59 protein-coding genes and 1 pseudogene (1 of these 60 only partly in view) are annotated in these 52,106 nt (G+C 65.7%); 31 read left to right on the top strand and 29 right to left on the bottom strand.

All coding sequences use genetic code 11. The features are described 5' to 3' along the window. The 4 genes and pseudogenes from MRBLAR12_RS05730 to purU all read left to right on the top strand — a co-directional run. Positions 1–218 (top strand): annotated as a pseudogene (locus tag MRBLAR12_RS05730) (lipoyl synthase); the annotation flags it as partial. 76 nt (positions 219–294) lie between these two features. Beyond that, the gene (locus MRBLAR12_RS05725) at positions 295–1,131 is read left to right on the top strand and encodes a methylenetetrahydrofolate reductase (RefSeq protein ID WP_364744257.1); all 837 of its coding nucleotides are present in this window, start codon (positions 295–297) and stop codon (positions 1,129–1,131) included. Further along, positions 1,121–2,587, top strand: a complete 1,467-nt coding sequence (gene cycA, locus MRBLAR12_RS05720) for a D-serine/D-alanine/glycine transporter (protein ID WP_229995152.1) — start codon at positions 1,121–1,123, stop codon at positions 2,585–2,587. Before MRBLAR12_RS05725 ends, cycA begins: the two co-directional genes overlap by 11 nt. Further along, positions 2,584–3,525, top strand: a complete 942-nt coding sequence (purU, locus tag MRBLAR12_RS05715) for a formyltetrahydrofolate deformylase (RefSeq protein ID WP_229995151.1) — start codon at positions 2,584–2,586, stop codon at positions 3,523–3,525. Before cycA ends, purU begins: the two co-directional genes overlap by 4 nt. A gap of 200 nt (positions 3,526–3,725) precedes the next feature. Here the strand turns inward: purU and MRBLAR12_RS05710 are convergent, their stop codons facing one another. The 10 genes from MRBLAR12_RS05710 to MRBLAR12_RS05665 all read right to left on the bottom strand — a co-directional run bounded on the left by MRBLAR12_RS05710 (position 3,726) and on the right by MRBLAR12_RS05665 (position 11,034). Further along, positions 3,726–4,118, bottom strand: a complete 393-nt coding sequence (locus MRBLAR12_RS05710; protein ID WP_229995150.1) for a VOC family protein — start codon at positions 4,116–4,118, stop codon at positions 3,726–3,728. A 2-nt stretch (positions 4,119–4,120) separates the two neighbouring features. Beyond that, a complete protein-coding gene (locus MRBLAR12_RS05705) occupies positions 4,121–4,936 on the bottom strand; it encodes an ArsR family transcriptional regulator (RefSeq protein ID WP_229995149.1) in 816 nt (271 codons plus the stop codon). 74 nt (positions 4,937–5,010) lie between these two features. Then, the gene (locus MRBLAR12_RS05700; protein ID WP_229995148.1) at positions 5,011–6,273 is read right to left on the bottom strand and encodes an NYN domain-containing protein; all 1,263 of its coding nucleotides are present in this window, start codon (positions 6,271–6,273) and stop codon (positions 5,011–5,013) included. Positions 6,274–6,446: 173 nt separating this feature from the next. After that, positions 6,447–6,908 carry a carboxymuconolactone decarboxylase family protein gene (locus MRBLAR12_RS05695; protein ID WP_364744251.1) on the bottom strand — a complete coding sequence of 154 codons (462 nt, stop codon included), beginning with the start codon at positions 6,906–6,908 and terminating at the stop codon, positions 6,447–6,449. 157 nt (positions 6,909–7,065) lie between these two features. Beyond that, positions 7,066–7,686: a TetR/AcrR family transcriptional regulator gene (locus MRBLAR12_RS05690; protein WP_364744248.1), complete on the bottom strand. Its 621-nt coding sequence runs from the start codon at positions 7,684–7,686 to the stop codon at positions 7,066–7,068. Positions 7,687–7,764: 78 nt separating this feature from the next. Continuing rightward, the gene (locus tag MRBLAR12_RS05685; RefSeq protein WP_364744245.1) at positions 7,765–8,184 is read right to left on the bottom strand and encodes a DUF3040 domain-containing protein; all 420 of its coding nucleotides are present in this window, start codon (positions 8,182–8,184) and stop codon (positions 7,765–7,767) included. A gap of 215 nt (positions 8,185–8,399) precedes the next feature. Continuing rightward, a complete protein-coding gene (locus tag MRBLAR12_RS05680) occupies positions 8,400–9,836 on the bottom strand; it encodes a dihydrolipoyl dehydrogenase family protein (protein WP_229995144.1) in 1,437 nt (478 codons plus the stop codon). Then, positions 9,833–10,276: a VOC family protein gene (locus tag MRBLAR12_RS05675; protein WP_364744242.1), complete on the bottom strand. Its 444-nt coding sequence runs from the start codon at positions 10,274–10,276 to the stop codon at positions 9,833–9,835. Before MRBLAR12_RS05675 ends, MRBLAR12_RS05680 begins: the two co-directional genes overlap by 4 nt. Positions 10,277–10,323: 47 nt before the next feature. After that, positions 10,324–10,767, bottom strand: coding sequence for a VOC family protein (locus MRBLAR12_RS05670; protein WP_229995143.1), 444 nt, complete (start codon positions 10,765–10,767; stop codon positions 10,324–10,326). A gap of 90 nt (positions 10,768–10,857) precedes the next feature. After that, positions 10,858–11,034 (bottom strand): hypothetical protein, encoded by a 177-nt coding sequence (locus MRBLAR12_RS05665; RefSeq protein ID WP_364744239.1) that lies wholly within the window; start codon positions 11,032–11,034, stop codon positions 10,858–10,860. A gap of 257 nt (positions 11,035–11,291) precedes the next feature. Between MRBLAR12_RS05665 and MRBLAR12_RS05660 the strand changes: the two genes are divergently transcribed. Both MRBLAR12_RS05660 and MRBLAR12_RS05655 read left to right on the top strand, forming a co-directional pair. Next, positions 11,292–11,789 carry a winged helix-turn-helix transcriptional regulator gene (locus MRBLAR12_RS05660; protein WP_364744236.1) on the top strand — a complete coding sequence of 166 codons (498 nt, stop codon included), beginning with the start codon at positions 11,292–11,294 and terminating at the stop codon, positions 11,787–11,789. A 163-nt stretch (positions 11,790–11,952) separates the two neighbouring features. Next, complete coding sequence (locus MRBLAR12_RS05655) at positions 11,953–13,119, top strand: MFS transporter (protein WP_364744234.1); 1,167 nt, start codon at positions 11,953–11,955, stop codon at positions 13,117–13,119. A 117-nt stretch (positions 13,120–13,236) separates the two neighbouring features. Here MRBLAR12_RS05655 and MRBLAR12_RS05650 read toward each other — a convergent pair whose 3' ends face one another. Genes MRBLAR12_RS05650 through MRBLAR12_RS05640 form a run of 3 tightly spaced genes read right to left on the bottom strand, consistent with a single transcriptional unit; the run spans position 13,237 to position 14,586 of the window. Further along, entirely contained in the window at positions 13,237–13,752 is a 516-nt protein-coding gene (locus MRBLAR12_RS05650; protein WP_364744232.1) for a hypothetical protein, read from the bottom strand. A 20-nt stretch (positions 13,753–13,772) separates the two neighbouring features. Beyond that, positions 13,773–14,168 carry a PEP-utilizing enzyme gene (locus MRBLAR12_RS05645; protein ID WP_364744230.1) on the bottom strand — a complete coding sequence of 132 codons (396 nt, stop codon included), beginning with the start codon at positions 14,166–14,168 and terminating at the stop codon, positions 13,773–13,775. Position 14,169: 1 nt separating this feature from the next. Next, a complete protein-coding gene (locus tag MRBLAR12_RS05640) occupies positions 14,170–14,586 on the bottom strand; it encodes a hypothetical protein (RefSeq protein WP_364744228.1) in 417 nt (138 codons plus the stop codon). A 213-nt stretch (positions 14,587–14,799) separates the two neighbouring features. Here MRBLAR12_RS05640 and MRBLAR12_RS05635 point away from each other — a divergent pair, with 213 nt between their 5' ends. Further along, positions 14,800–15,186, top strand: a complete 387-nt coding sequence (locus MRBLAR12_RS05635) for a nuclear transport factor 2 family protein (protein WP_364744225.1) — start codon at positions 14,800–14,802, stop codon at positions 15,184–15,186. Positions 15,187–15,391: 205 nt separating this feature from the next. On the opposite strand, the gene MRBLAR12_RS05630 is transcribed toward MRBLAR12_RS05635, so the two are convergent. Continuing rightward, positions 15,392–15,955 carry a CGNR zinc finger domain-containing protein gene (locus MRBLAR12_RS05630; protein ID WP_364744216.1) on the bottom strand — a complete coding sequence of 188 codons (564 nt, stop codon included), beginning with the start codon at positions 15,953–15,955 and terminating at the stop codon, positions 15,392–15,394. Positions 15,956–16,194: 239 nt separating this feature from the next. Here MRBLAR12_RS05630 and MRBLAR12_RS05625 point away from each other — a divergent pair, with 239 nt between their 5' ends. The 4 genes from MRBLAR12_RS05625 to MRBLAR12_RS05610 all read left to right on the top strand — a co-directional run bounded on the left by MRBLAR12_RS05625 (position 16,195) and on the right by MRBLAR12_RS05610 (position 19,057). Beyond that, positions 16,195–16,902: a type 1 glutamine amidotransferase domain-containing protein gene (locus MRBLAR12_RS05625; RefSeq protein ID WP_364744222.1), complete on the top strand. Its 708-nt coding sequence runs from the start codon at positions 16,195–16,197 to the stop codon at positions 16,900–16,902. Positions 16,903–17,023: 121 nt separating this feature from the next. Continuing rightward, the gene (locus MRBLAR12_RS05620; RefSeq protein WP_229995134.1) at positions 17,024–17,734 is read left to right on the top strand and encodes an SDR family NAD(P)-dependent oxidoreductase; all 711 of its coding nucleotides are present in this window, start codon (positions 17,024–17,026) and stop codon (positions 17,732–17,734) included. A 35-nt stretch (positions 17,735–17,769) separates the two neighbouring features. Continuing rightward, the gene (locus tag MRBLAR12_RS05615) at positions 17,770–18,003 is read left to right on the top strand and encodes a tautomerase family protein (protein ID WP_229995133.1); all 234 of its coding nucleotides are present in this window, start codon (positions 17,770–17,772) and stop codon (positions 18,001–18,003) included. A gap of 16 nt (positions 18,004–18,019) precedes the next feature. Then, a complete protein-coding gene (locus MRBLAR12_RS05610) occupies positions 18,020–19,057 on the top strand; it encodes a nitronate monooxygenase (protein WP_364744219.1) in 1,038 nt (345 codons plus the stop codon). 68 nt (positions 19,058–19,125) lie between these two features. Here the strand turns inward: MRBLAR12_RS05610 and MRBLAR12_RS05605 are convergent, their stop codons facing one another. Further along, on the bottom strand, positions 19,126–19,689 hold the full coding sequence (locus MRBLAR12_RS05605; RefSeq protein WP_364744216.1) for a CGNR zinc finger domain-containing protein: 564 nt from the start codon (positions 19,687–19,689) through the stop codon (positions 19,126–19,128). 357 nt (positions 19,690–20,046) lie between these two features. Between MRBLAR12_RS05605 and MRBLAR12_RS05600 the strand changes: the two genes are divergently transcribed. Continuing rightward, positions 20,047–20,841 carry a GGDEF domain-containing protein gene (locus MRBLAR12_RS05600; protein ID WP_364744213.1) on the top strand — a complete coding sequence of 265 codons (795 nt, stop codon included), beginning with the start codon at positions 20,047–20,049 and terminating at the stop codon, positions 20,839–20,841. A gap of 98 nt (positions 20,842–20,939) precedes the next feature. Here the strand turns inward: MRBLAR12_RS05600 and MRBLAR12_RS05595 are convergent, their stop codons facing one another. The 3 genes from MRBLAR12_RS05595 to MRBLAR12_RS05585 all read right to left on the bottom strand — a co-directional run bounded on the left by MRBLAR12_RS05595 (position 20,940) and on the right by MRBLAR12_RS05585 (position 24,657). Next, positions 20,940–21,119 carry a hypothetical protein gene (locus MRBLAR12_RS05595; protein WP_229995128.1) on the bottom strand — a complete coding sequence of 60 codons (180 nt, stop codon included), beginning with the start codon at positions 21,117–21,119 and terminating at the stop codon, positions 20,940–20,942. A gap of 359 nt (positions 21,120–21,478) precedes the next feature. Further along, positions 21,479–22,786, bottom strand: a complete 1,308-nt coding sequence (locus MRBLAR12_RS05590; protein WP_229995127.1) for a cation:proton antiporter — start codon at positions 22,784–22,786, stop codon at positions 21,479–21,481. A 191-nt stretch (positions 22,787–22,977) separates the two neighbouring features. Then, a complete protein-coding gene (locus tag MRBLAR12_RS05585) occupies positions 22,978–24,657 on the bottom strand; it encodes a PucR family transcriptional regulator (RefSeq protein WP_364744210.1) in 1,680 nt (559 codons plus the stop codon). 141 nt (positions 24,658–24,798) lie between these two features. Between MRBLAR12_RS05585 and MRBLAR12_RS05580 the strand changes: the two genes are divergently transcribed. From MRBLAR12_RS05580 to MRBLAR12_RS05560, 5 genes are all read left to right on the top strand, one after another. Next, a complete protein-coding gene (locus MRBLAR12_RS05580; RefSeq protein WP_364744207.1) occupies positions 24,799–26,097 on the top strand; it encodes an alpha-hydroxy acid oxidase in 1,299 nt (432 codons plus the stop codon). Beyond that, positions 26,097–27,053 (top strand): ABC transporter substrate-binding protein, encoded by a 957-nt coding sequence (locus MRBLAR12_RS05575; RefSeq protein WP_364744204.1) that lies wholly within the window; start codon positions 26,097–26,099, stop codon positions 27,051–27,053. Before MRBLAR12_RS05580 ends, MRBLAR12_RS05575 begins: the two co-directional genes overlap by 1 nt. Positions 27,054–27,065: 12 nt before the next feature. Then, complete coding sequence (locus MRBLAR12_RS05570) at positions 27,066–27,992, top strand: amino acid ABC transporter permease (protein ID WP_364744201.1); 927 nt, start codon at positions 27,066–27,068, stop codon at positions 27,990–27,992. Further along, positions 27,989–28,753 carry an amino acid ABC transporter ATP-binding protein gene (locus MRBLAR12_RS05565; RefSeq protein ID WP_290369418.1) on the top strand — a complete coding sequence of 255 codons (765 nt, stop codon included), beginning with the start codon at positions 27,989–27,991 and terminating at the stop codon, positions 28,751–28,753. Before MRBLAR12_RS05570 ends, MRBLAR12_RS05565 begins: the two co-directional genes overlap by 4 nt. Before the next feature lie 105 nt (positions 28,754–28,858). Beyond that, entirely contained in the window at positions 28,859–29,239 is a 381-nt protein-coding gene (locus MRBLAR12_RS05560; protein WP_364744198.1) for a RidA family protein, read from the top strand. Between the two features lie 19 nt (positions 29,240–29,258). Here MRBLAR12_RS05560 and MRBLAR12_RS05555 read toward each other — a convergent pair whose 3' ends face one another. Then, positions 29,259–29,825, bottom strand: a complete 567-nt coding sequence (locus MRBLAR12_RS05555) for a hypothetical protein (RefSeq protein WP_364744196.1) — start codon at positions 29,823–29,825, stop codon at positions 29,259–29,261. 186 nt (positions 29,826–30,011) lie between these two features. On the opposite strand from MRBLAR12_RS05555, the gene MRBLAR12_RS05550 reads away from it, so the two are divergent. From MRBLAR12_RS05550 to MRBLAR12_RS05520, 7 genes are all read left to right on the top strand, one after another. Next, the gene (locus tag MRBLAR12_RS05550) at positions 30,012–30,383 is read left to right on the top strand and encodes an ArsR/SmtB family transcription factor (RefSeq protein ID WP_364744193.1); all 372 of its coding nucleotides are present in this window, start codon (positions 30,012–30,014) and stop codon (positions 30,381–30,383) included. Continuing rightward, entirely contained in the window at positions 30,358–30,825 is a 468-nt protein-coding gene (locus MRBLAR12_RS05545) for an SRPBCC family protein (protein WP_364744191.1), read from the top strand. Before MRBLAR12_RS05550 ends, MRBLAR12_RS05545 begins: the two co-directional genes overlap by 26 nt. 126 nt (positions 30,826–30,951) lie before the next feature. Next, entirely contained in the window at positions 30,952–31,362 is a 411-nt protein-coding gene (locus MRBLAR12_RS05540) for a TOBE domain-containing protein (protein ID WP_364744189.1), read from the top strand. Continuing rightward, a complete protein-coding gene (gene modA / locus MRBLAR12_RS05535; RefSeq protein WP_364744186.1) occupies positions 31,359–32,174 on the top strand; it encodes a molybdate ABC transporter substrate-binding protein in 816 nt (271 codons plus the stop codon). Before MRBLAR12_RS05540 ends, modA begins: the two co-directional genes overlap by 4 nt. Before the next feature lie 8 nt (positions 32,175–32,182). Beyond that, positions 32,183–33,004: an ABC transporter permease gene (locus MRBLAR12_RS05530; protein ID WP_364744183.1), complete on the top strand. Its 822-nt coding sequence runs from the start codon at positions 32,183–32,185 to the stop codon at positions 33,002–33,004. After that, positions 33,001–34,050 carry a sulfate/molybdate ABC transporter ATP-binding protein gene (locus MRBLAR12_RS05525; RefSeq protein ID WP_229996080.1) on the top strand — a complete coding sequence of 350 codons (1,050 nt, stop codon included), beginning with the start codon at positions 33,001–33,003 and terminating at the stop codon, positions 34,048–34,050. Before MRBLAR12_RS05530 ends, MRBLAR12_RS05525 begins: the two co-directional genes overlap by 4 nt. A gap of 130 nt (positions 34,051–34,180) precedes the next feature. Then, the gene (locus MRBLAR12_RS05520; protein ID WP_364744180.1) at positions 34,181–34,612 is read left to right on the top strand and encodes an SRPBCC domain-containing protein; all 432 of its coding nucleotides are present in this window, start codon (positions 34,181–34,183) and stop codon (positions 34,610–34,612) included. A gap of 51 nt (positions 34,613–34,663) precedes the next feature. Here the strand turns inward: MRBLAR12_RS05520 and MRBLAR12_RS05515 are convergent, their stop codons facing one another. Then, entirely contained in the window at positions 34,664–35,236 is a 573-nt protein-coding gene (locus MRBLAR12_RS05515; RefSeq protein WP_229996078.1) for an MOSC domain-containing protein, read from the bottom strand. A gap of 209 nt (positions 35,237–35,445) precedes the next feature. After that, on the bottom strand, positions 35,446–36,459 hold the full coding sequence (locus MRBLAR12_RS05510; RefSeq protein WP_364744177.1) for a medium chain dehydrogenase/reductase family protein: 1,014 nt from the start codon (positions 36,457–36,459) through the stop codon (positions 35,446–35,448). A 123-nt stretch (positions 36,460–36,582) separates the two neighbouring features. Here MRBLAR12_RS05510 and MRBLAR12_RS05505 point away from each other — a divergent pair, with 123 nt between their 5' ends. From MRBLAR12_RS05505 to MRBLAR12_RS05495, 3 genes are all read left to right on the top strand, one after another. Beyond that, positions 36,583–37,014 carry an ArsR/SmtB family transcription factor gene (locus MRBLAR12_RS05505; protein ID WP_364744174.1) on the top strand — a complete coding sequence of 144 codons (432 nt, stop codon included), beginning with the start codon at positions 36,583–36,585 and terminating at the stop codon, positions 37,012–37,014. A 12-nt stretch (positions 37,015–37,026) separates the two neighbouring features. Continuing rightward, positions 37,027–37,524, top strand: a complete 498-nt coding sequence (locus MRBLAR12_RS05500) for an SRPBCC family protein (RefSeq protein ID WP_229996114.1) — start codon at positions 37,027–37,029, stop codon at positions 37,522–37,524. Between the two features lie 90 nt (positions 37,525–37,614). Then, positions 37,615–38,403, top strand: a complete 789-nt coding sequence (locus MRBLAR12_RS05495) for an alpha/beta fold hydrolase (protein ID WP_364744172.1) — start codon at positions 37,615–37,617, stop codon at positions 38,401–38,403. Positions 38,404–38,434: 31 nt separating this feature from the next. Here the strand turns inward: MRBLAR12_RS05495 and MRBLAR12_RS05490 are convergent, their stop codons facing one another. Beyond that, positions 38,435–39,166 carry a TetR/AcrR family transcriptional regulator C-terminal domain-containing protein gene (locus MRBLAR12_RS05490; RefSeq protein WP_364744169.1) on the bottom strand — a complete coding sequence of 244 codons (732 nt, stop codon included), beginning with the start codon at positions 39,164–39,166 and terminating at the stop codon, positions 38,435–38,437. A gap of 131 nt (positions 39,167–39,297) precedes the next feature. Between MRBLAR12_RS05490 and MRBLAR12_RS05485 the strand changes: the two genes are divergently transcribed. Together MRBLAR12_RS05485 and MRBLAR12_RS05480 are read left to right on the top strand one after the other, a co-directional pair. After that, positions 39,298–40,014: a DUF2306 domain-containing protein gene (locus MRBLAR12_RS05485; protein WP_229996117.1), complete on the top strand. Its 717-nt coding sequence runs from the start codon at positions 39,298–39,300 to the stop codon at positions 40,012–40,014. A gap of 164 nt (positions 40,015–40,178) precedes the next feature. Further along, complete coding sequence (locus tag MRBLAR12_RS05480; protein ID WP_229995770.1) at positions 40,179–40,718, top strand: DinB family protein; 540 nt, start codon at positions 40,179–40,181, stop codon at positions 40,716–40,718. Positions 40,719–40,825: 107 nt separating this feature from the next. Here MRBLAR12_RS05480 and MRBLAR12_RS05475 read toward each other — a convergent pair whose 3' ends face one another. From MRBLAR12_RS05475 to MRBLAR12_RS05460, 4 genes are all read right to left on the bottom strand, one after another. After that, positions 40,826–42,553: a thiamine pyrophosphate-dependent enzyme gene (locus MRBLAR12_RS05475; protein WP_414645467.1), complete on the bottom strand. Its 1,728-nt coding sequence runs from the start codon at positions 42,551–42,553 to the stop codon at positions 40,826–40,828. Between the two features lie 298 nt (positions 42,554–42,851). Beyond that, entirely contained in the window at positions 42,852–44,366 is a 1,515-nt protein-coding gene (locus MRBLAR12_RS05470; RefSeq protein ID WP_364744165.1) for an amino acid permease, read from the bottom strand. 74 nt (positions 44,367–44,440) lie between these two features. Then, positions 44,441–45,373: a glutaminase gene (locus tag MRBLAR12_RS05465; RefSeq protein ID WP_364744162.1), complete on the bottom strand. Its 933-nt coding sequence runs from the start codon at positions 45,371–45,373 to the stop codon at positions 44,441–44,443. Next, on the bottom strand, positions 45,370–46,968 hold the full coding sequence (locus MRBLAR12_RS05460) for a PucR family transcriptional regulator (protein ID WP_229995773.1): 1,599 nt from the start codon (positions 46,966–46,968) through the stop codon (positions 45,370–45,372). Before MRBLAR12_RS05460 ends, MRBLAR12_RS05465 begins: the two co-directional genes overlap by 4 nt. Positions 46,969–47,352: 384 nt before the next feature. On the opposite strand from MRBLAR12_RS05460, the gene MRBLAR12_RS05455 reads away from it, so the two are divergent. Beyond that, positions 47,353–48,291, top strand: a complete 939-nt coding sequence (locus MRBLAR12_RS05455; RefSeq protein ID WP_364744160.1) for an MBL fold metallo-hydrolase — start codon at positions 47,353–47,355, stop codon at positions 48,289–48,291. A gap of 195 nt (positions 48,292–48,486) precedes the next feature. On the opposite strand, the gene MRBLAR12_RS05450 is transcribed toward MRBLAR12_RS05455, so the two are convergent. Together MRBLAR12_RS05450 and MRBLAR12_RS05445 are read right to left on the bottom strand one after the other, a co-directional pair. Continuing rightward, on the bottom strand, positions 48,487–50,340 hold the full coding sequence (locus MRBLAR12_RS05450; protein WP_364744157.1) for a glycosyltransferase family 2 protein: 1,854 nt from the start codon (positions 50,338–50,340) through the stop codon (positions 48,487–48,489). 184 nt (positions 50,341–50,524) lie between these two features. Beyond that, positions 50,525–50,758 carry a hypothetical protein gene (locus tag MRBLAR12_RS05445; RefSeq protein ID WP_229995776.1) on the bottom strand — a complete coding sequence of 78 codons (234 nt, stop codon included), beginning with the start codon at positions 50,756–50,758 and terminating at the stop codon, positions 50,525–50,527. Between the two features lie 223 nt (positions 50,759–50,981). On the opposite strand from MRBLAR12_RS05445, the gene MRBLAR12_RS05440 reads away from it, so the two are divergent. Further along, complete coding sequence (locus tag MRBLAR12_RS05440; RefSeq protein WP_414645466.1) at positions 50,982–51,575, top strand: DUF1992 domain-containing protein; 594 nt, start codon at positions 50,982–50,984, stop codon at positions 51,573–51,575. Between the two features lie 10 nt (positions 51,576–51,585). Here MRBLAR12_RS05440 and MRBLAR12_RS05435 read toward each other — a convergent pair whose 3' ends face one another. Beyond that, positions 51,586–52,106, bottom strand: the 3' portion of a protein-coding gene (locus tag MRBLAR12_RS05435; RefSeq protein ID WP_364744152.1) for a LacI family DNA-binding transcriptional regulator. 511 nt of this gene lie beyond the right edge of the window; only the last 521 of its 1,032 coding nucleotides appear in the window; its start codon lies beyond the right edge, outside the window; it ends in the stop codon at positions 51,586–51,588.

Raw genomic sequence — 52,106 nt, 5'->3', positions numbered from 1 at the left:
AGCCGCAGGAATTCGTGGACCTGCAAAACGAAGCGGACGAGATCGGCTTCCTCGGCGTCATGTCCGGGCCCCTGGTGCGCTCCTCCTACCGCGCCGGCCGGCTCTGGGCCACCGCGATGCGCAAGAAAGGCTGGGAAATCCCGGCCGAACTCGCCCACATCGAAAGCTCCGGCAGCACCCGCCAGGAAGCCAGCTCACTGCTCGCGGCTACGGCCTGAACAACCCAACCCTGATGCCCAAAAACCTGATGCCCAAAAACCTGATGCCCAAAAACCTGATGCATTGAGAGGACCAATGATGTTCCCCATCAGAATAGAAATCATCCCTTCCGAGGGAATCGTTGAGCGGGTCACGGACCTGGTGCCGTTGACCACCACGCTCACGGTGACCTGCCTGCCCCATCACGGCATCGAGCGGACCATGCGCACTGCCGTGCAGCTTGGTGTGCTGGGCTACACCGTCATCCCGCACCTCGCCGCGCGCAGCCTGCGTGACCGGGCCGAGCTGACCGGAATCCTCCGCGACTGTGATGCTGCCGGCATCCGCGAGGTGTTTGTCATCGGCGGGGACCGGAAGCAGCCGGCCGGCCCGTATGAGTCCGCCCTTCCTCTGCTGGAGGATATTGCGCAGTACTCCGGCGGGTTCGTGCGGGCAGGCATTGCGGGCTACCCGGAGGGCCACCCCTCCGCCGGCCCCGTGGACATGCTGGACGCGCTCCTGGCAAAGCAGCACCTGGCCTCGCACGTTGTGACCCAGATGTGCTTCGCCCCGGAGAAAATCCTTGACTATGCGGCGCTGCTGCGCCGCGAAGGCGTTGAGCTGCCCGTCTGGGCCGGGGTGGCGGGGTCCGTGCCCCGGACCAAACTGGTCTCCCTGGCGACGCAGATCGGCGTCGGAAGTTCCCTGAAGTTCCTCAGCCGGAAGGGCCCACTTGCGCGCAAGCTCCTGAGCGGCGACCGCTACTCCCCGCAAAGCCTGGTGTCCGGGCTGGAAAGCCAGCCTGGCAATCTCGCGGGCATCCATCTCTACAGCTTCAACAGCCTTGACTCTGTTCCCGGCGGACCGGGTCAGGCGCCCATCTCAGCAGCACTCCAGACAGCATTGATTCGAGGAGCAGCACGTGACAACTGAAACCGTAACTTCCCAGCAGGAACCGCATCTTGAGCGGCAGCTCAGCAATCGGCACATCCAGCTGATCGCCATTGGCGGCGCCATCGGCACCGGCCTGTTCATGGGCTCGGGCAAAACCATCTCCGCGGCCGGACCCTCCGTCATCTTCGTCTACATGATCATCGGCTTCATGCTGTTCTTTGTGATGCGGGCGATGGGCGAGCTCCTGCTAAGCAACCTGAACTACAAATCCTTCAGCGACTTCGCGGCGGACCTCCTCGGGCCCTGGGCCGGCTTCTTCACCGGATGGACCTACTGGTTCTGCTGGGTGATCACGGGAATCGCGGACGTCATCGCCATCGCAGGCTACTCCGAGGAACTCTGGCCGGGGCTGCCGCTGTGGATCCCGGGCCTGGCCACCGTGGCCATCCTCCTGCTCCTGAACCTCACCACGGTGAAGGCGTTCGGCGAAACGGAGTTCTGGTTCGCGCTGATCAAGATCATCGCGATCGCGGCGCTCATCGTGGTGGGTCTGTTCATGATCTTCAGCGGTTTCCAGTCCGACGCCGGCCCTGCCAGCTTCACGAATCTGTGGAGCCACGGCGGTTTCTTCCCGAACGAGTTCATGGGTTTTGTGGCCGGCTTCCAGATCGCAGTGTTCGCCTTTGTGGGCATTGAGCTGGTGGGCACCACCGCCGCGGAGGCCAAGGACCCGGAGAAGAGCCTGCCGAAGGCCATCAACTCCATCCCCATCCGCGTGCTGCTCTTCTACGTGGGCGCCCTGATCATCCTGATGTCTGTCACTCCCTGGACCCAGTTCCAGGCTGGCCACAGCCCGTTCATCGCCATGTTCTCCCTGGCAGGGCTCGGAGCTGCGGCAACGATTGTGAACCTGGTGGTGCTCAGCTCGGCCATGTCCTCGGCCAACTCCGGCATCTACTCCACCTCGCGCATGGTCTACGGGCTGGCACAGGAGGGCGACGCGCCGTCGGTCTTCAGCAGCCTGTCCCGGCGCAAGGTCCCGCAGAACGCCCTGTTCCTGTCCTGCGTCCTCCTGCTCTCCGGCGTGGTGCTGATGTACGCCGGACAGGACATCGGCAAGGCCTTCGACATGGTGACCACCGTGTCCGCCGTCTGCTTCGTGTTCGTCTGGTCCATCATCCTGGCCAGTTACCTGGCCTTCCGCCGCCGCCGCCCGCACCTGCATGAGGCGTCCAAGTTCCAGATGCCGGGCGGAATCCCCATGGTCTGCGTGGTCTTCGCGTTCTTCGCCTTCGTTCTCTGGGCGCTGACCACGCAGCCGGACACGCTTCTGGCGCTCCTGGTCACGCCGGTCTGGTTCGTTCTGCTCGGCGCCGCGTGGTTCGTGCTGCGCCGGCGTCCCGCCCACCTGGCCCGTTATTCACGGTTCCAGGCCGAGCTCGCGCAGGAAGAGGCATCAGCTGTTGCACGAGAGCTTGAGAAGGTGCAGAAATGACCGCACAGACCCCAAAAAGCCCCGACCCTGCACCTGCGGAACCCGCTGCCACGGCAGAGCATGTCCTGACCGTCGACTGTGCGGAGTCGCCGGGCATCGTCCACGCGGTCTCGGGATTCCTGCTCGACCACGGCTGCGACATCCTGGACATCAAGCAGTACGGGGACAAGGGGCAACGGCACTTCTTTATGCGCGTCCACTTTTCCTCGGGTTCCTCCTCCGACTCCTCCTCAGACTCCTCCTCGCGCCAGGAGTCCTTCAGCACCGAGGACCTGCGCCGCGACTTCACGCCTGTGGCCGAGAAGTGGGAGATGAATTGGCAGCTGGAACCGCACGGCCGCAAACGCCGCGTCCTGGTCATGGTGTCCAAAATGGGCCACTGCCTCAACGATCTACTGTTCCGGGCGCGCACCGGCGACATCCCGGTGGAGATCGTGGCCGTGGTGTCCAACCACCGCGACCAGGAGGGCCTGGTCCAGTGGCACGGCATCCCGTTCTTCCACCTGCCAGTCACCAAGGACACCAAGCCCGAGGCAGAGGCCCGGCTAATGGAGCTGGTGGACGCCTTCGACGTGGAACTCGTGGTGCTGGCCCGGTACATGCAGGTCCTGAGCGATGAGCTCTCGGCCCAGCTGGCAGGACGGACCATCAACATCCACCACTCGTTCCTGCCCAGCTTCAAAGGCGCGAAGCCGTATCACCAGGCCTACGACCGTGGCGTCAAGACCGTGGGCGCCACGGCCCACTACGTCAACGCCGAACTCGACGAGGGCCCGATCATTTCCCAGCAGGTCATCGACGTGGACCACACGTACACCGCCGATGCCCTGGTGGCGGTGGGCCAGGACGCCGAATGCGCGGCACTCCGCAACGCCGTCCGCTGGCACTGTGAAGGCAGGATTCTGCTGCTCGGCAACCGCACCGTCATTTTGCGGTAGGCCATGAAACCGACAAATGTGCCGCGCTGCGAGTCATCGCACCGGAAGCGCGCCGATCGGCGGTTGCGCAGGGAAACCTGGGCTGTCATTCTCACAGCCGGTGCCCTGTTGGCAGTCATCCTGTCGCAGGCGCTGTCCTATGGAAACTGACTAAACGAAAGCGGACGACGGCGGGAGGGCCCGGCGTCGTCCGCTGGCCGCTATTGGCCGGCGGGTTGGAACAACTCGACTACGTTGCCGGACGGATCTTCCAGCAGGATCTGCTGTCCGCCTGGGCCGGTGACGATGTCGTTCCGGAACGTGAGGCCCGCTGCGCGCAGCCGGTGCACTTCGGCCGCGATATCGCCCACGATGAGGTGGATCCGGTTCCATCCTCCCGGCGCTGGCACCGCGCCGTCCGGCATGGGCCGGCCTGCCGAGCTGCTTGGCCCGCTCAGGAGGAGCCGCAGCCGGCCGCGGGTGACGTCGGCGAACGCCGGTGCGGCGCTCATCCTGAGGGTGAACCCGAGGTGCTTTGTATAGAAGTCGACCGCCGCATCGACGTCGGCCACCATGTATCGGACGCTGACCAGTTCCGTAAGGTCGTTGGGCATTTCTAGCTCCTTTCCGAACTCGTTTGGGAGTTTTCGATTGCGTAAAGCAGGAACTGGATCCGCGTGTTCAGTTCCTCCGCGGTGCGAACAAACGCCGGATAACTGTCCTGACTGGCTGCCTCGGCCGCCGGATCGGGGATGCTCCAATGCACCATCGCCGGCGCCCCCGGGAAGTCCGGGCACACTTCCCGCACGCGGTCACAAAGGCTGATCACATAGTCGAAGCGCTGCTCGGCGAACTCACTCAGATGCTTGGAGCGGGCGCCGCTGATGTCCATGCCACGCTCACCCATCACGCGCACGGCGTTGGGGTGCAGGTCTTTGGGGTGGCTGCCGGCGCTGGCGGTTTCGACCCGTGAGCCGCCCAGGCGCCCCAGGATCGCCTCGGCCATCTGGGAGCGGGCGCTGTTGCCCGTGCACAGGAACAGCACCCGAACGGGTGACTGCGCGCGTGACTGACCCGGCGGTCCCCCAAGACCGTCCGCGGGCAGTGCCAGCTCAGCCGGGACCAGCCGCAGGCCGGCGTGAAGCGCCGCGCCGGATGCGGCAAGCCGTTCGCGATAGGCAGCCAGGTTGAGGCTGCAGTACGTGTCACGTCCGTCAGCCGAGCTGCGCCGCATGGTCACCAGACCGGCTGCGCGCAGTTGGCCAAGATGGTAGGAGGTCAGGCTCTGCCTCTGACCCACCAGCGCCGTTAGTTCGCGCACCTGCCGGTCGCTGCGGGCCAGCTCGCCCAGCAGCTGCCACCGCACGGGGTGTCCAGCCAGGCGGAGGAATTCCGGCGCCGCCTGATCCTCTGGGGATATGGTGTGGCTCACGCCACAATTCTATCAATTCAGATAGATCGATCAAAGAGGTTTGATTGATCTATCTTCGGCCCAGCCGATCAGCGCTATGCCCGGGAGTCGCCTGGGCCGGACTCCAGCAGCCCGCCGCCGGCCCAGCGCCTGAGCGCGAGCTTCTCGGCGTCGTCGAACTCCATGAGGGCAAGCCGGCACAGCTCTTCCACGTTTCTGGCCCATGCGGCGGCGAGTTCCTGGGCCGTCATTTCCTCGGAGAGGGAACCTCCCGCGTACACCACGCCCTGGATCACAAAGTTGACGGCCGAGCGGGATACCGGCTGCCCGGCCGCAACGCAGTCGTCCCGGACCACGCGGGACAGCTCGTTTCGAGTGACCGGCTGCTCATGGAGCCTGGCCGCCATGGCCTCGAGCAGCTGACGGAACTGGGCGGCGGAGAGTGCAGGCACATCAGTGACCCGGGCAACCCGTTCCTCGATGCCGGGCCCGTCCTCAGCCTCGGCGGGCAGATCGTCGCCGGAAAACCTCTGCGCGTCCCAGACCCAGCCACCCCGCGCAGCGGAATATTCAACGCCGTGGCCGATCTGTGCCACCCAGCTACCAAACTTTCCCCAGCCGCCCCAGTCGGTCTTCAGCGAGGGATCGGCCGTGAGTGCCCGGTGAGCCACCATGGCCCCGACAACCGGGCCCGGGGCAGTCCGGACAAAGTCGCAGACCTCTTTGGCCGCGCCGGAGAGAGTCGTGGCCTTGGACTTCGTCGTCTTCACTGCCCCTTCTGCCCGCTGCGTCTGGACAGATGCCACGGCATGGATCTCGGCCGAGGTCCCGTTGAGGATTGCCACGAAGTCGTGCGACTCCACCACGCTGTCGGCCATCTCCCGGTAGGCGAACGCCACGGCGCCGGCCGCGATCACCGTCGTCATGCGGTCAGCCGCCCGGAACCGCTGGACCAGCGACGTGAAGTCCGCGTCCGCCGACGCGACGAAGAATTCCTCAACATGTGCCGCGCCGGACAGGGCATCCATCGCGTCCAGCACCAGGTTGATGTCGGTGCTGGACTTGCCCCGCTGCGTGAGGGAGGGGCAGTCGATCACACGGAAGCCGGCACGCGTCCAGTACGGCCTGTACTTGGAGTAGATCACCGGGTTGAGGTAGCAGTTGCGGATCAGGAAGCGCCGGGATTCCTCGCCCGCGCCGCCGGCGGCCAACGCTTCCGTCCAATGCTTGGGATCCTCAGCGAATCTCTTGGCGGCCGCCGGGTCCAAGGCCATCAGGCCGGTGTAGACGTTGTCGAAATCCACGAACATCGCGGCGCGGATGCCAGGCCGCCTGGACTGGGGGAGAGGATCGCTCATCGGCTCAGTGTGCCAGCAAGAGTGGGGGACGTACCAGATGTGACCTTCACTGTGGCGGCCAGTCGCGGTTCTGGGCCTTCTGGCGCGCCGTCGTAAGCGGTGCGGCGGACCGGGCCCGGGACGCCGGCGCGATTCTCAGCGCCGCTGGGGACCACCCGGATCAATGACCTCGGTCATCCCTTGGGTACTACCGGGTAGGAACTGGTGAGGGCGATTCGGTTGAAGGAATTGATGCCGACCGTCATCCAAGTGACCGCTGAGACCTGCTGTGGGGTGAGGAAGTCAACAGCTTCCTCGTAGAGGCGCCGGTTCGCATGCGAGTCGGCTATCCCGGTGACGTACTCGCTGAGGCTCAGCGCGGCCTGTTCCTGCTCCGTGAAGTAGGACGTTTCCCGCCATGCCGGCAGGACCGCGAGGCGTTCACTGGTCTCGCCCTTCTTTATGGCGTCGCCCGTGTGGAGGCGCATGCAGAAGGCGCAGCCATTGATCTGCGAGGTCCTGATTTTTATCAGTTCGATTAGCAATGCCGGCAGGCCTGCGTCTTTGGCGGCAGCATCGGCCTGTGCGGATAACGCAATCGCCACCTTGTACAACTCCGAGTGTTCCTTGGCTACGTTGATGTTGATAGGGGTCATGACAGACATATTCTTTTCAATCCTGTTCTTGGGTAAGTCCGGTGAAGGGGGCTTCCTCGGCTCTTCGTCCAGTCTGCGAAGTCGAGTGACCAGACGCCAAAGAAGTGGGACGAAGTTGCCGGTAGCGTTCCACCCGAAAGAGAGGAAAACTCGCAGGTTATTTCGTTCGGCTCTGAGCGTGCGCCGTGGAGATTCCGCGCAGTGCAAGGTCGGTCAGGGCCGCAACGAAGGGCTCATCAATGCGCTGCCCGCTGACGAGCAGGCGGTGATGGACTGCGCCGTAGATCGCATCAATCGCGGTTCCTAGGTCCACTTCCTTGCGGATCTGTCCCCGGCGCTGGCCCTTGAGGAGGATGACCAACAACGATTTCCGGCGCTCCTGCAACAGGGTTGCCCGATACAGCTGGGCAAATTCGTCATCGTTAATCGCGTCGACGATCAACCCCGAGACGGTGGAGGCAGCGCCGGCGAAGTTCAGGCAGTGGGCCAGCTTCATCAGGTACGTCCGAAGGTCCTCGATCGCGTTCCCCGTGTCCGGCACAATGGTGAGTTTGTTGGTCTTGTACGTGTAGGCCTCGAGGATGAGGGCCTGTCGGGAGGGCCAATACCGATAGATCGTGGACTTGCTGACGCCGGATGCGCGCGCGACCGCATCGATGGTCACCGACGGGTAGCTGAGCCGGTCTATGAGATCCACGGTGGCCAGAAGCACCGAACGCCGAGTTTCCGTCGTGGGTCCACCGACCTTCGCGGTCGCACCGCTCGAACGGGAAGTCAACGTGGGCCCGTCACCTTGGACGCGCATCCGGTCCTCCTCATCCCCGCAATGGCTTCGCAGATTGTCGCCGATTCAGCTTTACACCCACCAAAACAGGCCCCACAAGGCCCAGTCTCCGAAGGCGTCCCTGAAGGGACGTCGATCCTTGCCCGCCTTTGTCCTTTCGACCGATTCCGGTTTTTGAAAGGTCGGCGCAGGTGCTCTGTTTTTGGCTACCGAAGTGTGCCTCATGGCGAGAAACGCCCCGACGATCATCACGGCAAAACCGAGGACACCGACCAGGATGTTCGGAACGGGGCCCTGAAGCGCTGCGCCCAGCAGCAGGAGCAGAAAGCCAGCCACCACGGTAACTGCCCCGGCGACGATGTGGAGGGCAGAACGGTTAGGGGCCGGCACTTCTTCCATCGCCTTGGCGAATGTGGGGTGGTCCTCTTTGAACTGCTTCTCGAGCTGCTCAAGCAAACTTTTTTCGTGTTCCGAGAGGGGGCTGTGGGACATGGAGTGCCGATCGTTTGGTAGGGACTTAGTGGGAGGAGCCCAGGCGCAGAGGTCCGTGAAGTCGTCTTGTCAGGCGACGTGGACAGGGCCGACGACGGCGGTGTCGTCTCCGCCAGATGGGGAGAGGACACCGTCGCCAGGCTTGGGACAAACGCACTGTCATGGCGTCCGGGCGAGCAGGCGCCGCTCGCAAGAGGCAGCGCCGAGGGGGCCCGTTACCGGGTCGGGCGCCCGTATCCTTCGAGAAGCCGGAGCCAGACCTCGTTGACCGTGGGGTAGGCCGGTACCGCATGCCACAATCGGTCCAGCGGGACTTCTGAGACGACCGCGATTGTCGCGGCCTGCAGCAGTTCGCTCACGTCCGGGCCGACGAACGTCACGCCAAGAACGACTTTCCGCTCTTCGTCAACGACCATCCGGGCGGTGCCGGTGTAGCCGTCGGCCCGCACACTGGCGCCGGCGACGTGCCCAATCTCGTAGTCGACTACCTTGATGTCGTAGCCGCTCTTCCGTGCGGCCGCGGCGGTGAGCCCCACGGACGCGATCTCGGGGTCGGTGAAGGTGACCTGCGGCACCGCCTGGTGGTCGGCGGTGGCCACATGGGTTCCCCATGGCGCGTCCGATACTGCTGCTCCGGAAGCGCGGGCGGCGATAACGTCACCGGCCGCCCGGGCCTGGTACTTCCCCTGGTGGGTGAGCAGGGCCCGGTTCGTCACGTCGCCGGCAGCATAGAGCCAGTCGAATCCCGGAACCAGCATGGTGTCGTCAGTCTCGATCCACGCCCCGGGCTTGAGGCCGATCGAATCGAGGCCTATATCTCCAGTGCGGGGTGTACGACCCGTCGCGACGAGCACCTCCTGGGCGGAGATGGTCCTGCCGTCCCCGGTTTCGATGGTGACGCTGCTTTCGTCCCGGGTGATGCGGGTGGTTTTCGACTCGAGAATGACGTGGACACCCTGCGCACGGAGGGCTTCCGCAATTAGCTCACCAGCGAACGGCTCCATGCCTGAGAGCAGCCCGCTGCGGGAGACCAGGGTTACTGCCGTGCCAAAGGCGGCGAAAGCTGTCGCCATCTCGGTGGCAACAACGCCGCCGCCGATGATCGCCAGGCTTTCAGGGACGGCCCTGATGCTGGTGGCCTCCCGGCTGGTCCACGGCCGGGCATCAGCGAGTCCGTCGATGTCGGGCAGGAGCGCGTCTGATCCCGTGGCAACGGAGACGGCGTGGCGGGCGGTGAGCAGCGTCGTAGAACCGTCCGTGGCCGTGACAGTGACTTCCTTGGGGCCAGTGAGCCGGCCCTGACCACGCACCAGGGCAATGCCGGCGCTTTCGAGCCACCTCACCTGGCCGCTGTCGGACCAGTTGCTGGCGAACGAGTCCCGCCGTGCCAGCACGGCCTGCACGTCGAGTTCACCGGTCACGGCCTGCGCGGCCCCGGGAACCTGACGGGCTGCCCGCAGCACCTGGGCGGAGCGCAGCAGCGCCTTTGATGGCATGCATGCCCAGTAGGAGCACTCGCCCCCCACGAGCTCGCTTTCGACAATCACGGCGCTCAGGCCACCCTGGACGGCGCGGTCGGCGATGTTCTCTCCCACGGCGCCGCCCCCGAGCACGATCAGGTCGTATTCTGCTGAACCGCTGTGGGTGCTCAACGTCCGGGCGCCCGGGTGTTGATTTCCTGGAGAAGCCAGCTGTTGCCGTCCGGGTCGCTGAAGGAGGCAAAGGACTGGTAGTCGGCGCGTTCCGGGTGCAGGCCCGCAACGCGGTGCTGGTTGTCGAGGTTGAAGATGAATCCCTTCGCGTAGTGGAATACCTCGGAGACGTCGACGCCCTTTTCAGCGAGGTCGGCCCGGGTCGCGAGGATGTCCTTGACGGCGAAAATCTGGTTCTGGAGTGATCCGGGTGCGGCAGCGGTGATGCTCTTGCCGATCATGATCGATGCTTCCGACCCGGGAGGGGTCAGCTGCGCCACCCGGAAATCCTCGCTGGCGATGTAGTCGATATCGACGCGGAATCCGAGCGACTCGTAGAAGGCCTTGGCCCGGTCGACGTCGGAAACGGGAACGAACAGTACTTCAAGCTTCAAATCCATGATGTCAATCCTTTGTGTTGAGTCTGCTGAGTGGGTTGGTTGGGTGCTCAACGTCCGGGCGCCCGGGTGTTGATTTCCTGGAGAAGCCAGCTGTTGCCGTCCGGGTCGCTGAAGGAGGCAAAGGACTGGTAGTCGGCGCGTTCCGGGTGCGGGCCCGCAACGCGGTGCTGGTTGTCGAGGTTGAAGATGAATCCCTTCGCGTAGTGGAATACCTCGGAGACGTCGACGCCCTTTTCAGCGAGGTCGGCCCGGGTCGCGAGGATGTCCTTCACGGCGAAAATCTGGTTCTGGAGTGATCCGGGTGCGGCAGCGGTGATGCTCTTGCCGATCATGATCGATGCTTCGGACCCGGGAGGGGTCAGCTGCGCCACCCGGAAGTCCTCGCTGGCGATGTAGTCGATATCGACGCGGAATCCGAGCGATTCGTAGAAGGCCTTGGCCCGGTCGACGTCGGAAACGGGAACGAACAGTACTTCAAGCTTCAAATCCATGATGTCAATCCTTTGTGTTGAGTTTGCTGAGTGGGTTGGTGGTTTTTGTACGGCAACAGGCTGCGCCGGTTGCCCGGGGAGGCGGAGACCCTAACTGGTGGTGAGCCGGTGCCCAGCCGCGGCGAGAGCGCGGGTCATGTGTTCCGCGTACCACTGCGGCCATTCGGTGTCGTACACCCCGCCCAGGACTTCGGCTTCGTAGATGCCGTGAGCAGCCGCGGCCTGCTTGAGTGCGTCTGTCAGTATCTCGGTGGTGGACTGCGCCATTTGTGGTTCCTTCTCAGTGGGTTTGACGGTCTACGTGCTTCCGCTGCCCGGGAGGGGGCGGGATCTTGGGGGGAAGTGCTGAAGAATGCGGCAACCACTTCTGCGTCACCGGTTCAACTGGTAACGATATTGGCATGCATTTCCGTCACCTGTCAAGAGGGTGACGTTGGATGGAACCTTCATTCAGCTAGCTTGACATTTTGGTAGTCAGCCGCCACGATCTAACTACTACAACTGGAAGTTAGGCAGGTGGGTCGATGTCAATCAAACTCAAAGGCGCGCTCGAGGATCGGGGCGCCTGGCGGATGGAGAACTGCTCCATCGCCATGACGATGGAAATAATCGGAACCCGGTCATCGATGCTCATCCTGCGGGAGGCCATCTACGGCACCACCCGATTCGACGACTTCGTGCGACGGACAAAAGGCACCGATGCCATAGTTTCCGCCCGGCTCAAGCAACTTACGGATATTGGCCTCTTCGAGAAGCGTCCGTACCAGGAAGAGGGCAAGCGGAAGCGCTATGAGTACGTCCTGACGCCGAAGGGTGCAGATCTCATGCCGGCGGTGTTCGCGCTGATGCAGTGGGGCAACCGGTATTTGCAGTCCGACGACGGCGGCCCGTTGCGCCTCGTGAAACGCGGCACGGACATTCCAGTCGTTATCGGACCCCATATCGAATCGGATGCGCAGCTCGGGTTCGACGATCTCGAAATTGCCGCAAACGGCAACTGGATTGAGCAGGGGCAGGCCTGATCAGTCAGCGCCGCGCTGCCCCGGGCGCCGGACCACAACATACAAATCAACTACGTTGCCGGAGAGCGTTGGCCGGCAGAACAGAAGCCTTTCAATGTCGCCTAGTACAACCCTCGAAACTCGTCCTCCGGCCGCTCCCCGTCGCTCCAAGCTTCCTTCCGGGGTGGCTTTCGCAGGGAGCGCGGTCACCTTCATCAGCCTGTACCTGGCGGCGGGTGCGCCGACGCCACTGCTCGCTTTCTACCAAGAGCGGTGGGGCTTTCCCGCGGCGGTTCTGACCCTCGCGTTCGCCGTCTACGCGATCGGCTTCCTTGCGGCCATGCTGACTGTCGGTTCACTCTCAGACCATGTAGGCCGGCGGCCCGTGCTGATCGGTGCACTCTTCGTTCAACTCGTGGCGACCCTGATGTTCCTGGCAGCGCCCGACATCGGGTGGGTGATCGCCGCCCGCGTCGTGCAGGGCCTCGCCACCGGCGCTGCCACCAGCGCATTCACAGCCGCCCTCGCCGAACTCGCACCGCCGAACCGAAAGAAACTGGGCAGCATCCTTGGCAGCGTCGGCATGACCGCAGGGCTCGCTGTCGGCGCATTGCTTGCGGGGTTCGCCATCCAGTTCACGCCCGAGGCGAACACGATCATCTTTGCCGTCCTCGCCATCGTGACCGTCCTGGGAATCGTCGTCGTCGCGCTCTCTCCCGAGAGCGTGACCCGCACACCCGGAGCGTTGAGTTCCCTGATCCCGCGCATCTCCGTTCCGCCGGCTGCCAGAAGAGAATTTGCCGCCGCCGCCCCCGTGATAGCCGCAATCTGGATGCTCGCAGGTCTGTCCCTCGGACTCGCGCCGACAATCGTACGCAACGTCTTCCACTTGAACAGCGGCCTGGTCAACGGCCTCAGCGGTTTCATTGCGCCGGCAACTGCTGCTGTCGTGGCTGTCGCCTTCGGGCGGCTTAGCCCTCGGAACGGTATGACTCTTGGGATCTATGCGTCCATCGCCGGGACCATCGGCGTCGTGACCGGCGTGCTCGCCGGAAGCCTTGCGCTCATGATCGCCGGGCTGGTCATTACGGGTGTCGGCTTCGGGGCAGCCTTTTCCGGATCACTGCGCCTGATCATGCCGCTGGCCGGCCCCCAGCAGAGGGCGGGCATCGTGGCAGCCATTTACGTTGTCGCCTACATCGCGTTCGGCCTGCCCGTCATCATCGCTGGCCAGCTCGCCGCCCCGCTGGGCCTCATGCCGACGGTTGTCGGATATGGAGGCGCGACTGTCGTCCTCGCGCTGATCAGCCTCATCTCGCAGTTCGGCATCAGCCGCGGCCGTCATGAGTGAAGGGCGATCAGAGTGAAAGAGAGAGCAGGTCTTGGGTCTGCATGGAGTGTTCACCTCGGGATGCCGAGGGTGGCGATGAGGTCTTCGTGCAACTCGAACCATACGCGGTGGAAGGAGTCACGGTCTGTGGCTGTGAGCCAAGCCGGTTCCGTGGCTGCGTTTGCCACTGCTTGTTCGAGGCGTTTCGCGTATCCGCCGAACCAATAACACCGCGGTCAGGCGGACTTCCAGATCGCTTAGGGACGCCGCCGCCTGGGCGAAGGTTTGATGTGTTTGCTCGTCGATCCCACCATTTGGCTGATCTCCATCGGCGAGCCAGTGGAGTTGGAGTTTGCTGCAGGCGGCCACGACGTCTGCGTTCAGCGGTGCAAACTTCGCGTGCACGGCCGTGATCACTGCATAACCGCCTGTGCTGTCCAGTTCCGCCGCCAGGAGCCGTTCGTTTTCAGTCTTGCCCGCGACTGTCAGGGACCAGCCCCGGGTTCCCCCGAATGAGGAGCGCAACGCCCACCCTTTCGCGCCGGCATCAATAAGGAGTCGTTCGGCGTGGTGCGGATCCTGGCCGAACCGCTCTGCAACTGACTCAGTGTCGGCGAAGCCAAGCAGCCTCATGGCGTGGAGGGTGAGCATCATTGATGGTTGCTGCGGGCTCGTCATGGACCCGCTCCGGGACTTGCCGGTTTCCCGTGGACGGTTCCATGAGTTCCGTCCACCATGAGCGTCGTTCCGGCAGTGATACGGGTCAGGGCGTCCGTTATCCCCAGCACGGCGGGGATGCCGTATTCGCGGGCGACGATAGCGGCATGCGAAAGCATCCCGCCCGTTTCCGTGATGACTGCAGCGACCACCCCGAACAGTGGTGTCCAGGCGGGGTCAGTCGTGCGGCAGACCAGGACGTCGCCAGGGGTCACCGCGGAGAATTGATCGAGGCTCTGAACGGTGCGCGCAGTCCCGCACGCGGTACCCGGGCTGGCACCGATTCCGGTGAGAACGGCGCTGGCGTGATCCCAACTTTCTGTCCCGGCTTTGGCCGGAGAGGTAGATTCCATGTCAGCCCACCGCACCCGTCTCGGGCCTGCCGGACAGCCGGTCGAGTCTCTGCTGCGCGGCCTGCGCCGAGCGGAGACCAAGGCTCTGTGCAATCTGTGCCCAGGTCAGCCCCTCGGCCCGTGCCAGGAACAGGAGCGCGGTTTCCAGACCATCCATCTCGGCCCGGGCGGCTGAAATAAGGGTGAGGCCCGCCCGCAAGTCCAGACCATCCACCGCCGCTCCGCTACCGGTCCCGTTGGCCCGCCACAGGACGTGCTGGACCAGGTCGCTCGCGGAAGGGGGTTGCCGCTCACCCAGCCAGGGCCTGGGCGACAGTTCGGAAGCGCCTCTGTCCAGCAACACCCGCGTCGCCTGGCTTTGGCGGAGAGCCTCTGCAGCATCGCGGGACTCGCCACCGGCTCCGTTGATCTCGTTCATTCCGGTCTCCGTTCCCGTCGGCTCTACGCCCGCCGACACCACCACTTTCTGGCATCAACATCGTCTTGTCAACAATTTGTTGATGCGCCGCGTGGACCTTCCCGTCCCACGCCCCGGCCGCTAGGCTTCTGGGAAACGATGTGACCACCCGCGGATTCTTGGCTTGCCCGTGGCCCCTTAGGGAGCCTCTCCGCCGCTCAAGAAAGGTCCCTCATGCCGGACTCCAGCGTCGAAGGGATCGCACGCTCCTACATCCAGGCCGTTGGCTCCCACGATATGGAAGCCCTTGAAAACCTGCTCGGTGAGGATCTTGTAGCCACTTTCGCCGGCACGACCCTCGACAAGGCCGGATGGACCACGGCACTCAAGCGCCTGCTCCCGGCCCTGGTCCGCAATGGGATCCGGGAGGTCTTCACCGCGCAGGACCGTGCCTGCGTCGTGTATGACTTCATCACCGATACGGCTGCTGGGGCCGTGAGGTGCATCGAGTTACTCACCATCAACGCAGGCAAAATCCGCGAGATCGAACTTGTCCTGGACCGGGTCGCCTTCGCCCCGGTCAATGAGGCCCTGAACGCGCGGGTGCCGCCGGCCCAATAAGGACCACCATCACCTCTAAGACTGAAGCTTTCCGAGCTCTCAGAGATCCGAGGTGCCGCGCTGCTGGACCGTCTTCGGGTGAGGGCGGGTCAGTCGATCCGCTCGGCCAGGGATACGATAATCCCCTCCGGACCGCGCACGTAGGCCATGCGCCAGATGTTCTCATACTGGCCGATGTCGCCGACCAGCCCGTAGCCGTCCGCGGTTATTTTCCGGCTGCAGGGACCAGCTTCTCTTCTCTTTTGCGGGCACGGTAGGCGGCAGCTTTCATCTTGTTGCCGCAGGGGTCCATGGCGCACCACTCCCGGCGCGCTCCCCGGGACCGATCGATGTAGACCCGGGTGCACTCGTGGTTCGCGCACTCCTTGAGCAGCGGCACGTCGGGTCCGCTGAGGACCTCGATGGCATGCCGTGCCACAGTTGACAGCGCCTCTATTGGGGTCGCTTCCGTCACTCGCCCGTCAGGCGTGAGCTGCGGGACGGCCGGCGGTGTGCGGGCGGCGTCGTTCACGATGGAGAGGGCGTCGCCGTCGTAGTCATCCCCGGCTATTTTGGTGTGAACGAGGGAGTAGATGGCCTCCCGGATCACGATGGCCTGCTCAAGGTCGGCCGGTTGAAATTGGGTGTCCCCGTCGATAATGCCCGATTCACGGAACCAGGCGTCCAGGCTCTCAGGTGACGAGAACATCTCCAGCGGTGTCCCGAGCCGTGAGCGCACCGTTGCGGCGAAGTCGAGGGCCGGATTGCCGCAGACGAATGAATGTTTCATGTCACCAGTTTGACAGGTGACGCTTCCAAGTGCAACGATTGCGTCACCTGCTTAACCGGTAACGGTTCCGAAGGTTGTGGAGAACGAGTGACGGTCGTACCGGCCCTCAGTAAATTGTTAACGGTCCGCGTAACGAAACCGCGGACGCCCCTCCACCAAACAAGCAGGCCGCCTGTCTATTCGAATTGGCGCGTCGCAGTTATTTAATTCACCGTTTATCTATTGATTGGAAAAGCAAAATGAAAAAGGTCCTTATGGTCATTTCCGGAGCTACCATCTGGGAGTTGAAGGACGGCTCGAAGCATCCGACCGGCTTCTGGGCGGAAGAGTTCGTGGTTCCTGACCGCATGTTCCGGCAGGCGGGCCTGGACGTCACCATCGCCACGCCCGGGGGCGTCACTCCGGTTGCGGACGAGCTCAGCCTGGCACTAGAGATGAACGGCAGCGACAAGCAGAAGGTAGAGGAGTTCCGCGCTTACCTCGCCGACTCCAAGGAGAACCTGGCCGCCGCCGTCGCTCTGGAGGAGGTCGATCCCAGCGAGTACGACATCGTCTTCGTCCCCGGCGGACATGGTCCCATGCAGGATCTCTCGACCAATGCCGATATCGCACGGATTTTCGAGGCAACACTCGATGACCCCACCAAGGTCGTCGCCTCTCTGTGCCACGGGCCCGCCAGCTTCAGCACAGCAACCCGCGACGGGCAGTGGCTGTTCAAGGGCCGGCGCCTGACTGCGTTTCTGGATGAGGAAGAAGCCCAGGCTGGCTTCGCTGACAAGGCACCCTGGCTTCTTGAATCCCGCCTACGCGAGTACGGCGCCATCTTCGAATCCGGGCCTGCCTGGGGTTCGTACGTCGTCGTGGACGGCAATCTGGTGACCGGACAGAATCCCGCATCGGCCGAGGAAGCAGCTAAGGCGGTCCTCGATCTGGCCGCCCGGGCCTGATCTTTCCGCACGCACCGGCGCTGGCACTGCACCTGCAGCTGCCAGCGCCGCCACCAACACCTCTCCCCGGAGACATCATGAGCAAAAGCAAGAAAATAGTCGCTATCACTGGAGCCACATTATGAGTCAAAGCAGGAAAACAGTCGTTATCACTGGAGCCTCACAGGGAATCGGTGCTGGCCTTGTCCAGGAGTTTTTGAAGCGGGACTACAACATCGTTGCTTCCGCACGAACCATCGAGCCCGTCGATGACCCAAGAGTCCAGGTCGTCCGGGGTGACATTGCCGACCCTCAGACCGCGGATCGGATTTTCGAGACAGCCATGAAGCGCTTCGGCCGCGTAGACACGGTCATCAACAATGCCGGTCAGTTCTTGTCCAAGCCCTTCACCGCGTACAGTGCCTCCGAGTTCGACCAGCTCGTAGCGGTCAATCTCGCCGGGTTCTTCCATGTCAGCCAAAGGGCGGTCGCCATCATGGAGGCGGCGGGATCCGGGCATATCATCAACATCACCACCACTCTGGCCGACCAGCCGAGCACAGACGTGCCGGCGATGCTCGCCGCGCTGACAAAGGGCGGACTGAATTCGGCCACAAAGTCGCTCGCCACCGAATACGCAAGCCGTGGGATCCGGGTCAACTCCGTGTCTCCGGGCGTCATCAAGTCCCCGATGCACCCGGTAGAAACACACGCGCAGCTTGCGGGACTGCATCCTATGGGCCGTCTGGGGGACATAGACGAGATTGTCCATGCCGTCGTCTTCCTTGAAGAAGCCGAGTTTGTTACCGGTGAAATCCTTCACGTCGACGGCGGCCAGCACGCCGGACGATGACCACATACCTCTACTGAAGAACGGACTAATCTGTCATGCCTATTGTCACCATTGACATCACAAAAGAAGGATCGACTCCGGCTGCGACAGCCGCCACCGCTGCCGAAAAGGCCGCCATCATCAGGGGCGTCAGCCAGGTGCTGCTTGACGTCCTTAACAAACCCCTCGCCTCCACGTATGTCGTGATCAATGAAGTGGACACCGACAACTGGGGATGGGGCGGGCTGCCAGCGCTCGAATACCGGCGGACTCTGCGCGACGCAGCGTAACGAAGGGACCGGCATCATGAACACGTCCACGAGGAATCAATCCCGCTTCGATATCGCCGCCCTGCCACTGCCTGTCATCCAAGCCCCGATGGCGGGCGGCCCGTCTACTCCACAGCTTGCGGCCGCCGTGAGCTCCGCGGGAGGACTGGGGTTCCTGGCCGCGGGATACAAAACAGCGGGCAGTATGGGCGCCGAGATCAACGCTGTCAGGGAACTCACCGACGCCCCATTCGGCGTCAATCTCTTCGTCCCCCAGCCCTCGACAATACGGCCGGACGTCTTACAGCAATACGCACTCTCCCTCGCCGGCGACGCATCCCGCCTTCACGTCGACCTCGGCGATCCCAGACACGACGATGACGATTGGCAAAACAAACTCGACGTCCTCTACGAACTTGCCCCCGCCGTCGTTTCATTTACCTTCGACGTGCCGGAGGCGGGTGTCGTCACCGCGCTGCAGGAACGAGGGGCATCAGTGACAGTGACGGTCACCTCGCGCGCCGAAGCGAAGCTGGCGATAACCGCAGGGGCGGACGTGCTCTGCGTCCAGGGGCCCGAAGCTGGTGGGCACAGGGGTACGTTCGATGCAGCCGGGCCGGCAGGGACCACACCCCTGCACGTGCTGCTCAATGACTTGTCCGACCTGGAGATCCCGTTGATTGCAGCAGGCGGCATTGTCACGGGGGCAGATACGCGGGCTGCGATTTCGCGGGGTGCGGTGGCAGTCCAGGCCGGCACTGCGTTCCTGAGGGCAGACGAAGCGGGGACCGGAGCGGTGCACCGGGCGGCCCTGTCCTCCGATGAATTCCCGACGACAGCCGTCACGAAGGCCTTCTCCGGGAGGTATGCGCGGGGTCTGTATAACGACTTCATGAGGCAGCACGACCTCGAGGCGCCCTTCGGATATCCGGAAATTCATCACCTAACCCGTCCGCTGCGGGCCGCCGCAGCCGGGGCAGGCGATCCCCACCGTATTAACCTCTGGGCGGGCACCGGCTTTGACCGCTCCATCGTCGGTCCAGCCCGATCCATCCTTGCCCGGCTCACCACCTGAGCGCAGGAACCGGGATCCCTTCGCATCAATGCCGTAGCTTCAGTGCTTCCTCCGCTGAGGCGCAGCGGCTATTTGCCGGCGGCAGGGACGAGCTTCTCTTCTCTTTTGCGGGCACGGTAGGCGGCAGCTTTCATCTTGTTGCCGCAGGGGTCCATGGCGCACCACTCCCGGCGCGCTCCCCGGGACCGATCGATGTAGACCCGGGTGCACTCGTGGTTCGCGCACTCCTTGAGCAGCGGCACGTCGGGTCCGCTGAGGACCTCGATGGCATGCCGTGCCACAGTTGACAGCGCCTCTATTGGGGTCGCTTCCGTCACTCGCCCGTCAGGCGTGAGCTGCGGGACGGCCGGCGGTGTGCGGGCGGCGTCGTTCACGATGGAGAGGGCGTCGCCGTCGTAGTCATCCCCGGCTATTTTGGTGTGAACGAGGGAGTAGATGGCCTCCCGGATCACGATGGCCTGCTCAAGGTCGGCCGGTTGAAATTGGGTGTCCCCGTCGATAATGCCCGATTCACGGAACCAGGCGTCCAGGCTCTCAGGTGACGAGAACATCTCCAGCGGTGTCCCGAGCCGTGAGCGCACCGTTGCGGCGAAGTCGAGGGCCGGATTGCCGCAGACGAATGAATGTTTCATGTCACCAGTTTGACAGGTGACGCTTCCAAATGCAAAAATCGTCACCTGCTTAACAAGTGACCGGCCGCAGGGCTTCATGGTCATTGCAGCCCATCCCCTCAACTGGAAGAAGATCCCATGCCTGACCGCAGTGTGGAACGAACCACCGGCCGCTTCTGCGCAATGCGCGCATTGTTCCGTCGAAAGAGGGCGGCATTAGGGGAGAAGAAACCCAGCATGACCAAATCGAGCGTGGGGAGGACCGCCGAAGGGGAGCGACATCCGCTCCGGTACGGCGAGAAAATCCCAGACGCCCACTTCTGGTGGTTTTAGTCGTACAACGCGGACCAACGAAAAGAGACGCAATTGCGTAAAAACATGCTTGCCGTCGGCTTGCTCGGCGTTGTACTCACCAGCGGCTGCGCCTTAGGCAGCAATGCACCCGGCAGGGCCGCCGGCGCGGTCAAGGACGGGGCGAGGAGGGAAACCATCGGCAACGTCGCGTCAGAGAACTTCACCCGGCAGCTCTACGGGTCGAGCGCGGTCGGCGCGGCAACCCTCACGGGTGCAGCCGGGGTTGACCCCGCGGGCCTGGTGCTGGCTGACGTGGAGGACGCCGAAGCGGACCGCGCAAAGCTCCTGCAGGAAGCGCGCCATCGGGCGCTCCACGACCCGCTGACGGGACTGCCGAACCGGCGGCATCTGGAGGAAAGCCTGCTGGCGGCCCTGGCCCGCGCCGGCGAACAGCGGAACCGCGTAGGGGTGCTCTTTTGCGACGTCAACAACTTCAAGCGGGTGAATGACACCCTGGGCCACGCGGCCGGAGACCAGGTCCTGGAACACGTGGCCCTGATGCTTTCCGGGGCCGTGCGCGGCGCGGACACCGTGACGCGGTACAGCGGGGACGAGTTCGTTGTCCTGATCCCCTGGCTGGAGCATCCGGGGGAGCTGGAGGCGGTTGCCGGGCGGGTCCAGAGCTGCCTGGCCGGCGCCGTCACCATCGCCGGAAGCGAGCTACGGCTGGGCATGTCCGTTGGCCAGGCGGAAACGGCCGTTCGGGCGGACGCTGCTGCGGCAGAACACAAGGAACTGGCCACGGCCCTGCTTTTGGCCGCCGATCAGGACATGTACCGGATCAAGACCGAGATGCGTGGGGCGGTGACTGCCAGTTGACCTGCGGGGACTGATACACGGACTGATACACAACAACGACGGCGGGAGGTGGCTCCCGCCGTCGTCGTTTGGTATTGCCAGCTGCCTGGAACCCGGCTTTAGGCTCCCTGGTTGAGGCTGAGCGTGAAGGTGTTCGGGCCGCTGGCGTGCACCGCGATGTTGCTCTTGGCGGTGTTGTGGCGCTCCGAGTGTTCGTGGATCAGTGCGTCCAGCTCGTGGTGCATCGTGGAGCGGTCCCAGAGCTTGTGGGTTACAGAGGTGGCAGTTTCAAACGTCATTGTTCAGTGCTTCCATTCATGAATCCGGAGGTCCGGCTGCCGCACCGATGCGGAGCCGCCGTGGGGCCAAACCAGGAACGCCTGAGACCTTGGGCAGCTCTTTGAGCTCACCGGTTTGGCCTCATTGCGTCCACCAGGATGGGTGCCCCAAGCTCACTGCGGACGCGTAGCGTCGGAGGGAACGTCAGGGCTGCGTGGGCGGGAACCGTTGTTTCCCACTTTGCCTTTCCATAGTGCACAGCGTCGCAGGGGAGGCTCAAGCCAGATGGCGAAAATTGGCGCGTGAGACTGATCACAGCTGCCCGGTCGGCGCGAAAGACGACGGCGGCCCGGGTTCATTGCGGATGGCCGAGCGGCGCCTAGGACCGGGGCCGTTTCGGCCAAAGCCGCACAGTGGGCACATGCATGTGCACGTGCACGCGGCTCAGGCCCCGGGCAGGTGCGGGTGTGACCGGCACTGGCCCGCCAGGTTCTGGTCCCGCTGCGGCGGCGGCCCGTCCATAGCGGGCGGCCAACGGCGCGGCGCTGAATCCATGCGCCAGGACGCTGAGCAGCACGGTGGCCGTGATGACGCCCACAGCCTCGTCGGACACCGGTCCGACGGCTTCCAGCGCCAGCAGTGCGAACACGAGGGAAGCGAGGCCGCGCGGACCGAACCAGCCCACAAACAGGATGGTGTTCCGGTCGAGGCCGGCACCAATCGAGGCCAGTGCCACCGGAAGCATGCGCACCACCGTGAGGCTGAGCACGGCATACAAGATGGTCAGGGGGACGAAGTGCGAAAGCATGGTCGGAACGGCGATGGCTCCGAAGGCCAGCCACACGAGCAGTGACGCCAGGCCGCCCACCTGTTCGACGAAGACCAGGGCGGCCGGGGCCCGGTGACCGGCGCACGTGCCGAAGGCCAGCCCAGCACAGAACGCGGCGACGAATCCGTTGCCGCCCACGGCGACGGCGGAGGTGTAGGCGAGCAGGCTCAGGGCAAGGACTCCGATGCCGGCGAAGTCCTCGGCGGCGATACCGCGCCGGCGGGCCAGCTGCAGCAGCCACCCGCCCAGTGCACCCGTTGCTGCGCCGACACAGGCGCCGATGAGCAGCTCGACGGCCGCGCTGCCGGGAGCGGCAGCGCTCTCCAGGCCTGCTGCGGCGGCTGCACCGGCGATCGCGACCATGACGATCGGGGTGGCGATGCCGTCGTTGAGACCGCTCTCGACGGTGATCAGCTGGCGGATCCGCGACGGCACCACCGGATTCGTCACCACGGGGACCCCGAGGGCGGCGTCGGTGGGGGCCAGCGCCGCGCCTACGAGGAGGGCCAGCCACAGCCCGAAGTGGGGGAAGAACCAGGCGGCCAGGGCCCACCCGAACACGATCGTCAGAGGCAGGCCGACACCCAGCAGCCGCACATACCGGCTGACGTCCCGGCGCAACTGCTGGAGCGGCAGGCGGGCGGCGTCGGAGAAGAGCACCCACACCAGGGTGATCTCGACCAACGGAGTGACAGCCTCCGGGGGCGCGGAGCCATCGACCAGACCGGACCAGTTGAGGGCCGCGCCGACCGCAATGAACACCATCGGAGCGGTCAGGTCCGCCTGCTGCAGCCGCGCCGACACCAGCGCCCACCCGAACAGGGCGGCGGTGATGAGGGCTAGGACGGTCATTTCCATGACGGCTCTGTGCTCGCTTCCGTGCGCCCCGCTTGCGGGTTGCCCCATTCCAGCACCCGAATCGGTCCGCCCACGGGGACCACGCTCCCTCCGCCGCATAGCGCACTAAACGTTCCCTGCGCTCACTTTCCCTACAGTTCAGTGAACCCCTCTCCCCGACACTGCGCCAGAGAATTTAGCCCCATGCTGCCCTACTCCTGCACCGCCGGCGTCGCTTTAGGAGCCAGGTCCATGGTTGTCAGGCGCAGCCAGAGCCAGAGCCGCTGCTGAGGGTCGTCCAGATCGAGGCCAAAATCCTTGGCCAGGCGCCCCACCCGGTACCGGACGGTGTTGTTGTGCACATGGAGTCGTGCGGCCATCGCGGAGATATTTCCGTTCGACGTCAGGTAGGCCCGCAGGGTCTGAAGATAGTCGGTCTGCTGGTCGGCGTCGTGGGCTTGGATCCGTGCGATGTCGTCCAGATCCCCCAGCCCGTTGTCGTCGATGAAGGCCCCGATTTTCAAGAGGTTCAGCGGGATTCGATGGTCCTCGAAAAGCCCGGCTGCGGAGGCCTGTCCGCCAGTATCGCCCGGCACTGGGGTGTGCCGGTGGAGCAGATATTGCTGTGTTTGCAGCGCTTCAGCCCTGGATCGAGGCAGGTCTTGCAGCTTGGGTGCGATGCCTCCGACGGCGGCAATGATCGGGTAGGAGCTGATCGTGTTGGCGTAGGCCCCGATCTCCTGGGCTACGCGCCGGTGCACGGTCCGCGGGCTGGTTCCCCCGCACGGCAGAAGGGCGTAGACCACCGAGCCAATGAGGGCGGTGTGGCTCGTCTTGAACTGGATGTTGCAAACCGTCGTGACAAGGTGCAGCAGCCGGTGAATTTCGCGCACCGACTCCAGTGTCCCGGATTCGGGGCGGTTGATTGAAAAAGCCGCGACCGCGAGCCCTTGGGCGGCATCGAGCCCGAGCTGGGCGGCGGCAAAGGACGCGTGGACGGTGTCCTCCATCAACGTTCGAATCAAGTCCCCGTTCCGGCGTTCGCCAAAATCGGATGCCGAACGGGCGTGGAGCATGTGCAGCCCTGCCAGCGGCGCCATCCTGTTGAGCGACTCCAAGGCTGTCTGCCGCTTGTCCTCGCCGGGATCGATGATCCAGATCGAGCCGAGCAGTTCACCGCCGGCTCTCACGGCAAGGGCAAGGCGGGCCATCTCATCATCCGCTGCCGGGATCAGCACCGCATTTCCGGACGCATAGACGATCTTGAAATCCGCGTCGAAGGCGGGCGGCTTGATCTCTTGCAGGGAGAGCGTGGTGACGCGGCGCAATTCGTCGATGGGCTGGCCCGGCAGGGTCGAATAACCAAGCACCCGTCCGAGCGGGTCCACGATGCTGGCTGCGCCGCTGGTGATGGACGCGGCAGCGTTGGCAAAGGCGTAGAGATCCCCGAGCCGGACCCCTGAGACGGAATCCACGGCCGCGCCCATGACTGATGCCCTGGCCAGTGCCGCCAGCCGCGTCCAATCGGCGTTGTCAGGTGCGACCAGGACCGCGAGGCTGTGGCGGACCGCGGCGGATTGCAGTTCGTCCAGGGACGCCCCGTGGGCTTTGACGATCACTGCGGCCGCGTTGCTGTTGGACGCGCGGTGCAGCAGCTGGTCAAAATCCGGCGAGCCGCAGCGCAGCCCGACGGCCAGGATGATCCGGTCCTCGATGCTCGTCCATGCGTCCATCGGGTCATACATGAGGACGTCCGCGACGGGATGCGCGAGGTTGTCCGGCGCGGGATTGGCGTGCACCAGATCGGCCTGCATGAGCTGGATGCAGTCCGACAGCCGCACCACCGCAGCTTGCTGGTCGAGCTCATCAACCGGATGTTCCCCTGGATCCATATGTGGACGATATCACAGGTCAAAATAGATTCTTTTGGAGGAATCAACATGTAGCCGGGGTGAGATCTTCGTCACCATTGAGGGACGAAGTTGATCGAGGATTCCACGCAGGACATACACGCAAGACACAAAGGACGCGAAATGAGAATCAAAGACATCAAGTCACTGGCGGCGGTTCAAGGCCCCGCCCGGTCAGTGGCGGAGCGGCTGCAGCGGCGTTGCTACAGCGTTGAGGACATACGGAAATTGGCCGCCAAGCGCCTTCCCGGCAGCGTGTTCGACTACATCGAGGGCGGCGGCGAGGACGAGGTCTCCCTGCGGCGCAACCGGTCGTCCTTCGATGACTGGGCCTTCCTCCCGAAGTGGGGATCGGTGGAGCACCTGGACCTCAGCTCCACCCTCCTCGGAGGCCCGGTCGCGATGCCCCTGACCCTGTCCCCGACCGGCGGCACCAGGTTGTTCCACCCCGACGGCGAGACCGCGGTGGCCCGCGCGGCCTTTGAAGCCGGCCTTCCCTACGGGCTGGCACACCTGAGCACCACCACCATGGAGCACGTCAGTGCCGCCGCCCCAGGGCTGCGGAGGTGGTTCAACCTCGAGCCTACGACGGACAAAGGCCTCCTGCAGGCTGTCCTGGACCGGGTCTCGAACGCCGGTTACGAAGCGCTTGTGGTCAACGTCGACTGCCGCGCCATCGGCCACAGGGAACGCGACTACCGCAACGGATTCACCGCGCCGCCATCAATCAAGCCCAAGACCGTCATCGAAGGCGCACTGCACCCCCGCTGGGCCCTTGGATTCCTGGCCAACGACGCGATCGCCTTCCCGAACCTGGACGCCGAAATTCCTGAAGGCCCGCTCTCCAGCACCCCTGACATGTGGCGAACGCTGCTGGCGGGGTCCTACGAACCCACGGACTGGGACGACATCCGGGACCTGAGGGAGCGGTGGAACGGTCCCATCATTCTCAAAGGCATCGTCAACCCCAGGGACGCCCTTATTGCAGCCGACCTCGGCATCGACGCCCTCCAGGTCAGCAACCACGGAGGCAGGCAGCTGGACCACATGGCCTCGGCCCTGGACGTACTGCCCGAAATCGTCGAGGCGACGGCCGGTCGGCTTGAAATCATCGTCGACGGCGGCATCCGCCGCGGCTCCGACGTCGTCAAGGCCTTGGCCCTCGGCGCCGACGCCTGCTCGATCGGCCGCCCCTACCTTTACGGGCTTGCCGCAGCCAGCCAGGCAGGCGTTGCCCATGTCCTGAAGCTGCTGGCAGCGGAAATGACGCGGACCATGATGCTGCTCGGTGTATCCACGATCCAGGAGTTGCGGGACGAGGGTAGAGACCTGATCAGGCACCGCAGCGAGGCCTTCACCCGCACCCCTCCCATCCAAATCCCCCCGACCCAGCTGGCCTACTCCGATCTGAGGACCCCCTGATGAAAACCCCCACAGCGCCCGCTCCCGTGAAGCGCATTCACCGCGGCATTCCTGCCGTCATGGCCACGGCGGCACTCCTGCTCGCGGCCACCGCTTGCGCGCCGGGCACCGCCACCCTGGCGTCGACACCGGCGACGCCGGGAGACTCCGCCGGGAACGGCACCGGAGTCCCCGCCCTCGCGGTCAACGACGCCGCCGCACAGTTGCTCCCGGAATCGATCAAATCAACAAGGGTCCTGCGCGTGGCCATCCCCACCAACGAGCCGCCGACACAGTTCTACCGGGAAGGAACCCAGGAGATGACGGGGACCAACCCGGACATCGCACGCCTCCTCGGTGAGGCCCTGGGCGTGAAGGTGGAAATCCAGGTGGCCAATTTCGACTCCATCATCCCGGGGATTGCCGCGGGGCGGTACGACATGACCGTCTCCTCGATGACCCCCACGGAAAAGCGCATGGAGGTCCTGGACTTCGTTGACTACATGCAAATGGGCAACTCGATTGCCGTGGCCCAGGGGAACCCGCAGGGGATCACCGATCAACACGCCCTGTGCGGCAAGAAGCTGGGCCTCCTGACCGGCTCCTACCAGCTCACGGTCAACGTCCCCGAGTACGACAAGGCCTGCACCGCGGGCGGCAAGGACACCATCCAGAGAAGCGAGTTCCAGGACACGCGGCAGGCAATCTCCGCTCTTGGCAGCGGGCGGCTGGACGCCGTCCTGGCGGATTCACCCATCCTGAACTTCGCCGCCACGCAGAACCCGCAGATCGAGATCGCCTCAAAATATGACTTCACGCCGGTCGGTGTGGGCTTGCCCAAGGACTCCGGCCTGGTCAATGCCGTCTCCGCTGCCCTCTCCGGTGTCATCCAGAGCGACTCGTACCTCAAGGTGCTCGGAAAGTACGGCCTGGAGTCCAGCGCCATTACCGACGCCCGCGTCAATTTCGCCCAATAGGAGGTGAGCACAATGCAGCAACAACACTCAATCCCCGGCACCCTTCAGGACACGCCGGCGGCGCCGGGCGACTCCATCCCGGTGGTGCCGCTCAGGCACCCGCTCCGGCTGGCGAGCGCCGTCGTCCTCATTCTGGTCGCGCTCAGCGCCGCGTGGGACGTGGCGGTGAACCAGCGGTACCACTGGGACGTGGTCGTCTCCTATCTCTTCGCGCCGCAGATCATCGCCGGGGCCGGGCTGACCATCCTCCTGACCGTGGTGTCCATGAGCGTCGGCATCGCGCTGGGCACGGTCCTGGCGGTCATGCGGCTCTCGGCCAACCCGATCGTGAGCACCATCAGCCGGGGCTACATCTGGTTCTTCCGCGGCACACCGCTGCTGGTGCAGCTGATCTTCTGGTACAACATCGCCGCCCTGTATCCGGTGATCGCCTTCGGTCTTCCCCTCGGCGGACCCTCCCTGGTCCTGGGCTCGGCCAATGTGCTCATCACGCCCCTTGGCGCCGCGCTGCTGGGACTGTCCCTGAACGAGGCCGCCTACATGGCCGAGATCATCCGCGGCGGCATCGGTTCGGTGGACAAGGGCCAGTACGACGCCGCCCGGGGCCTGGGGATGAACGGCAGCCAGCTTATGCGCCGGGTCATCCTTCCCCAGGCGATGCGCGTGGTCCTGCCGCCGACCGGCAACCAGGTCATTTCCATGCTCAAGGGCACGGCCCTGGTCAGCGTCCTGGCGATCTCGGACCTGCTGTACTCGGCCCAGATTATCTACTCCAACAACTACCAAACCATCCCGCTGCTTATTGTCGCCAGCCTCTGGTACCTGCTGATGACAACCATCCTCAGCTTCTTCCAAACCAAACTTGAACGGCGCTATGGCCGCGGCTTCGACGCAGCGCCGCGACGGACCCGCCGGTCAAAGACAAGGACACTACGATGAACACCGCCATGGTGGAAGCCCAGGGCGTCCGCAAGAGCTTCGGCTCAACGGAGATCCTCAAGGGCATTGATCTGAGGGTCGAACGCGGCTCGGTGACCTGCCTGATCGGCCCGTCCGGTTCCGGAAAGACGACCTTCCTGCGCTGCATCAACCACCTGGAAAAGGTCGACGCCGGTCGCCTGTACGTGGACGAACAGTTGGTCGGCTACGCCGAGCGCAACGGGCGGCTCTACGAAATGAAAGAGCGGCAGACAGCACGCTCGCGGCGGACCGCAGGAATGGTGTTCCAACGCTTCAATCTGTTCCCGCACATGACCGTTCTGGAGAACATCGTGGAAGCGCCCGTTCATGTCCTTGGCCGTCCCCGGAGCGAGGTCACCGCCGAAGCGCAGACCCTGCTGGACCGCGTCGGACTCGGTAACCGGGGGCACTCATACCCCCAGGAGCTCTCCGGTGGGCAGCAACAGCGGATCGCGATTGCGCGCGCATTGGCCATGAAACCCAGGCTCATGCTCTTCGACGAACCAACATCGGCGCTCGATCCGGAACTGGTGGGCGAGGTGCTCGACGTCATGAAGTCCCTGGCCGAGGCGGGGATGACCATGGTGGTGGTGACGCACGAGCTCGGCTTCGCCCGCCAGGTCAGCGACCAGGTGGTGTTCATGGACCAGGGAGTCGTGGTCGAAAGCGGGGCCCCGGCCGATGTACTCGGCAACCCGCAACACGAACGCACGCAGGCCTTCCTCTCAAAGGTCCTCTAAAACATCAGCAACCAGAACATCAGCCACCCCGGCCGGCCAGCAGGCCGGCCGCACATCAGCCACCCTCGGCCGGCCAGCAGGCCGGCCGAATGAAAGGACAGCGTCATGTCGCGACAGCAGATCAGCACCGGCCTCGCACCCAGCCCGGCAGGCCCCTATTCCCAGGCCATCGCCGCCAATGGCTTCCTCTACACCGCCGGCCAGACTCCGCACCACGCGGCCACCGGCGAACCTGTCGGCTCCACCATTGAAGAACAGACCGCGCAGACCATGAAGAATCTGGCCGCCGTCCTGGGCGGGCACGGCCTGGACTTTTCCCACGTGGTCAAGGCAACCGTGCATCTGCACCACCCGGGACGGGACTTTGACGGGTTCAACGCAATCTACGCAGAGTTCATCGAAGCCCCCTATCCGGCGCGAACCACGGTGGGGTCGTTCCTGGGGGACTTCCTGGTCGAGATCGACGTCGTCGCGGCCATTCCCTAACGGGTGCGTGGGGCCCGGGCTACGGGCTGGGACTAGGGGAGGGACTGGGGCTGGGACTGGGGCTGGGGGACCCGGTCCCAGATGGTGTGGCAGTGCTCCCCGGCGTTGCGGGCATGTAGGACTGATATTCGGGCAGCGTGGAGTCGAGGACCGGGAGTTGAACATCGGCCGACGTACCCGTGGAGTCTTCGCTCACCCGAACCGTGACCAAGGAGCCGGGAGATCCCGCCGTGGGGTCCAGCATCATGGCCGGGGGTTGGGCCAGGGAGGTTTCGCCGTTGGCCTTGACCGGAATCGATACCTTCGAACCTGTTGCCCCAGTTATGGTGACGGTCGCGTCCGTTGAGGACGTGTTGAATATGGTTCCCATGATCCGACCGGGCTGGTCCGCTCCGTGGGAGAGGATGAGCATGTCCGCCAGCTTCATCGGACCGACCACGGTGTTGATCCCGTTGGTCGCCGGCGTGATCTTCGCGGTTTCCGCTGGATTGTCGGAGGAGCAGCCGGTCCCGGTCAGAAGAACCATCCCCAGCGTGAGCGCGGCTGCCGCATACCTTATCCCTGCCCGCAAGGCTGTAGTTGCCACGGCCGGCTCCTCTCGGCAGAACGTTGTCTGGTTACCCCCGATTATGGTCCGGGTCGGCGCCGAAATCGAGGGAGCTCCCGCATCGGGGGCTGGAGCAGAAAACCCTTGACGCGGGGCCCGCCGCAGGAGCATATTTAACACATCAGTTAATTAGCAGGAGTGTTAAACACGAAAGGGCGCATCCCGATGCCAGCCGATCGGCTCAGCCTCATCTTCTCGGCGCTCGCCGACCCCACCCGCAGGGCCATCCTGGCCCGGCTGGCCGAGGGCGAGGCCACCGTGAATGAGCTGGCCGAGCCCTTCGACATCAGCCTCCCCGCGATCTCCCGCCACCTCAAGGTGCTCGAAGCCGCCGGGCTGATCACCCGGAGCCGGAATGCGCAGTGGCGGTCCTCGAAGCTCGAGGCCGCGCCGCTGCGCGAGGTTGCCGAATACATGGAAGAGTACAGGCGCTTCTGGGATGCCAGCTTCGGCCGCCTCGATGCGCATTTGCGAAAGATCCAGCAAGTTCCCAAGAATCAGGAGCCTGGCAATGAACGTGCAGCAGAACACTCATGAGTCCCACACCCTCACCATGACCAGGGAGTTCGATGCTCCCCGCGAACTGGTCTTCGATGCCTTCACCGATCCGGACCACCTCGCCGCCTGGTTCGGCCCCGTGGGGGTGGACTCGCCCCGGGATCGGATCGTCGTGGAGCCCCGCGTCGGCGGCGCATGGCAGCTGGTTATGGTCTACGAAGAGGACGGCGTCACCAAGGAGGGGCCAATTGACGCCGTGATCTCCGTCTACGACCCGCCGGCGCTCCTGGTGGCTACCCAACGGGCGGAGCCCGACGCCGGCATCACCCTCCGGCCCGAAATGCGGCTTGAGTTCGAGGACCTGGGCGGCCGGACCCGGCTGCACCTTACCCAAGGCCCGTTCGCCAGCGCCGAATGGCTGGACATGACGCGCGAGGGGTGGGGCACCTCGTTCACCAAGCTGGACAAGGTCTTGGCCTAGGCGTAGCGCCCCAGTAGAGGTCTGGCGGACCCCCGCCAGACCTCGGATAAGCCTCAGGGGGACGGTTTTAGACTGATTTGCGGATTGGAGTGCCCAGATACTCCGCAAATAGGAGATCATGGAGCTATGCCGAAAATTCGCGTATCAGAAGCCGCACGATTTCTCGGGGTCAGTGACGACACTGTCCGGCGCTGGACCGAGAACGGAATCCTCACCCCGGTCAAGGATGACTCCCGCCGGCTGGCCGTGGACGGCCTGGAACTTGCCCGCCTCGCCCGCGACCAGGCCCAGCTGCCCGAAGACCCCGCCCGCGTGGGCAGTTCGGCCCGCAACCGGTTCGTCGGCCTGGTCACGGGCATCACCGCGGACAAAGTCATGGCGCAGGTTGAGCTGCAGTGCGGCCCCTTCCGCGTTGTGTCCCTGATGAGCAGCGAAGCCGTCCGGGAACTGGGCCTGGAGCTCGGATCCGTCGCCACTGCCGTGGTCAAAGCCACCACGGTCATCATCGAAACGCCCCACGGAAAGAGCGTTATATGAGCCTGCCCCGCCGGCACGTCACCGCCCTGCTGGTGGCCGGCGCCCTGACCGCGGGCCTGGCCGGCTGCGCCTCCGGCGCGCCCGGGGCCACCGGAGGCAGCTCCGCCGCGGCCGGCGGGTCCACCACGCCGGCTCTCACCGGAACGATCACCGTCTTCGCCGCGGCCTCGCTGAAGGCGACCTTCACCAAGCTGGCCAGCGACTTCGAGGCGGAGCACCCCGGCACCAAAATCGCGCTGAACTTTGCAGGCTCCTCGGATCTGGTCACGCAGATCACCCAGGGCGCCCCGGCGGACGTCTTCGCCTCCGCCGACACCAAGAACATGACCAAGCTGACCGACGCGAAACTGACCGACGGCGCCCCGGCCAACTTCGCCACGAACGTCCTGGAGATCGCGGTCCCGCCGTCCAACCCGGCGTCGATCAGCTCGTTCGCGGACCTGGCCAGGCCGGGCGTGAAGGTCGTCGTGTGCGCACCCCAGGTTCCCTGCGGCGCCGCGACCGACACCGTCGAAAAAGCCACCGGCACCACCCTGGCGCCGGTCAGCGAGGAGTCCTCCGTCACCGATGTCCTGGGCAAGGTCACCTCCGGTGAAGCCGACGCCGGACTGGTCTACGTCACCGACGTCAAGACCGCCGGCGACAAGATCAAAGGCCTCCCCTTCCCCGAGTCGGACCAGGCCGTAAACACCTACCCGATCGCCACCGTCGGCACGAGCCAGAACAAGGAGCTGGCCGCTGCCTTCATCGCGACGGTGACCGGCAGCGAGGGCAAGAAAGTCCTGAGCGACGCCGGATTCGGCACCCCGTAAAGGACAGCATGAACCGACGCAGCGGCACCGGGTACACCGGCATCCCGCCATGGATTTACGCCATCGCGGCGGCAGGGGCAGTCTTCGTCCTGCTGCCGCTGGTGGCCATGGTGGCCAAGGTCAACTGGCCGCAGTTCATCCCGCTGATCACCTCCGAATCTTCGCTGACGGCACTCGGTCTGAGCCTGCGGACCTCGGCAGCGAGCACTGCCGCCTGCGTCGTCCTCGGTGTGCCGCTGGCGCTCGTTCTTGCCCGGAGCCCGTTCCCTGGCCAGCGGCTGCTGAGGGCCTTCGTCCTGCTGCCGCTGGTCCTGCCTCCCGTGGTGGGAGGCATCGCCCTTCTCTACACCTTCGGACGCCAGGGGCTCCTGGGCAGAAGCCTCGAAATGGCCGGCATCCAGATCGCCTTCTCCACCACCGCCGTCGTCCTCGCCCAGACCTTCGTCGCCCTGCCGTTCCTGGTGGTCAGCCTCGAAGGCGCCCTGCGCACCGCCGGCAACAAGTACGAGGCGGTCGCCGCCACACTCGGGGCACGCCCGAGCACTGTGCTGCGCCGGGTGACAATCCCGCTCGTGCTGCCCGGCCTGGCCTCCGGCGCCGTGCTGTCCTTCGCCCGCAGCCTGGGCGAATTCGGGGCCACCCTGACGTTCGCCGGCAGCCTGCAAGGCGTCACCCGCACCCTCCCGCTGGAGATCTATTTGCAACGCGAAACCGACGCCGACGCCGCCGTCGCGCTCTCCCTCCTGCTGGTCGCCGTGGCTGTGGCCGTCGTCGGGCTCTCTTACCGGCGCCCCCGCGTCGACGCAGCACCGGAAGGGGCATTCCGGTGACCTTTCAGCTGGACGCAACACTCGCTGCACGGGGCTTCGAGGTCTCCCTCAGCCTCGGACCGGCCGAGACCATCGCCATCCTGGGCCCGAACGGGGCCGGGAAATCGACCCTCCTCTCGATCATCTCCGGCCTGCTGCGCCCCGACGCGGGCAAGGCCGTACTCGGCGGCAGGGTCCTGTTCGACCTGGCGGCAGACAAGAACATTTGGAGGGCGCCGCACACCAGGGGTACGGCGCTCCTGGCCCAGGAGGCCCTCCTCTTTCCGCACCTCAGCGCCCTGGACAACGTCGCGTTCGGGCCCCGCAGCGCCGGCGCGTCCAGCGCCGCGGCCCGGGAAACGGCCATGCACTGGCTGGCCGAAGTCGACGCCGGGGACCTCGCCGCGCGGCGCCCCGGACAGCTCTCCGGCGGCCAGGCCCAGCGCGTGGCCGTGGCCCGCGCCCTCGCCGCCGACCCCGAACTGCTGCTGCTCGACGAACCCATGGCCGCCCTCGACATCCATGCCGCCCCGCTGCTCCGCCGGCTCCTCAAACGCGTCCTCGCCGGCCGCAGGGCCATCATCATCACCCACGACATCCTGGACGCACTGATGCTGGCAGACCGGGTGATCGTCCTCGAGGACGGCCGGATCAGCGAGGCAGGACCGACCCGCGACGTCCTCGAAAAGCCACGCAGCCGGTTCGCCGCCGGCCTGGCCGGGCTGAACCTGGTGGCCGGCACCGTCAGTGACGCCGGCGTCACCACCGCCCAGGGGATGGTCGTCGCGGGCCACCACGACGGCACCCTCGGCCCCGGGCAGGACGGCGTGGCGGTCTTCCCGCCCTCGGCAGTGTCCGTGTTCCTCACCGAAGAGCACGGCAGCCCGCGAAACTCATTCCCCGTGAGAATCACGGACCTTGAGCCGCACGGCGATCAGATCCGCGTCCATGCCGGAGGCCTCTTCGCCGACATCACCCCGGCCGCGTCAGCCGACCTCGGCCTCACCCCCGGAATGACCGTCCACTTCGTCATCAAGGCCGCCGCCATCGCCATCTATCCGGCGTAGGCGGCGGGCGGGACAGCGGCTCGAAAGATGCATCGGTGGCGGGACGGGCTTCCAGACGTTCTGATCGGCGGAGTAGTCTCGGTGCCGGGCGCTGCCGGCGCTGACCGATTCTGTGAGGAAAGGGAACGCTATGACTGGGAAGTATGTGGCGACGTCTACCATCACCATCGAGGCGCCCGCAAGCCGCGTATGGTCCGTGCTCACCGACCCTGCCGCCATCAAGAAGTTCATGTTCGGCACTGAAGTCGCGACCGACTGGACGGTCGGCGGACCCATCGTGTGGCGCGGTGTTTGGGACGGCAAGGCTTATGAGGACAGGGGCAGCGTCCTGGAGTTTGAACCCGGCCGGCGGCTGGTTGTCACGCACTTCAGCCCGCTGAGCGGCGAAGAGGATGCGCCCGAGAACTGCCACACGCTCACCTGGACGCTCGGGGACCGGGCCGGCGCCACGCAACTGACGCTTTCGCAGGACAACAACACAAGTGCCGAGGAAGCCGAGCACTCGAAGGGCATGTGGGACAGTCTCGTCAAGAGCGTGAAAGCGATCGCCGAGCGGGATTAGCCCGAGCGGGCTCCCACTGCGGGTTCGGGTACCGGCCGCGGCGCGTGTGGGCTAGGGCAGCCGCGACGGGCGCAGCAGCGTGGCGATGCCGGCCTGCCCGGGCTCGAGCGGCACCGGGCTGACCAACACGGCCGGCCCGCGACTCAGGATGCCGTTGGAGAGCGGTTGGCAGCGCACGCCTCCCCGCCCGCGCATGGCGGCGTGGGCACCCGGGGCGAGCATCCGGTCCATCCAGGCGCAGGGGTGGGCTGGCCGTCCGGCCCGGAGCCGGACCACGTCCCCTCTCGATTCCAGCGCGAACTCTTCGCCGAGCAGGGGAGCGAGGTGTGCGCCCCTGAGGACAACATTGCGCCGGGTCAGGAGCGGGTCGAAGGGCTCGGCTCCCAGCTCTGCGGCCATCGCTTCGAGGGCCTCGATCGAGAGGAGGGTGACGGCGGCGTCCATGTGGGCGGCCTTGCCGAAGAACCGGTCGCCGACGATGCCCTTGCCGGCCACCAGTTCGACGCGGTCCGCGTCTGCGGTGGGGACCTGGGCCGCGCCATCCCGTGAGCGGCCGAAGTAGGCGTGCGCCGGCGAGACGAGGAGGTGCAGGACCTCGACGTCGTACCTGTAACTTGCCGTCATGCCTCCAAACTATCCTTCATCGCCGGCCCGGGCACGCCGATGGTCACAGGGGCGGCGGGGCTGCGGACTGCGGCGCGGCGGGGCGGCGCGCGAATTCGCCGGACACGTGCGGGCTCGCCGCAACCTTCCGGCGAGCTCGCGGGTTTCCGGCGAACTCGACGGTCGGCCGTAGGCCGTGCGCGTAGTGCCGCGGCGGCGGCCATGCCGGCTTAGGGCACGAGCACGATCTTCCCTTTCGCCGCGGTGCTCCCCAGCAGTTCATGGGCGCGACGAACCTCGGAAAGCGGCAGACGCTCGGCCACCACCGGGTGAATCTCGCCGCGGCGGAGCATCTCGAGCAGCGCGAGGAAGTCCGCCTGGAACCAGTCCTGGTGGTGGATGCGCAACTTCTGAATGCGGTAGGACAGCACCTTTCGGCGGGGTGAGAGCACGCCCCAGACCGCGACGCTCCCGGTTGCCGCATACCAGGCGATCACCCCGGGCCAGTTCTTGCGCCCCCGCGTGATGGTGGCGTAGCGGCCGAACACGACCAGCCGTCCGCCGGGCCGCAGTGCGCGGAAGGAGCGCAGCGACAACGGTCCGCCGAGCCCGTCGAGGGCAACGTCCACGCCGTCGCCGGTGAGCCCGCGCACCCGGGCCAGGAAGTCCTCGTTGTGATAGTCGATCGCCACCGCGCCCAGCCGCTCCACCGCCTCACAGTCCGGGCCGGAAGCGGTCCCGTAGAGACGAAGGCCTGCCAGCGCTCCGAGCTCGAGGACGGCGGTGCCTACCCTGCCGGCCGCGCCGTGAACCAGAACGCTCTCCCCGGACTTCGCCTTGGCCGTGCGGTGAAGCAGCTGGTATGCGGTCATGTAGGGGAAGACGAGGCTCACAACCTCGGCCGGGTCGAGGTCCTCGGGCACCGCGACGGCGTACACCTCCGGCACGCAGACGCGCTCGGCGTTGGCTCCCCACACCGTCAGCGCGCCGATTCGGTCTCCCATTCGTACCCGCGAGCAGCCGGGCCCGAGCTCATCAACGATGCCGACGAGCTCGTAGCCGGGCGTGAACGGCGGCTTCGGCCCGCCGAGATACGTGCCGACCCGCAGCTGGGTGTCGGTGAACGAGACACCCGATGCCAGGACTTTGACGCGGACTTCGCCCGGACCTGGCCGGGGATCGTCGACCTCCATTACCTTTAGGACCTCGGGGCCGCCGAAGCGGTCGATCACCACACGCTTCATGGGCTCACTCTACGCTCGCCGCACAGCCGGCACATCGGCTCAATGCCGCGCAGCGTCAGGGCCATTCGGGACAGTTCCGCCGCCCATTGACACGCCCGAGCGTCCCGACTATTCTACAACCAAATGGTTGTAGATCAGCTCCAGGCCCAGCTCAGCGACGAAGAACTTGACCGCCTGTTCCAAGCGTTCGCCGATACGACCCGCCGGGACATCGTGCGGCGCGTGACAATGGGCGCGTACTCGGTCTCCGGGCTCGCTGCCCTCTACGCCATGAGTTTCGCAGCCGTCCAGAAACACGTGGCGGTGCTGGAACGCGCTTCCCTTGTCTCCAAGGAGAAGCGGGGAAGGGAGCAGATTGTGCGGGCCAACCACGACGGACTGCAGCGGGCCCGCCGCCTGCTGGACGAGTATGAGGTCATCTGGCGGCAGCGCGCCGACCGGATCGCAGACCTTCTCGCCGAAACAGCCACAGCAGAACCTGGCAGGACACAGACAGGCACCAGGCAAACCAGGAACACGCAAAGCAACAAAACTGAAGGAAAAACTGAAGGATAGGAAAGGTTCGTCATGACGGTTATCAGTTCAGTCAAGAATCTTGAGGCGCTGAGCCTCACCATAGTCGCCGAGTTCGACGCCGGAGTTGGGCGCGTCTGGCAAATCTGGGAAGACCCGCGCCTGCTCGAGCGCTGGTGGGGGCCTCCCACATGGCCGGCAACCTTCGAGAAGCACGAGTTTGTCCCGGGCGGTGCAGCCAGCTACTTCATGACGGGACCCGAGGGGGAGAAGGCCCGCGGCTGGTGGCGGTTCGTGACGATCGAGGCCCCGCACCGCTTGGAGTTCGACGACGGTTTCGCGGACGACAACGGCGACCCCGTGGCGGACATGGGGACCATCCACGGTGTTGTGACGCTGGAGCCAATCGGCGACCGCACCCGAATGACCATCCTGTCCACGTTCGAGGCGGAGGAGCAGATGGAGAAGATTGTTGCCATGGGCATGGAAGAGGGCATGGGGGAGGCCCTGGGCCAGGTCGACGCGATCCTTGCCGAGTCCGTCAACGCCTGACCTGCAACGCAAGCGGACGACGGCGGGAATCTCCCGCCGTCGTTCGCCAAGCCCCTGTTCAGCCCGGTACGTGCGGCGGTAATATGCCCTGTGGCATGCACGCACGGTTACGCGGCGAACGGCGACCTCCGCATGTACTACGAGGTCCATGGCCACCCGCGTGCCGGAGAGCCCCCGCTGCTGCTGATTCCCGGCGGAGGCTCGAGCATCGAGACCAACTTCGCCGGCCTCATCCCGGCGCTGCTGGCCGAAAGCCTGCAGGTGATCGCCGTCGATGAGGAAGGCCACGGGCGGACCGCGGCGACCGGCCGGCCGCTCACCGCCGAAAACTCGGCCGACGACGTCAAAGCCGTGATGGACGAACTCAACGTCGACACCGTGGACGTGCTCGGCTTCAGCGCCGGAGGCCACACCGCGCTGGCGCTGGCCATGCGGCATCCGGCCTCTGTGCGGTGCCTGATTGCCGCCTCCACCTTCGTTAGCCGGGACGCCGTCAGCGACGAGTTCTGGGACGGCATGGCGAAGGCCACCCTCGATGAGATGCCGGAGGTATACAAGGACGCGGACCGCCGGCTCAATCCGGAGCCCGGACACCTTGAGCGGATGTTCGAGCTGGACCGCCAGCGGATCCTGACTTTCGTCGGCTGGCCGGACGCTGACCTGCAGCGCATCACGGCCCGCACCCTGGTGCTGAGCGCCGACCGCGACGTCATCAGCGCAGAGCATTCCGTGCGCATGGCCCGCGTCATTCCGGGGGCACGCCTCATGATCGTGCCCGGCAGCCACGGCGATTATCTTGGCGAGCTGGCCGCGAGCGGCGGGGACCTGCGGGCGATGCGGACCGCTGTCCCCTACCTGCTGCGGTTCCTGGAGGAGTAGGCGGCAGCTAGGGCGGTGCCGGCGTCGACGCCTATTCCGGCGTCGACGTCCTTGCTGAAGCGGACGTCCAGCGCTGCCGGTGAAGCCGCTCAAAGCCGTCCAGGAGCAGGTCGAGGGCGAACTCGAACTCGAACTGGTCATCGCATCCCTGTCCCACCGCGGAGTCCGTGTGCGCGGAGGCCGTGGCGACCTTCAGGATGTTCGGATAACGCTCGGCCATCTCCCGGAACATGGCGGCCTGTGCCTCCGGCGGTACGGCGGGCGGCGCCTCCGCGCTTCCGCCGGCGGAGTCGTCGAACAGCTCCTGGGTGAACCCCCACATGCGGCTGCCGAGGGCATGCATGACGTGATGGGTCAGGTCCACGGAGAAGCCTCCCGCCAGGAACATGCCGATGAACGAGTCCATGTAGCCAAGGACCGCCGGCGTCTTGTTGGTGCGCGACTCCAGGACCTGCCGGCCCCACGGGTGCATCAGGAGTGCCCGCCGCGCCGAGAGCACCCGCAGGCGCACGGCGTCCTTCCAGCCGGCATCGCGGACGGGAGGATCGATCTCGCTGACGAGGGCGTCCACCATGCCATCGAGGAGTTCCTCCTTGTTGGCCACGTGCTTGTAGAGCGCCATCGGCACGACGCCGAGTTCCTGCGCCAGCCGGCGCATGCTCAGCGCCTCGATCCCTACCTCATCGGCCAGCGCGACGGCGGCAGCCAGGACGCGGTCACGGCTCAACGGTATCCGGCGCGTGCGCTCCGCTTGCTGGGTCATCCGGCCACCTTTCCCTAACGGTTCCCTATTGACAAGTGTACGGCGTACACCTAGCGTGGCCGCATCAGGTGTACGCCGTACACCCCGCTCACGTACTACCGCCGCCAGCCATCCCAGCCAAGGACTACGCCGTGACAACACATGCCAGCAGCGCCCCCGTTCCCCGCGTCCGCCGCCGCCCCCAGTGGCCCGTGCCTGCCGGATTGATCCTTCTCAGCCTCATTCCGGTGATCGCGGGTGCGGCGCGGCTGACGGAACTGACGGGCGGAGCCGTCGTCACGGCCCAGAACGCCAGGTTCTTCGCCTCGCCCGTGCCCGTGGTGACGCACATTCTCAGCGTCACCACCTACAGCCTGCTCGGGGCGTTCCAGTTCCTCCCCGCACTGCGGGGCCGCCGCGGCTGGCACCGGGTGGCCGGCCGCGTCCTGGCACCCGCGGGCCTGCTGGCCGCCCTGTCCGGTTTGTGGATGACCCTCTTTTATCCGCTGCCGCCCGGCGACGGGCCCGCACTTTTCGTCCTGCGAATCGTCTTCGGCTCGGCCATGGCGGCGAGCATCGCCCTCGGAATCGCCGCGGTTGTGCGCCGGGACTTCGTGCGGCACGGCGCGTGGATGACCCGGGGCTACGCGATCGGCGTCGCCGCCGGAACGCAGGCGCTGACGGGCCTGCCGTGGATCCTGCTGGTCGGCCCGCCCGACGAGCCGACACGGGCAGTGCTCCTGGGGTCGGCTTGGGTGATCAACGTTGTGGTGGCCGAGTACGTCATCCGCCGGCGCGCCAGGCGGTTCGTGCGGGTGCCGCGGCCTTCCGGGCGGCCGGCCGTGGCGGGTGCTGTTACGCCGGGCTAGACTGCCGCCGTCGAAGTCGCCGGAAGCGTCCCGGCTCGCCGTACTTTCCCGGCGAAGGGGAGAGATTCCGGCGAGTTCGAGGCCGAGCGCGAGGCCGGCGGGGCGGGTGGGCTGCACCGGCGCGCCACGAGGCCGCCGGAGGCCGCGCCGCTAGACTCACGCGCATGACAATTGTTGACGAGCAGGGCCGCCCGGAACCTCCCCTAGCAGGCGACGAAGCCGCGACCCTCCTGGGATTCCTGGACTTTCAGCGGGCCACGCTGGCGTGGAAGTGCGCCGGACTGGACGCCGCCGGCTTCGGGGCCACTACCGCTGCCTCATCGATGACGCTGGGCGGGCTGCTGAAGCACATGGCCTACGTGGAGGGCGCATGGTTTTCCCATTCCCTGCACGCCCGGGACCGGGAGGCCCCGTTCGACACCGTGGATTGGAAGGCCAACCCGGACTGGGAGTGGGAAACCGCCGCCGGGGACACCCCGGACCAGTTGCGGACCCTGTGGCAGGATGCCGTGGACCGGTCCCGGATCAGTGTCGCGGAGGCCCTGGCCGGCGGTGGCCTGGACCAATTGGCCCGGCGCCCGTGGCCGGACGGGTCGGCGCCGAGCCTGCGCTGGATCCTGTGCCACATGATCGAGGAGTATGCCCGGCACAACGGCCACGCCGACCTCCTTCGCGAGGCCTTGGACGGCGAGACGGGGGAGTAGCCTCGAGGCGGGTCGACGCTACCACCCGTTGCTCTATCAGTCCTGGCGGTCACGGACGCGGAATGACGACCAGGACTGATAGAGCAACCAGGTATTACTGGCGCGATCTAGTATGCCTTGACCCGCTGTTCGACGACGAGGTGGACGAGGGCGAACACGCCGTCCTGGTCGATGGCGGTCAGCGCAGCCTCCAGGGCGGCCGGGACGTCCTGATCCTCGGTCACCGTGATGCCGAAACCGCCGAACGCCCGGGCCATCATGCCGAAGTCGGGGTTCTTCAGCTGCGTCCCCGATACGCGGGACGGGTAGTGGCGTTCCTGGTGCGTGCGGATGGTGCCGTACTCCTGGTTGTCCATCACGATGATGAGCGGTGTGGCTCCGTACTGGGCGGCCGTGGCGAGCTCCTGGCCGTTCATCAGGAATTCCCCGTCGCCGGCGATGGTGACCACGCGGCGCTCCGGGCTGGCCAGCGAGGCGGCGATGGCCGAGGGCACCGAGTAGCCCATGGAGCCATTGCGGGCGCTGATCATCGAGGCGTAGCACCGGGTGGGGAAATACCGGTGCGCCCAGTTGGTGTGCTCGCCCGCCCCGAACGTCACCATGGCGTCCTCCGGCAGCAGCGGCACGAGGTTCGCCATCAAGGTGTCCATTTTTGCGGGACCGTTGCCGGGTGTCGACGGCGGCAGGCTGGCGAAGGACTGCTGCTCGGCGCGCATCCGGGCCGTCCACGCCTTCCACTCTTCCTTGACGGGCAAGTCGATGTTCACCAGATCCCGGACGAAAGCCTCCGGCTTGGCCAGGATCTGGCGGGAGACCGGGCCGGAGCGGCCGCGCAGCGAGGGATCGATGGTGACCAGGAAGTTCTTCTTGTTCCAGTCCTGCCGGCAGACGAAGCCGTCCGTGATCACGTCCCCCGGGACCGTCCCGACGAAAACGAGCAGATCGGTTTCCTCCAGTAGGTCGTACGTGGGGCGGGGCCGGCCGTAGCCGATCGGTCCCACATAGCTGGGGGAGTCGGAGGAGACGGTCCCCTGCGTGCGCCATTCCGCCGCGGCAGGGATGTGGTGCTTTTCCAGCCACCGGGTGAGCTCCCCGGCTGCTTCCTGGGTCCAGTCGTTCCCGCCGGTGACGAAGAGCGGCTTCTTGGACTGTGCCAGGGCTTCGGCGAGGGCGCCGGCATCCGAAGTGCTCATCCCGCCTGCGGCCACCGGGATGGGCGGGTGCAGGGCCGGATCAATCTGTGCGCGGATGATGTCCTCCGGCAGACCCACCACCACTGGCCCGGGACGGCCGCTCATGGCCGCGAACATTGCCTCCGCGACAATCTCGGAGGCCCGCTCGGGGTGGTCGAGGACCATCACGCGTTTGGCCCCCGTGTCGAACCACGCCTTGATGTCGAACTCCTGGAACGCCTCGCGGTCCCGGTGCGCGAACGGAATCAGGCCGACAAAGAGCAGCATCGGGGTGGAGTCCTGCCAAGCGGTATGCAGGCCCACGTGGGCGTTCGCTGCCCCGGGTCCGCGGGTGACCATGGCGACGCCGGGACGCTGGTTCATCTTGCCGTCGGCCTCGGCCATGTAGGCGGCGCCGCCCTCGTGCCGGCAGACCACGGTCTCGATGTCCGAGCCGTGCAGCCCGTCGAGGACGTCCAGGAAGCTTTCCCCCGGGACAACGAAGGTGCGTTCCACCCCGTGCGCCACGAGCGAATCTACAATCACGTGGCCGGCGGACTTGAGGGTGCTGGCGCCGTTGAGGTTATCCAGGATAGCCCCTGGGACCGTCTGTAGGGTTTTGATGGTGTCGCCTTCAACTGGGTGGGTGTCGGTTGCGGTCATGGTGGGTGCAGACTCCGTTTTCATCACTACTTGTCTTCTTGGGTTGTTGGCGGGCATGGCATGTCCGCTGAACTCAGCGGAGCGGTTGCTGATGCCTAGTCTGTTTCCGGTCCGGTGCAGAAGAAGCAGCCGTCTTCGCAACTGTCGTTCGACGCCGGCGGCTTGCCTGTGTTTGCGGCTGGCGGGTCGAGTTCCTGCAGCGTGCTAGTTCGGCCGGGACTGAGCGGGTTTCGTGGCTTCATGGAGGCTTTCAGGTTGTATGTCGGGTTGTGTGACCGGTCGGCAACAGGATGTTCGATTAGCGGATTGGGGTCCGGCTGGCCAGCACTGGCGCGGCGCCCGTGAAGCCGTCGCGGGTTTCGGCGATGTCGTGGATCTGTTTCCGGCAGGCGTACCAGCCGCCTACCATCAGGGCGCAGGCGACCAAGGTCACCAGCAGCGTGAGCGGGGAGTCGATGAAGACCATGACGAGCACGCCGAGCAGGAACACCAGGGAGAGGTACCCGGTGTAGGGGGCGCCGACCATCCGGAAAGAGGGGCGCTCAAGCCAGCCTTTGTCTGCCCATCGTTTGAGCTGGATCTGGCAGAGCACGATCGTGGCCCAGGTGACGACGATGCCTACGGAGGCGACGTTCAGGACGATCTCGAACGCCTGGCCGGGGACCAGGTAGTTCAGCGGGACCCCGAGGAGGGAGACTCCGGCGGTGATGGCGATGCCGCCATAGGGGACACCGGCCTTGTTCATCCGCTGGGCGAACTTCGGGGCGGATCCGGCCACTGACATGGAGCGCAGGATGCGGCCGGTGGAGTACAGGCCGGCGTTCAGCGAGGACAGGGCGGCCGTGAGGACCACGAGGTTCATGATGACGTCCACGCCCTGGATACCAATGGATCCGAAGAACGTCACAAACGGGCTGACGCCTTTTTCGTACGAGGTGTAGGGCAGCAGCAGGGCGAGCAGAATGACCGAGCCGACGTAGAAGACGGCGATGCGGAAGACCACGGAGTTGATGGCCTTGGGCATGATCCTTTCGGGGTTCTTGGTTTCGCCGGCGGCGGTGCCGATCAGTTCGATCGAGGCGTAGGCGAATAGCACGCCCTGCATGAGGATGATCATGGGCAGCAGGCCGTTGGGGAAGATGCCGCCGTTGTCGGTGATGAGACTGAAGCCGACTTCCTGGCCTTCCACGGGGGTTCCGAACATGACGAAGTAGGTGCCGATCAGCAGGAACGCGACGAGGGCCGCGACTTTGATCAGGGCGAACCAGAACTCGAGCTCGCCGAACACCTTGACGGAGACGAGGTTGAGGCAGAGGACCACGACGAGGGCGATCAGCGCCCACGCCCACTGCGGTACGGCCCCCATCCAGGGGATATATTTGCCGAAGAAGTTCATGTAGAGGGCCACGGCGGTGATGTCCACGATGGTGGTGGTGGCCCAGTTGATCCAGTAGAACCAGCCGGAGATGAACGCGGCTTTCTCTCCGTAGAATTCGCGGGCGTAGGACACGAACGATCCTGACGAGGGCCGGTGCAGCACCAGTTCCCCCAGGGCGCGCAGGATCAGGAACGCGAAGAAGCCGCAGACGGCGTAGGCGATGACCAGTGACGGGCCGGCCGCGTTGAGCCGGCCGCCGGCGCCCAGGAACAGGCCGGTTCCGATGGCGCCGCCGATCGCGATCATCTGGATCTGCCGGGGCTTCAGGCTCTTGTGGTATCCCGAGTCCTCCGCATGGATCAAGGCATCCGAAGCGTGGGCGTGGCCACCATCAGCCTGGTACAAGCCAACCTCGTCATTGGGGTTGTTGGGCATGGGTGTTCCTTTCGATCTGTCAGAGATCTAAATGGGTTCTGGAGGGAGGTTGTGGGGTACAGCCAGGCGTCAGATCAGAAGATCGACCACCCGGTGCGGTCGGACAGGTCAGCGAGAGCCGCCGTGCCTGCCAGGGAATTTCCCTTGGAATCCAGCCGCGGGCTCCAGACGCAGATGGCGCACTCGCCGGGGACGATCGCCAAGATGCCGCCGCCCACACCGCTTTTCCCCGGAAGTCCCACGCGGTAGGCAAACTCGCCGGCTGCGTCATACATGCCGCAGGTCAGCATGATGGAGCCGATGCGCTTGGCCTCGCTCCTGGAGATCACCGCGCCCTGCGCTCCGCGACCATCCTGCGCGAGGAAAAGACCTGCCTTGGCCACCTCCACGCAGGTCATCATGATTGAGCACTGCCTGACGTAGTTCTCGACCACTGCCTGTGCGGGCCGCCGCAGGTTGCCGAATTCCTTCAGGAAGTGGGCGAGGGCCAGGTTGCGGCTGCTGCTGGAGAGTTCACTCCTTGCGGCGATCTCGTCGATGAAAGGACCCGGTTGACCGACCTGGCCGGTGAGGAAACGCAGGACCTGAGCGGCGGCGTCCGGAGATCTTTCCATCAGATGGTCGGTGACCACCAGGGCGCCGGAGTTGATGAAGGGGTTCCGCGGGACCCCGTGCTCGACTTCAAGCTGGACCAGGGAGTTGAAGGACGTCCCTGACGGCTCGCGCAGGACCCTGGACCACAACGAGCCGGAGTCATCGGCGCTGAGGGCCATCGCCAAGGTGAAGACCTTGGAGATGCTCTGGATGGAGAACGGAAGACCGGCGTCGCCGGAACTGAACACTTCCCCGGACGTCGTGGCAACTGCGATGCCGAAACGGTCGAACGGCGGGGACTGCAGGTGGGGAATGTTTGCGGGAACTGACCCCGCTTCCGTCCGGGGCCGGTGGCTGCGGACAATGTCATCCAGTACTAGGCCAAGCGGCGGCGAATCGAGTGCTGTCATCATTTCTTGCCCAGGTGCTCCTTCTGCGTGCCGGCCCACTCCTGAACATGAAGCAGGGCGACCAGTGAATGGCGGGGATTGCCGAGGTCCAGCCCGGTGATCCGGCTGACCTTGCCGATCCGGTAGTAGACGGTGTTCTTATGTAGCTGCATCCGCTTGGCGCACTCGGCCACGTCCAGGGAAGCGTCGAAGAAGGCCCGCAGGGTTTCGGCAAGTTCCGCGTCTTCGCGGAGCAGGGCCCAAAGGCTGCGGTGCCGGAAGGCCGCCGTCGTAAAGTTCTCCACGGCGTCGTGGAAGAGGATCTCGGCTTCGAAGTCGTCCACCTCGGCCACCGGGGCTTCGCCGGACCGGCGCATGCAGCCCAGCAGGGCCTCGGATATTCCGGTCACGGAATGGAGGGAGAGCAGGTCGGCGACCGTGGGTCCGACGGCGGCAAAGGTGCTGATGCCGAGGTGCTTGGTGGCGTCCTTGACGATTGCCTCGGCCAGGCTCCGCAGCCCAGCGCCGGCGTTGGCGGACTGGAGTCCGGGAAGGATCACGGCGGTGTCGCCACGAAACTGTCCCACGATGGCTGAGGGCTTGTAGGCGGCCGCATGGATTGAAGCGAGGTTGGCCAGCTCGCCGTGTTTGAGTGCGGCGTCGTTCTCCTGGGCTTCGGATGCCGAGAGGCCAATCAGGATCAGGGCCGCGGGACGGTCCGCAGGGATTTTCTCGCTGTGTGCGCTCGCCGCAGCCTCGGCGGGACCCGAAAGGAGGCGCACGATCCGGTCCTCGCGCATGTGCACGGACTGCTGGTTGCGGTACCGGATCAGCTCGGCGGAGGCCCGCGCGGCTGAGCCCGTGAGCACGTAGTCGACGTCGTCGCCGAAGCCGCCGCCGGTTTCCTGGAGCCATATGTAGCCCATGATGCGGTCGCCGGCGAACAGGCTGATGGCAACGCGCTCCCGCAGGCCATCCTGAGGCCGGGCAGGCACCCGGACCGGCAGGCGGGTCCGGTGCAGCTCACGGTAGGCCCCGAGGTCCTTGAGTAGAAGTTCGTACTTGCGCGGGCCGCGCCGGGCCAGAATCGAGGCCTTGCGCAGCTCGTCAATGGCGTTGGTGACCGTGGAGTACGCCAGGACCTTGTTGGCGGCGTCCTCGATCACCACGTGGCTGGAGGTCAGGCGGGCCGTGGTCTGGGCGATGGCGAAGAGGTCTTCCTCGAGCAGGGTCAGTACTTCGCTCTGGTAGCTGGGCGGCTGGATCCTGTCCTTGGCGATGGACAGCAGGCGGTCCCAGTCTGCCGCCGGGTCCACCAGCAGCAGCCCGGTTCCGGCGGCGCGCAGCAGCTCTTCCGCTTCCGCCAGTTCCTCGTGGCTGCCCTTGACCGCCAGGACCAGTGGAGGGCTTTTCAAGAGGCGCCGCACCGCCGGCAAGGCGGAGCGTCCGCGCACGCCGATCAGCAGGACAAACGCAGACCCGCCGTCGGAGGTCTCGTCGTCGGCGTCAACGATTAGAAAGCGTTCGATCGCCGCGTCCGTGCGGGACGGCCGAAGCATCAGGCTGGCGAAACCGAGGGGGAGATCCGCGAGGATGTCGTCCACTGTAGCTGCGGCCATGGGCTTCCTTCTGACATCGGCACCCGCCCGGACTGCTTTGTCCGGACACCTCATGCTATCCAGCCGCCCTCGCCAAAAGTATAGAAAATATCCTAAATTACGCAGCCAGTTTTAGGTCTGCGGACCAAGGCGGGGGACCTACTCCGCGTTACCGGTAATTTGTGGTTATTTGTCGGCGAGAGGCGCACCCCATGCAGCCCAAAGCCAACACCACCCCATCGTTTGCTCCGTAAGTGCCGTAATCACTCCTCAAAAGGGCATCTACGGAGCAATCGACGGGGTTTGAGGACCGGAAAGGGACCGGTCATCATGGAGTGTTGGTGCGTCATTGCGGACCTGACGTCCGCCGCACCGCCGCTAGCACTGACGCACACAGGAGAACGCATGGAGACGCCCCCGGAGCTCATTGACTTCACCGCAGGCCACGCCCGTTCCGGTGATCTGGACGTTTCCTGGATCCACGGATCAGAATCCGCGAAGCACAACGCGGACCCGGACATCCAGGTCCATGCCTACGACGAGCACACCTTCATCCTGCGCCAGAACATGGCGGTCAACTATGAGGCGCCGTTCATCTTCCTGCTGTTCGGCAGCGCCCGGGCCGTGCTCATCGATACCGGCGCCACCGCATCCCCGGACTTTTTCCCCCTGCGCCGCGTTGTCGACGGCCTCATGGAAACCTGGCTTGCCGCTCATCCCCGTGACGGCTACCGGCTCCTTGTCCTCCATACGCATCCGCATGGCGACCATGTTGCGGGGGACGCCCAGTTCGCCGGCCGTCCCGGCACCGCCCTTGTGGACGCGGACCGGGACAGTGCGTGGGAATTCTTCGGATTCACCGGCGCTTCCGGCAATACCGGCGACGACGGCGGCGGCGGGTTTGGCGGCGGCGCTTCGCCGGCAGACGTGGAGCCGGCGCAGGTGGATCTGGGCGGCCGCGTCCTGCAGTGCTGGCCCAGCCCGGGGCACCACAACGCGGCGGTCACGTTCTACGATCCCCACACCGGGTTCCTCCTCACCGGGGACACGGTCTATCCCGGCCGGCTGTACATCCAGGACTGGCCCGCGTTTGTCCGCACCATCGACCGGCTGATCGGGTTCTGCAGCACCCACCCCGTCACCCACGTCCTGGGCTGCCACATCGAAATGTCGCGGCAGCCCGGCGTCGACTATCCGGTCTTCACCACGTACCAGCCCGACGAACCACCGCTGCAGATGACCGTCGAGCAACTCCGGGAGATCCGCCGGGCCATCGCCGAGGTAGGCGGACGCCCCGGCCGGCACGTGTTCCCCGGCTTCATCCTCTGCCTCGAAGGGGCCTGAGGCGGCAGCTGTCGGTGACCCTCAGCGGCCCCGCAGCGACGCCGCGGCCGGGACGCCGGGCGGGAAATCAGGCAGCGCCCCTGCGGGCGTGTGGAAGATCCACAACGAGAGGGCACGGTACGTGGCCCAGTCGTCGTCGGCCGCCCGCAGGGACGCGATCTCGGTTCCGTCCGGCTGCCCGGTGATGCGGATGACCTACAGCCGGACCGGCGCGGCCTCCGGCAGCCGGAGCGTGACCAGTCCCGAGGCCGGCAGCGTTCCGCGCGGGAAACGAACCGCAGCGCCACCGACCGAAATGTCCAGCAGCTCTCCGCCGGCGCCCTCGGCTTCCACCGGCGCGGCCACCTCCATCCGGTAGGCGTTGCGGCGGGACGTGGCGAATTCGGCAGCCCGGATCCGCCGCGTCCCGAGAACCAGGACCGCGCCGGCGAGCACCAGCCAGGCACCGGATGCCACCGTGGAACCGGGCGTCGTGCGCCAGGGCACCAGCCCGGCCAGTCCGGCCGCCGCGTACAGAATCACCGCGGCGATGAGGACAACCATCACGATCAGGATTCTCGGCGTCCGGCCCCGGAGCCGGAGGTCGGCGGCGCCCTTGGGCGTCACCTGGAACTCCAGGATGTTCCGGGACATGAGCCACCAGATGCACGCGAGGCCTACCGGGACGCGGAAGATCCGCAGGGCGAAGGCCGTGGGCCAGTGGATTTCGTTGCGCATGAGCTGCTTTGACCCCCAGAGGCGCACGGTGAACATGACCAGGAAGACCCCGGTGAAGAGCAGCGGGCCGGCGGTGGAGGTCTGTGCCCCGGACAGCATGATCACTACCGGAATCAGGAAAGCCACCAGCGTGGCGATGCCCTCCAGCCACCACAGCGTGCCGTTGAGGTACTCGTGGTAATTCCGCCACGACATCCAGCCCTTCGCCGCCCACAGTTTCTCGTGGACGAGGATCTGCATCGCGCCCATGCCCCAGCGCCGGCGCTGCAGCAGGTACTGGTCAGGCGTCGCCGGTGCGAGCCCGACGGCGAGCGTCTGGTGGTGGTAGACGGTCCGCCAGCCGCGCCGGACGAGTTTGAGCGTGGTGTGCATGTCCTCGGTAATCGTCTCGGTCGCCACGCCGCCCACCTCTTCCAGGGCGCTCAGTCGCAACAACGACGTCGACCCGCACCAGAACGGCCCGGCGTCGGGAACGTTGCGGGACGCCATGAGGACGTTGAAGAAGGTGCCCTGCTCCCCGGTGATGCCGTCGTCGTCGAACGCGCCGCCGTTGTAGAAGGACTGCGGGCCCTGGATCAGGGCGATCTCGGGGTCTTCGAACCAGCCCAAGGTGGCGGTGAGGAATGTGGGCAGCGGGACGTGGTCGCAGTCCAGGACGGCGATGATGTCGATGCCGGGGCCGCCCGCGGCCTTTTCGGCGGCCATCAGGCCCAGGGCGTGGTTCATGTTGCCGGCCTTGGCGTGGTCGTGGACGGCCCGGCCGACGTACCGGGCACCATAGGCGATGCACATTTCCTCGACCCAGGGCCGGTCGCCGTCGTCGAGAACCCACGTCTCATGCGCCGGGGCCAGCTCGCAGGCGGCGGCGACCGTGGGCGTCAGAACCTCGATGGGCTCGTTGTACGTGGGGATCAGCACCGCAACCCGCATGCCGTTCGGGGCCTCCGTCACGGGCGCCGGGGGATGGCTGTCGATGTTCCACACGGACCACGCCTTCAGGATGAGGCCGGCCAGCGGCAGGGCCTCGAAGGTCACCAGAATCCAGGCGATGGTCAGGTTCCATTCACCCGACGGCATCGTGAACAGGACACGCCACGCCAGGTACAGGACGAGGGCTGCGATGGCCGCGACACCGCCCACATGGGCCAGCCGCCGGGAACGGGGCGCCTCCGGTCCGGGAGGTCCCAGACGCGCGGCCCAGCCGGCAATGCCGGCACGGGCCAGCGCGGTGGCATCAAGTGGTACGGGCCGTGGCGCAGCGGATGTTCTTCCGGCGGAGAGTGGTTCAGCCGGTGCGCTCTCGGCGCGCAGCCGCAGATCTTCACGAGGCACGTGATCTCCCTCAGCTAGATCCGGTGCTCAATGTCCGATCAGCGTAGCCGCGCGGCGGTGTTTTTGGCCGGGTTGTCCGCAATCCTTGGACAATACTGCGTCTGGGGTGCCGTGCGGGAGGCGCCGCGGTCCATCGGGCTCTGTTAGGGCCCGCCACTTCGTTCAAAGCGGCTTCGTCTGTGAATCAGTGCGCTGCCAGGTTGTTCGCGTCCTCGGGCCCGACGAAGTTGCATGAGCCCGGATGACGCACGGGCAGCGAGCAGGTGCGCCCGGTGGGTAGGTGGACGTTGGCGCACCGTCCGGCCATGGCCACGTCTTCCCGGACATGTGTGACGTGGGTGCTGCTGAGCGCCTCGGTTGCTTCCTCGCGACTGGTGGGCTGGGGGTTTCCGGATGCACTGTGCTCTTGGCTGTTCACGGCTGGAACTCCTCGGGATTTGCTGTGCAGGAAGGATGGGAAGGATGCTTAGTTTGGCCGAAGTCCCCAGCCTCGCACGGGCGGGTTAACACGGGGTTACGGGGGCGTAAGGTTCCCGTCTCGGCGGGGACACCCCTTTGCCCCCGCCCGCCTGTTCCTCATACTGGAAGGGCAGATCCGCGATGCCGGCAGGCGAGGACGGTGGTGGCTGATGAGCAGTGGGGTGAGCGGTTCAAACAGCGTGTTCCGGCGCCGCGTGGAGCGCGCCGCGGAACTTCGTAGCGTCCGGGCCTCGGGCAGCACCGCCCAGGAGAACGATGCGCTCAACGCCGCCGAGGAGGAGCTCCGGCAAAAGCGCGCCAAGATCGACGACGCCGCGAAGGCCGAGTACCTGATCCGGGACGCCATGGCGCAGGGCAAGTTCGACAACCTCAAATATGCCGGCAAACCTATTCCGGGGTTGGGGGAGGCGTATGACCCCGACTGGTGGGTCAAGGGCCTGATCCAGCGGGAGAACATCTCCGGCCTGGGCCCGAAGGCGATCCTGCTCCGCACCGAGGACGCCGAGCTGGATGCCCGTCTGGATGCCCAGTTCAGCGAAAAGCAGGTGCGCGAGATCGTGGAGGACTTCAACGCCCGGGTCATCGATGCCCGGCGGCAGCTGCAGGGCGGGCCGCCGGTGATCACCAAAACGCGCGACGTCGACGTCGAACTGGACCGCTGGCGGGGCCGCCGGGCTGCCGCGGCCACCGCTGACCCGCCCGAGCCGGAACCAAAGCAGTCCTGGTGGCGGCGACTCTGGAACGGGGCCGGCTAACCGGCTCTGGCTAAGCGCTGTCCGGGGCGTGCCCGGTGGAGCCCCGGACCACAAGCTGCGTTGGAACGAGGTACAGGCGCTGCGGAAGATCCCGGGTTTCCCGCCGTTCCAGGATGAACTTCCCCGCCTGCAGGCCCACGGCGAAGTTGCCGTTGTCCACCGAGGTCAGGGACAAGTGGCGTATGCGGGCGAGGTACGTGTTGTCGTATCCGACCAGCGAGAGGTCGCCCGGTACCGTGAGGCCCTGGTCGGCGGCCGCTGAGAGCGCGCCGATGCAGGCGAGGTCGTTGAAGGCGAAAATCGCGGTGGGCCGCTCCGGTCCGGCGAGCAGGCGGTGGGCGGCGTCGGATCCGCTTTCCTCACTCATGCCGCCGGCCACGACCCAGGGATCCAGCCCGGCATCCCGCATCGCATCCTCGTAGCCGGCCCGTCGCAGCCGGCCGATCTCGCCGGGGCCCTGAAGGTGGGCGATGCGCCGGTGCCCGAGGGCGATGAGGTGCTCGGCCGCCTGGCGGGCACCGGAGGCGTCGT

Origin of the sequence: Arthrobacter sp. LAR12-1-1.1, assembly GCF_040676555.1 — a bacterium.
Taxonomy (GTDB): domain Bacteria; phylum Actinomycetota; class Actinomycetes; order Actinomycetales; family Micrococcaceae; genus Arthrobacter.
This window is presented reverse-complemented; position numbering and strand designations above follow the sequence as displayed.

What these genes read in the sequence shown, in the direction of transcription:
- MRBLAR12_RS05725 (WP_364744257.1), top strand. Translation starts at nt 295, where the DNA reads ATGATGTTCCCCATCAGAATAGAAATCATCCCTTCCGAGGGAATCGTT.
- purU (WP_229995151.1), top strand. Translation starts at nt 2,584, where the DNA reads ATGACCGCACAGACCCCAAAAAGCCCCGACCCTGCACCTGCGGAACCC.
- MRBLAR12_RS05710 (WP_229995150.1), bottom strand. Translation starts at nt 4,118, where the DNA reads ATGCCCAACGACCTTACGGAACTGGTCAGCGTCCGATACATGGTGGCC.
- MRBLAR12_RS05700 (WP_229995148.1), bottom strand. Translation starts at nt 6,273, where the DNA reads ATGAGCGATCCTCTCCCCCAGTCCAGGCGGCCTGGCATCCGCGCCGCG.
- MRBLAR12_RS05695 (WP_364744251.1), bottom strand. Translation starts at nt 6,908, where the DNA reads ATGACCCCTATCAACATCAACGTAGCCAAGGAACACTCGGAGTTGTAC.
- MRBLAR12_RS05685 (WP_364744245.1), bottom strand. Translation starts at nt 8,184, where the DNA reads ATGTCCCACAGCCCCCTCTCGGAACACGAAAAAAGTTTGCTTGAGCAG.
- MRBLAR12_RS05675 (WP_364744242.1), bottom strand. Translation starts at nt 10,276, where the DNA reads ATGGATTTGAAGCTTGAAGTACTGTTCGTTCCCGTTTCCGACGTCGAC.
- MRBLAR12_RS05670 (WP_229995143.1), bottom strand. Translation starts at nt 10,767, where the DNA reads ATGGATTTGAAGCTTGAAGTACTGTTCGTTCCCGTTTCCGACGTCGAC.
- MRBLAR12_RS05665 (WP_364744239.1), bottom strand. Translation starts at nt 11,034, where the DNA reads ATGGCGCAGTCCACCACCGAGATACTGACAGACGCACTCAAGCAGGCC.
- MRBLAR12_RS05660 (WP_364744236.1), top strand. Translation starts at nt 11,292, where the DNA reads ATGTCAATCAAACTCAAAGGCGCGCTCGAGGATCGGGGCGCCTGGCGG.
- MRBLAR12_RS05650 (WP_364744232.1), bottom strand. Translation starts at nt 13,752, where the DNA reads ATGATGCTCACCCTCCACGCCATGAGGCTGCTTGGCTTCGCCGACACT.
- MRBLAR12_RS05645 (WP_364744230.1), bottom strand. Translation starts at nt 14,168, where the DNA reads ATGGAATCTACCTCTCCGGCCAAAGCCGGGACAGAAAGTTGGGATCAC.
- MRBLAR12_RS05640 (WP_364744228.1), bottom strand. Translation starts at nt 14,586, where the DNA reads ATGAACGAGATCAACGGAGCCGGTGGCGAGTCCCGCGATGCTGCAGAG.
- MRBLAR12_RS05635 (WP_364744225.1), top strand. Translation starts at nt 14,800, where the DNA reads ATGCCGGACTCCAGCGTCGAAGGGATCGCACGCTCCTACATCCAGGCC.
- MRBLAR12_RS05630 (WP_364744216.1), bottom strand. Translation starts at nt 15,955, where the DNA reads ATGAAACATTCATTCGTCTGCGGCAATCCGGCCCTCGACTTCGCCGCA.
- MRBLAR12_RS05625 (WP_364744222.1), top strand. Translation starts at nt 16,195, where the DNA reads ATGAAAAAGGTCCTTATGGTCATTTCCGGAGCTACCATCTGGGAGTTG.
- MRBLAR12_RS05620 (WP_229995134.1), top strand. Translation starts at nt 17,024, where the DNA reads ATGAGTCAAAGCAGGAAAACAGTCGTTATCACTGGAGCCTCACAGGGA.
- MRBLAR12_RS05615 (WP_229995133.1), top strand. Translation starts at nt 17,770, where the DNA reads ATGCCTATTGTCACCATTGACATCACAAAAGAAGGATCGACTCCGGCT.
- MRBLAR12_RS05610 (WP_364744219.1), top strand. Translation starts at nt 18,020, where the DNA reads ATGAACACGTCCACGAGGAATCAATCCCGCTTCGATATCGCCGCCCTG.
- MRBLAR12_RS05605 (WP_364744216.1), bottom strand. Translation starts at nt 19,689, where the DNA reads ATGAAACATTCATTCGTCTGCGGCAATCCGGCCCTCGACTTCGCCGCA.
- MRBLAR12_RS05600 (WP_364744213.1), top strand. Translation starts at nt 20,047, where the DNA reads ATGCTTGCCGTCGGCTTGCTCGGCGTTGTACTCACCAGCGGCTGCGCC.
- MRBLAR12_RS05595 (WP_229995128.1), bottom strand. Translation starts at nt 21,119, where the DNA reads ATGACGTTTGAAACTGCCACCTCTGTAACCCACAAGCTCTGGGACCGC.
- MRBLAR12_RS05590 (WP_229995127.1), bottom strand. Translation starts at nt 22,786, where the DNA reads ATGGAAATGACCGTCCTAGCCCTCATCACCGCCGCCCTGTTCGGGTGG.
- MRBLAR12_RS05585 (WP_364744210.1), bottom strand. Translation starts at nt 24,657, where the DNA reads ATGGATCCAGGGGAACATCCGGTTGATGAGCTCGACCAGCAAGCTGCG.
- MRBLAR12_RS05580 (WP_364744207.1), top strand. Translation starts at nt 24,799, where the DNA reads ATGAGAATCAAAGACATCAAGTCACTGGCGGCGGTTCAAGGCCCCGCC.
- MRBLAR12_RS05575 (WP_364744204.1), top strand. Translation starts at nt 26,097, where the DNA reads ATGAAAACCCCCACAGCGCCCGCTCCCGTGAAGCGCATTCACCGCGGC.
- MRBLAR12_RS05570 (WP_364744201.1), top strand. Translation starts at nt 27,066, where the DNA reads ATGCAGCAACAACACTCAATCCCCGGCACCCTTCAGGACACGCCGGCG.
- MRBLAR12_RS05565 (WP_290369418.1), top strand. Translation starts at nt 27,989, where the DNA reads ATGAACACCGCCATGGTGGAAGCCCAGGGCGTCCGCAAGAGCTTCGGC.
- MRBLAR12_RS05560 (WP_364744198.1), top strand. Translation starts at nt 28,859, where the DNA reads ATGTCGCGACAGCAGATCAGCACCGGCCTCGCACCCAGCCCGGCAGGC.
- MRBLAR12_RS05550 (WP_364744193.1), top strand. Translation starts at nt 30,012, where the DNA reads ATGCCAGCCGATCGGCTCAGCCTCATCTTCTCGGCGCTCGCCGACCCC.
- MRBLAR12_RS05545 (WP_364744191.1), top strand. Translation starts at nt 30,358, where the DNA reads ATGAACGTGCAGCAGAACACTCATGAGTCCCACACCCTCACCATGACC.
- MRBLAR12_RS05540 (WP_364744189.1), top strand. Translation starts at nt 30,952, where the DNA reads ATGCCGAAAATTCGCGTATCAGAAGCCGCACGATTTCTCGGGGTCAGT.
- modA (WP_364744186.1), top strand. Translation starts at nt 31,359, where the DNA reads ATGAGCCTGCCCCGCCGGCACGTCACCGCCCTGCTGGTGGCCGGCGCC.
- MRBLAR12_RS05530 (WP_364744183.1), top strand. Translation starts at nt 32,183, where the DNA reads ATGAACCGACGCAGCGGCACCGGGTACACCGGCATCCCGCCATGGATT.
- MRBLAR12_RS05520 (WP_364744180.1), top strand. Translation starts at nt 34,181, where the DNA reads ATGACTGGGAAGTATGTGGCGACGTCTACCATCACCATCGAGGCGCCC.
- MRBLAR12_RS05515 (WP_229996078.1), bottom strand. Translation starts at nt 35,236, where the DNA reads ATGACGGCAAGTTACAGGTACGACGTCGAGGTCCTGCACCTCCTCGTC.
- MRBLAR12_RS05510 (WP_364744177.1), bottom strand. Translation starts at nt 36,459, where the DNA reads ATGAAGCGTGTGGTGATCGACCGCTTCGGCGGCCCCGAGGTCCTAAAG.
- MRBLAR12_RS05505 (WP_364744174.1), top strand. Translation starts at nt 36,583, where the DNA reads ATGGTTGTAGATCAGCTCCAGGCCCAGCTCAGCGACGAAGAACTTGAC.
- MRBLAR12_RS05500 (WP_229996114.1), top strand. Translation starts at nt 37,027, where the DNA reads ATGACGGTTATCAGTTCAGTCAAGAATCTTGAGGCGCTGAGCCTCACC.
- MRBLAR12_RS05490 (WP_364744169.1), bottom strand. Translation starts at nt 39,166, where the DNA reads ATGACCCAGCAAGCGGAGCGCACGCGCCGGATACCGTTGAGCCGTGAC.
- MRBLAR12_RS05480 (WP_229995770.1), top strand. Translation starts at nt 40,179, where the DNA reads ATGACAATTGTTGACGAGCAGGGCCGCCCGGAACCTCCCCTAGCAGGC.
- MRBLAR12_RS05475 (WP_414645467.1), bottom strand. Translation starts at nt 42,553, where the DNA reads ATGACCGCAACCGACACCCACCCAGTTGAAGGCGACACCATCAAAACC.
- MRBLAR12_RS05470 (WP_364744165.1), bottom strand. Translation starts at nt 44,366, where the DNA reads ATGCCCAACAACCCCAATGACGAGGTTGGCTTGTACCAGGCTGATGGT.
- MRBLAR12_RS05465 (WP_364744162.1), bottom strand. Translation starts at nt 45,373, where the DNA reads ATGATGACAGCACTCGATTCGCCGCCGCTTGGCCTAGTACTGGATGAC.
- MRBLAR12_RS05460 (WP_229995773.1), bottom strand. Translation starts at nt 46,968, where the DNA reads ATGGCCGCAGCTACAGTGGACGACATCCTCGCGGATCTCCCCCTCGGT.
- MRBLAR12_RS05455 (WP_364744160.1), top strand. Translation starts at nt 47,353, where the DNA reads ATGGAGACGCCCCCGGAGCTCATTGACTTCACCGCAGGCCACGCCCGT.